Genomic DNA, 57,061 nt, shown 5'->3' with positions numbered 1-57,061 from the left:
CCGAAGGCTGGGAATTTGACGGTGTCCCCTCGTGGAGCAATTCCGATGGTGACAGCTTCACCTTCCGCGGCCGCATCTTTCTTGACGCCGCCGAGATCGACTTCGAGGAAGCCGGCGTCACGACGACGTTTTCCGACACTGAGATCCGCACCGCCCGCCTTGGCGTGACCGGCAGTCTCTCCGATGTCGACTACACGGCGGAATTTGATCTCATCGATGAGGAGATCACAGCCAAGGACGTGCACCTGACCTTCGATGCCGGCGCCTTCGACATCCGGGTCGGCCACTTCAAGACCCCCAACTCGCTCGAGGAGGAAACGTCCTCGCGCTACATCACCTTCATGGAGCGTGGCCAGGCCACGGACCTGTTCGGACTGGATCGCCGCGTCGGCGCCATGGTGTCCGGCGGCGGTGAGAATTACACGCTGAGTGCGGGCGTGTTCGGCGGCACGCTGGATGATTTGAGCGAAAGCTTCGAGATCGACGACAGCTCTGCCGTAGCGGCTCGCGCCACCTGGGCGCCGATCCATGGCGACGAGCTCTCCGTTCACCTCGGCGGTTCCGCTCGCTACATGGATTACGGCGATGCCGGAACCCGCGTCCGTGTTCGTCCCAATACCCACATCACGCCGCGCATCGTCACCGCCGACTTCCGCCCCGGCCGTCCGCTCGGCGAAGCGGAAAGCTCGCTGCTCCTCGGTGTTGAAGCCGCGGTTGTCGCCGGTCCCTTCCACGCCCAGTCGGAAATCATGACCATGGAGCTGGACGGCCCGCTCGGCGAACCCCTGATCAATAGTGGCTATGTCAGCCTCGGCTACTTCATCACCGGCGAGACCCGGTCCTATTCCGCGTCGTCCGGCAAGTTTGGACGCACCCGCCCGGCAAGCCCGGTCTCTGAAGGCGGCCTGGGCGCGGTCGAGCTGGCGGTTCGCTATGATCGTTCAGACCTGGAACAGGCTCGCGAAGGGGTGCTGACCACGCTGACCCTCGGCGTGAACTGGTACCTCGAGGACAAGCTGCGCATCATGGCCAATTATGTCGACGGCGAGCGCAGCATTGTCGGCGCACCGAATACCGACGTCTCCGGCGCGCAAGTGCGCGTGCAGTGGGACTTCTAGAACCATCAGCCACCGGGGGCGGCCGGGCCGGCCCCGTATTCTTCTTCTCGTGACAAGGACTTTGGATACATGAAGATCAAGGCTTATCTCGCGGCGGCTACCGCCGTGCTCGCACTGACCGCCGGCGCCGAAGCGCAGCAGCGCGACCAGATCCGCATCGTCGGCTCATCGACGGTGTTCCCGTTCTCGACCGCCGCCGCCGAATCCTTCGGCGCCAAGACGCAGTTCTCCACGCCGGTTGTCGAATCGACCGGATCGGGTGGCGGCTTCCGCCTGTTCTGCGCCGGCGTCGGTTCGGAGCATCCGGACATCACCAATGCCTCGCGTCGCATGAAATCGTCCGAATACGAGCTGTGCCAGTCCAATGGCGTGCGCCAGATCACCGAGGTGCGCATCGGCTATGACGGCATCGTCATGGGAACTGCCGGCGACATGTATGACGGGTTCGACATCAGCCTGACCCAGCTCTGGCTCGCCCTGGCCGCCGAAGTGCCTGCCGATGAGACCTGCTCCTCCTTCGTGGCCAACCCGAATGAGCGCTGGTCGGACATTGACCCGACCCTGCCGAACACCCGGATCGAAGTGTTCGGCCCGCCGCCGACGTCCGGCACGCGCGATGCCTTCGTCGAGCTGGGCATGGAAGGTGGCGCTCGCGGCATCGATTGCCTCGACGAGCTGCATGACGAGGATGCCGACCGTTTCGGCTCGATCGCCAGCCGGATCCGCGAGGACGGCAAGTGGATCGATGCCGGCGAGAATGACAACGCCATCGTCCAGACGCTGAGCAACACCCCCACCGCGTTTGGCGTGTTCGGCTACTCCTTCCTCGATCAGAACTCCGACCGCATCACCGGCGTTCTCATCGACGGTGTCGAGCCGGATTATGACAACATCGCCGACGGCTCCTATCCGGTCTCGCGCTCGCTGTTCTTCTACGTCAAGAACCAGCACGCCAATGTCGTCCCGGGTCTGGTGGAATACGTCGCGGAATTCACCTCCGATGATGCCTGGGGCGAGTTCGGCTACCTCACCAGCCGTGGGCTGATCGCCTTGCCGGACGCCGAGCGCGCCGAGATTGGCGAAGCGGCGCGGTCGCTGACCGCGATGACGGAAGCGCCGAACTAGCGTCGGCCTCCCGGGCGCACATGAAAACGCCGCTCCTTTCGGGGCGGCGTTTTTTGTGTGCCTAGTAGAGGGCCTTGCGCTTGCGCAGGCGGCGCCAGAAGCGTCGCCTTTCCGGCTTCGGGTGCGGCTTGAGGTTCTTGACGAAATCGAGCGCGCATTGGTGCCAGGAATGCTTCTCGGCGTGGGCGCGCGGTGCGGCCCGGTCGATCTCGAGGCAGTCCAGGCAGGCCTGGCGCAAATCGTCATTGATGAAGCCGCCGCCGGAACCCGGGATGATGTCCTTGGGTCCGTGGGCCGGGAAGGCCGCGACCGGAGTGCCGCAGGCCATCGCTTCCAGATTCACCAGGCCGAACGTGTCAGTCCAGCTCGGGAAGACGAAGACGTCGGCATCGGCAAAATAACGCGCCAGCTCGTCGCCGAACTTCGGTCCCGGGAACACCGCGTCGGGATATTTTTCGGCCAGGTCCTCGCGCTGCGGACCGTCCCCGACCACGACCTTGGTGCCGGGCAGGTCGAGCTTGAGGAAGGTCTCGATATTCTTTTCGACGGCGATCCGCCCGACATTGACCCAGATGGGCCGTTCGAGGTCGGCATAGACATCCTGGCCATCGACGAATCGCTTGTCCGGATTGAACAGCTCGATGTCGACGCCGCGCGCCCATGGCGTCAGGTTCTTGAAGCCGCGCTTGGACAAATCGTCGCGCATGGACGGTGTGGTGACCATCATCCGGCCGGAAGCGTTGTGGAACCAGCGCATGAAGGAATAACCCGCCGACAGGGGGATCATCGGAAAGCGCGCATTGACGTATTCCGGGAATTTGGTGTGGTAGCTGGTGGTGAAGGGCAGCTTCCATTTGACGCAGATGCGGCGCGCCGCCATGCCGAGCGGACCCTCGGTGGCGATATGGATGGCCTCCGGTTCAAAGGCCTTGAAGCGCTCTGCGATGTCCTTGCGGGCGCCGATGGCCAGCTGGATTTCCGGATAGGTCGGCAGCGGCATGGTCTTGTAACCGAGGCCCGGATGGATCACTTCGACCTGGTGGCCCATGGCGCGGCACTCTGCGACGGTGCGCGACAAGGTGCGCACGACACCGTTCATCTGCGGTTCCCAGGCATCCGTAACCAGCATGATGCGCTGCGGGCGATCATCACCATTGTCCTCGTCGAGGGCTGCGTCAGCGGCTTCGTCATCATCGTCTATGATCGGCGTCGTGTCGGTCATGGCATCCGTCGGGCTGGCACGGCGTCAGGCGAGCTGGCGCGGTGCGGGCTTGATCAGTCGGCGCACAGCATACCGGCGATTTTGCGCGCTTGAAGGAAAGAAAGCGGTTGTGCCGCGTTGAACCCTTTGGGACATGCCCGGAGCGGTATTGAAATAATGCCGCGGCGACAGCGCACTTCGCTTGCCGAGCGAGAAACTTGCTACCATTGTCCGGGCCAATTCACTGCTGGAGTAGGGAGTTTCAGCCATGAATGTGCTGACACGTGACGGCATGCGTTGGGATGATCTGGATACGCACAAATTTGCCTTTGAATCCGATGCCGTAAAGCGTCTGGCCGACGATATTGGCCTGGACGCAGCGGCGCGTAAGCAGATCCAGGACGATGCTGTCGAGCTGGTTCGCACGGCTCGCCGCACCACCAAGGCGCGCGGCATCATGGATTCCTTCCTCCAGGAATTCGGCCTGTCCAACCGCGAAGGCCTGGCCCTCATGTGCCTTGCCGAAGCCCTCTTGCGTGTCCCCGACGCACCGACGGCGGACCGGCTGATTGCGGAGAAAATCTCGGGCGGTGCCTGGACCGAGCACATGGGCCGGTCGGAAAACTGGCTGGTCAATGCGTCGACCCTGGGTCTCATGCTCACTGGCAGCATCATCGATGTCGAGGCCGAGGCGCGGCGCAGCCCGGGTGATTACTGGCGCAAGATGACCCAGAAAATGGGCGAGCCGGTCATCCGCGCGGCGGTGTTTCGGGCCATGCGCATCATGGGCGAGCAATTCGTTCTGGGCCGGACGATCGGAGAGGCCATCAAGCGCGCCGCCAAGGGTGAAGGCGAGCTTTGCTCTTTCGACATGCTCGGTGAGGCGGCCCGGACCGCCAAGGATGCTAAGCGCTATCACCGGCGATACCTTGAAGCCATCGAGGCGGTCGGCAAGCAGCGCGGTGACGGGCCGGTCGAGCTGGAGCATGGGGTCTCGGTAAAGCTCTCGGCGCTGCATCCGAAATACCTGGCGGTCAAGGAAGAGCGCGTGATGAACGAGCTCTACCCGCTGCTGCTCGAGCAGGCCCGGGCCGCCAAGTCTTACAATATCGGGTTCTGCCTCGATGCCGAGGAAGCCGACCGGCTGGTAATCTCCCTGAAACTTCTGGAGCGGCTGGCCCGCGCGCCGGAGCTGGAGGGCTGGCAAGGGCTGGGCCTGGCAGTGCAGGCCTACCAGAAGCGCGCCAAGCACGTCATCGAGCGCCTGATCGATCTCGGCCACGAAACCGGCCGCCGCTTCCTGGTCCGCTTGGTCAAGGGCGCTTACTGGGACACCGAGATCAAGTTTTCCCACCAGATGGGCTGGCCCGATTTCCCGGTTTGGACCACCAAGCCGGCCACCGATCTCAACTACCTGGTCTGCGCCCGCGTCATGCTGGGCGCCCCGGACGCCATTTACAGCCAGTTCGCCACCCATAATGCGCACTCTCTCGCCGCGGTGCGGCTGATGGCCGAGCAGGCGGGTGTCGACAGCTATGAGTACCAGCGCCTGCACGGGATGGGCGAGCCGCTCTACGCGGCGGCTGAGAAGATGTTCGGTGACCGGCCGGTGCGCGTCTACGCCCCGGTGGGCAGCCATGAGGACCTGCTGCCGTACCTTGTCCGGCGCCTGCTGGAGAACGGAGCCAACACGTCCTTCGTGCACTCCTTCCTCGACGCTGATGTGCCGCCGGAGGATGTGGCGCGCGGGCCGTTCGAGGTGGCCGAGACGATCGACCGTCACGCCTCCATCCCGCTGCCGATCGACCTGTATGGCGAGGAGCGCGACAACTCGATCGGCCTCGACCTGGCCCAGAAGGCCGAGCGCAAGCGCATCGAACAGGCCTTTGCCGATTTCGAGACGTCCGAGCCGATCACCGCTGCACCGCTGGTCAATGGCCAGCTTCTCGACGGCGCGGCGCACCAGATCATGTCACCAGTCGACGCCACCGAATATGTCGGCACGGCTGTCGATGCCTCGGTCGATGACGTCAACGCGGCATTCGAGATCGCCGTGGCCGCCCAGCCGGGATGGGATGCGCGCGGCGGCAAGGCGCGCGGGGCCATCCTGCGGGCCATGGGGGATGCCCTGGAGAACGACATGCCGCGCCTGCTGGCGCTGATGTCGCGCGAGGCCGGCAAGACGCTGGCCGACGGTATCGCCGAAGTGCGCGAAGCGGTTGATTTCTGCCGTTATTACGCGGCCCAGGCCGAGCGCGAGTTCGACAGCGCTGTTCGCCTGCCGGGGCCGGCTGGCGAGACCAACCATCTCGGCATGAAGGGGCGCGGCGTCTTTGTCTGCATCAGCCCGTGGAATTTCCCGCTGGCCATCTTCACAGGCCAGGTGGCTGCGGCACTGGCCGCGGGCAACACGGTCATCGCCAAGCCGGCCGAGCAGACGCCGCTGGTGGCGTTCGAGGCGGTGCGCATGTTCCAGAAAGCCGGCCTGCCGGCCAGCGTACTGCACTTCCTTCCCGGTACCGGGGAGATCGTCGGTGCGGCCCTGACCAATGATCCGCGTACAGCCGGCGTGGCTTTTACCGGCTCCACCGAAGTGGCACGGGCGATCAACCGCTCGCTGGCCGCGCGCGAGACCGCCATTGCCCCGTTGATCGCCGAGACCGGCGGCCTCAACGGCATGTTCGTCGATACTACGGCGCTGCGCGAGCAGGTCGTCGACGATGCCGTGTCCTCGGCCTTCGGTTCGGCTGGCCAGCGCTGTTCGGCGCTGCGTCTGCTCTTCCTGCCGGAAGACACGGCCGACGAGCTGATCGAGAGCCTGGCCGGCGCGATGGACGAGCTGAAGGTCGGTGACCCGGCCGATCCGGCGACCGATGTCGGTCCGGTGATCGACAATGAGGCGCGCGAGATCCTGCTGCGCCACATGGAGCGCATGGAAGGCTCGGCCAAGGTCATCAAGCAGCTTGATCCGGGCGAGTGGGTCGAGCGCGGCTTCTATTTCGGCCCGGCCCTGGTCGAACTGCCCTCGCTCGACATGATCGACCGAGAGGTGTTCGGACCGATTCTTCACGTCATCCGCTATCGCCGCAAGGACCTGGGCGCGATGGCAAGGGAGCTCGCAGCCAAGGGTTACGGCCTGACGCTCGGCATCCACTCGCGTCTGGAATCTTTCCACAGGCAAGTTCAGTCGATCGTGCCGGCCGGCAATGTCTACGTGAATCGCAACATGGTTGGCGCCGTCGTCGGGGTCCAGCCGTTCGGCGGGGAGGGCTTGTCAGGCACGGGTCCCAAGGCTGGCGGCCCGCACTATCTGCACCGCTTCGCGGGCGAGCGCACGGTGACCATCAACATCGCCGCCCAGGGGGGCGATCCGGAGCTCCTAAACCTCGACTAGGGCCGTCACAACCCCGTCTTCACCTTGATTTTTCCGGCGCTGGAAAGGATTAACAAGGTGTGACGGGGCGTGGGCCGGATTGGCGGTTTGTTAACCAAAAACTTGCCGCCGAACCCATTCAGCCCGTTGACCCGCGCCCCCCAGTTGATCCACTATATGTTGGGTCCGCTGGCGACAGCGGCACACTATACAGAGTTTCTTACGAACTTGACGCAACGCAGATTGTGTCGGGACCGACCCGGCGCAAACAGGAAAATTACGCCTCGGGCTGGGAGTAGACTTGCCATGACGCCTTTGGATTCGGCCGCGAAAAGCCAGATTGACACCGCCAAGGCTGCCCCGGCAGCCAAGCCTTCGTCGCCGCGTGGCAAACCGAAATCGGCGAGCCATCTGCGCGTGGTGCGGGGCGTCAAGATCGACCGTTCGCGTGACGCGCTGCTGACCGATTTCGGCAAGAAGACCCTGGAAGACCGGTACCTGCTGCCGGGCGAGAGCTATCAGGACATGTTTGCCCGCGTTGCCACGGCCTATGCCGACGACGACGCGCACGCCCAGCGCCTTTACGATTACATCTCGCGCCTGTGGTTCATGCCGGCGACGCCGGTGCTGTCGAATGGCGGCGCCGATCGCGGCCTGCCGATCTCCTGCTTCCTCAACTCGGTCGGTGATTCGCTCGACGACATCGTCGGCACCTGGACCGAGAATGTCTGGCTTGCGTCCAATGGGGGCGGCATCGGCACCTATTGGGGCGACGTGCGCTCGATCGGCGAAAAGATCGGGGATGTCGGCCAGACCTCGGGAATCATTCCCTTCATCCGGGTCATGGACTCGCTGACCCTGGCCATCTCCCAGGGTTCGCTGCGCCGCGGTTCTGCCGCCGTCTATCTCGACGTGCACCACCCGGAAATCGAGGAATTCCTCGAGATCCGCAAGCCGTCCGGTGACTTCAACCGCAAGTCCCTGAACCTGCACCACGGGCTGAACATCTCCGACGAGTTCATGCACGCCGTGGCCGAGGACCGCGAGTTCGAGCTGAAATCGCCGAAAACCGGTGACGTGGTGAAAACCGTCAATGCCCGCAAGCTGTGGCAGAAGATCATCGAGCTGCGCCTGCAGACCGGTGAGCCCTACATCATCTTCTCCGACACCGTGAACAACGCCCTGCCGGCGCACCAGCGCAAGCTGGGCCTCAAGGTGCGCCAGTCTAATCTGTGCGCCGAGATCATGCTGCCGACCGGGTTCGACCACAAAGGCAAGGAGCGCACCGCGGTGTGCTGCCTGTCCTCGCTCAACGCTGCCAAATTCCTCGAATGGAAGGACGAGCCGGACTTCATCGAGGACGTTTACCGATTCCTCGACAACGTGCTGCAGGACTTCATCGACCGCGCCCCGCCGGAAATGGACCGGGCGGTGTATGCGGCCATGCAGGAGCGCTCGGTCGGCCTCGGCCTGATGGGCATGCACACCTTCCTGCAGCAGATGAACGCGCCGTTTGAATCGGCCATGGCCAAGTCGTGGAATTTGAAGCTGTTCAAGCATATCCGCACGGCCGCCGACGCCGCCTCGGTGAAGCTGGCAGACGAGCGCGGAGCCTGTCCGGATGCCGAGGCATCGGGCGTCAAGGCGCGCTTCTCGCACAAGCTGGCGATCGCCCCGACGGCGTCGATCTCGATCATCTGCGGCGGTGTGTCCGCCGGCATCGAGCCGATCCCGGCCAATGTCTACACCCACAAGACCCTGTCCGGTTCGACCACGGTGAAGAACCCGCAGCTGGAAATGCTGCTGGAGGAAAAGAGGCTCAATACGCCGGGCGTCTGGGCCACCATCCTCGAGCACGAAGGTTCGGTGCAGCATCTCGACGGGCTCGACGAGCACGAGAAGGCGCTGTTCCGCACCGCGTTCGAGATCGACCAGCGCTGGGTCATCGAGCACGCGGCCGACCGTACGCCCTATATCTGCCAGTCCCAGTCGCTGAACATTTTCCTGCCCGGCGACATCAACAAGTGGGACCTGCACATGCTGCACTGGACGGCCTGGGAGAAGGGCGTGAAGTCGCTCTACTACTGCCGTTCCAAGTCGGTCCAGCGCGCCGCCTATGCCGGTTCGGAACGCAAGGCCGAGGCGGAGGGTGCCATGGCGGCGGCCGGACCGACCGATTACGAGGAATGCCTGGCCTGCCAGTGGGCAGGTGAAGGGTGGGGACCTGGCGGCCCGGCTCACTCGATCCGGGCCGCTTGCGGTTCAGGGTCGTTCGATGCCGTTTCTCTCCTGCAGATAGACCTCACCCTTCACACTCTGTTAGGATTTCCCGCAAGGGGTGAATCCCCGTGTATTGCCCGTGGAGTTCGCTAGGCTGGACCGCTGGGGGAATCGGCAGGCGCGGGGAGGCGTTGGCCAGAATGAAACGCGTAGTCGAGATAGGTCTGGCGGGTGTCATCGCCCTGGGCGGTATGGCGTATGTCATGACGCCGCCCGGCGTGGCCGAGTGGGCCAGCAGCGCCGACATGATCCGCGGGCAGTTCGATGTCCGGCAACCGGTCCGGCGGTTGCAGCCCGCGACGGTCGATGTGGCCGAGGGCGCCCGGGCGATGAGTGCCGATGATCTCAACGCGGCGGTTCTCGCCAGCCTGACCAGCGGTGCTGCCAGCAATTTCGATCTCGGCGATGCGGGTACGGTCAAGGTCGCGGTGGTCAATGTCGACGACACGGCCTCAAACCGGCTGTTTTCCCCTTATGGCGATGAGCGCTCGCCCCTCGTCCTCGATCCGGCGCGCAATGATACGGCCGTGGCTGTGGCGTACGAACGCCGCTTCGAGACCCGCTCGAGCACCGAGGACCTGGATGTCTCGATCACCCCCCGTGCCGCTTTCGCCCACGGACCGGAAGGCTCGACGGCCCGGGCCGGGGCGGAAGTTCGCGTCGGACGCTATCGCGGCCGCGCCTCACCGGTCCGTCCGCGCTGGTATGTCTTCGCCGGTGCCGACCGGCGGGCCCTGATGTACGACCCCCGCGAAGGGGCCAATCTGCGTCACGCCATGGTGCTGTCCGACCGGCTCGTGGTCGGTGATGCCCAGGCCGGCGTCGCCGTGCGTCTCGGCGAGGTCGACCTGTCGCTGGCCTATGTCCGGCGCGAGTACAAGCACGTCGCCGGCGTCACCAGTTTCGACGAGACCGAGCAGTTCGGCGCCGTGTCCGTGAACTGGACCTGGTAGCCGGTTCCCGTATCAGCCGCGATGATCTAGGTTGCGGCTTCCCGGGGGAACCATGACCAGAATTCTGTCTGAACTGCGCCGTCGAAACGTGCTTCGCGTGGGGGCCGCCTACCTGGTGGCCGGCTGGCTGGTCCTGCAGGTGGTGAGCGTGCTGCAGGGCGCGCTGAACCTGCCCGACTGGGTCGACGGCTTCTTTGTCCTGCTGCTCGCCGTCGGTTTCGTGATCGCCCTGCTCGTGGCCTGGGCCTTCGAGCTGACACCGGAGGGCTTGCAGCGCACCTCCGACGCGCCGCCCTCCGGTCAGCCAGCCAGCCTGGGGCGTCGCGTGGCGGACGCGGTCATCGTCTCCAGCCTCGCTGGCATCGCCGTCCTGATGGTCGTCACCCTGCTGCGACCAGCCGGGCCGGAGGCCGGCTCTGTCAGCGCGGGTGCAGCGCCGGACACGGTCTCGGTCGCCGTCCTGCCCTTTGCCGACATGAGCCCGGACGGGGACCAGGAGTATTTCGCCGACGGCATATCCGAGGAAATCCTCAACGTGCTGGTGCGGGTCGACGGTCTCAGCGTCGCAGGCCGGACCTCCTCTTTCGCCTACAAGGGCCGCAATGAGGATTTGCGCCAGATCGGTGCCGAACTCGGCGTGTCGCATATCCTGGAAGGCAGCGTACGCCGGTTCGGCGAGCGCCTTCGCATCACCGCCCAGCTGATCCGCAGCAATGACGGGTTTCATGTCTGGTCGGAGACCTATGACCGGTTTGCCGATGACATCTTCGACATCCAGGACGAGATCGCCGGCTCGGTGACCCGGGCCCTGACCCATTCGCTCGGCCTGGCCGCCACTGCCCATGTCGAGCGGCCGCGTGACCTGGAGACTTACGACACCTATCTGCGCGCCAAGGACCTCTATTTCCGGCGCGGGCAGGACAATCTCGAGACGGCGGCCTTGTTGCTGCACACGGTGACCGCGCGCGATCCCGACTACGCGCCGGCCTGGACAGCGCTGGCGGGCGTTTATGCGGTGCGGCGCTTCTATATTCCCGACATTGCTGCGGAGCGGGCGTCGGACTATCTGAATTTCGCTATGGCAGCCGCCCGCCGGGCGGAAGAGCTGGAGCCGGACTCGGCCGAAGCGCTCCTGTGGATCGGTTTCCTGTCGGCGGAGACAGGAGACATTGTCGCGGGATACGAGGCGATTGACCGGGCCCTGGAACTGGCCCCCGACAATGCCGACATTCTCGACCAGGCGGCCCAGTCCTACCTGTTCGCGGGCTATGACGCACGCGAACTCACCCGGCGATCTGTGGCGTTGGCGCCGCGCGTCGCCATGAACCACAATACGCGGGGCTGGGCCCTGGCTCAGGCCAGGCGGCCGGAAGATGGGCGCGAGGCCGAGGCGGCGTTCGCCCGCGCTCGCGAGTTGGATCCAACATTGTCGTATGGCTACGGAAATGCGCTGGTGACCCTGTTCGAGCAGCAGCGCTTCGACGAGGCCGAGGTCCTGCTCCAGGCGGCTCGCCAGCATGCCGCCTTGCCGGCGGACCTGCTGGATCAATTCGACACGCTGGTGGCAGCAGTCCGCGACCCCGACCATGGGCTGTGGGCCAATGCCGGAGACATCCCGGGCGCCATCCAGCTCTACGCCGGTCTGGCGCGGCAGGATCTCGACATTGTGCTGGCGGCGTTCGACGTCGCGCCGGATGAGCCCCTCCCGTTCGGCCTGGATCCCTTCCTCTGGACCGACATGCCCTACCGGCAGGACCCGCGCTGGCGCGATTTCGTTTCGCGACTTGGGCTGCCTGAGCTGTGGCATGCGCGCGGCTTCCCGCCGGGGTGCCGGGCTGTCGGCGAGACGGACTTTGCCTGCGACTGACCGACCAGAGGCGCCCGCGCGGGACACAAATCGTGATGCGGCCAAGTGTGCCGCCCGGCTTGCGAATCGGGCAGTGTCCACAGACAGGCTCAGCTGGGGCCTCATCTATCTGTAGACGATTTCGAAACTGTGAACACAATATGTTGTGTTCGACCCCATGATTCGGGCGGCGCCATGCCGACCGTCGCCGCAAGCAGGAGAGCGCAGACATGACGACCGAGACCGCCACACTTCCCGGCCTCCTGACCTCGAGCCATTCCTACAAGCCCTTCCGCTATCCGTGGGCCTATGACTTCTGGAAGAAGCAGCAGCAGGTGCACTGGATGCCCGAAGAGGTCCCGCTCGGCGAGGACTGCAAGGACTGGGCGACCAAGCTCAATGACGGCGAGCGCAACCTGCTGACCCAGATCTTCCGCTTCTTCACCCAGTCGGACGTCGAGGTGAACGACAATTACATGGAGCGCTACAGCCGCGTCTTCAAACCGACCGAAGTGAAGATGATGCTGTCGGCCTTCTCCAACATGGAGACCATCCACATCGCCGCCTACGCGCTGTTGCTGGAAACCATCGGCATGCCGGACAGTGAGTTCTCGGCCTTCATGGAATACCAGGCCATGGCCGACAAGCATGACTACATGCAGCGTTTCGGCGTCGAGAGCGATGCCGACATCCTGCGTACCGTGGCCATGTTCGGCGGCTTCACCGAAGGCCTGCAGCTGTTCGCCTCCTTCGCCATGCTGATGAACTTCCCGCGTTTCAACAAGATGAAGGGCATGGGTCAGATCGTCACCTGGTCGATCCGCGACGAGAGCCTGCACTGCGAGGGCATGATCAAGCTGTTCCACGCCTTTGCCGAGGAGACCGGCGCCCTGACCCAGGAGGTCAAGGACGACATCGTCGAGTGCTGCCGCACCGTGGTCGGGCTGGAGGACAAGTTCATTGACCTGGCCTTCGAGGCCGGCGAGGTCGAGGGCATGACGCCGGACGACATCAAGAACTACATCCGCTACATCGCCGACTGGCGCCTCGGCCAGCTCGGCCTGCCCAAGATCTACGGCATCAAGGAACACCCGCTGCCCTGGTTGTCGGAAATCCTCAATGGCGTCGAGCACGCCAACTTCTTCGAGGCCCGCGCCACCGAATACTCCAAGGGCGCGACCCAGGGCGACTGGCACGGTGATGACGGCGTCTGGGGCATGTTCGACAAGATGAAGAAGGCCGACGCGGAACCGGCGGAGTAGGGGACTTTCCAATTCTACTCGCTGTCATCCCGGCCGGATGGCCCGCGAAAGCGGGCCGCAGGGCCGGGACCAATACCCTCGTTGTCGACAGATCACGCGCGATGGCCGGACACCGGGATGATAGGCCCCGGACCTCCGCCCGGCCTGCGCCGCGCATGCGTCCGGGATGACAATTTTGAGTGAAGAACGGGCGCCATCGCGCGCCCACCAGCCCATTCATCTCTCGCCGGGACTTCGCCTCAGGGGTTCAGCCGCGTCAAGGGTGCCGCAGGCGCCGCTGCGCGGTTCCACCCTTGACGCGGCTGAACCCCTGAGGCCCGCTGGCTGACAAGAGATCAATGGCTCTCTCCGCGCCCGGCACGATTCCTCCCCTGCGAAGCGGGGGAGGTCTCGACCCCGGCCTGGAGCCGGGGGATGGGGGAGGGGGTGGGTCCCAGCCTCATACTCCCCCCTCAGGCGGGCTGGCGCCGCCAGCTCCCCCGCATGCGGGGGAGCGACCGGAGACCTGGCTAAATCAGAGCGGCTCCATCACCAGCCCGTGCCCGCCGGCCGGTGCCGTCTCGGCCACCCGCTGCATGCCGGCGATCATCGGCCGTCCCTTGCCGATGGCCTCGCGCACACTGTCGAGTTCGAGCGCGGCCTTGTGGTGCTCGGCGCTTTCCCAGACTTCGGTGATCCAGAGGGTCACATCGTCGCCCGGGTCGCGGGCGACGATGTAGGAGTGACAGCCGGGCAGGTCTTGCATGCCCTCCAGAAGGATGTCGACCAGCGCCTCGCGCTGGCCTTCGCTGGCGGTGAACTTGCCGATCAGTCCGTACATGGCGGGCACTCCTTACTGTGTGGAATCTAACAAGACACAGACGGATAAGCACGGACTTTCCTCCCCGTAGGCGAGGAGGCGGCGGGTATTCCCCGATACACCCAATTAGAGTTTTCCCCGCCTTCATGGCGGGGCCTCCAATCCTGTCAGCGCGCCAGATGGCCGCCGCTTCGCGCGGGTTGGCCGATCGGAGTCCCCGCCATGAAGGCGGGGGAAACGGAGCTCGGCTGGAGATGAGGCTAAATCACCGCCTCCCCCGCCGGCTCCCGCTGATTGTAGCGGCTCGCCATGACGTGGCCGTAGGCGCCGCCATTGTCGATCAGGATGACGTCGCTTTCCTCGCTTTCCGGCATCAGGCGCTGGCTGCCCAGGAGGTCGGCGCTCTCGCAGATCGGACCGACAATGTCGGCGACCCAGGCCCGGTCCGCGTCAAGCCGGGTCAGGTTTATGATGTCGTGACGGGCGCCGTACAGGGCCGGGCGGATCAGCGAGTTCATGCCGGCATTGAGGCCGATGAAGCGCTTGTCAGGGGTCTGCTTGAGCTGGGTCACCCGGGCCAGCAGCACCCCCGCCTCGGCGCAGATGAAGCGGCCCGGCTCGAGCCAGAAATCATATTGCGGATGCGCCGTCTTGAGTTCGCCCAGCATGGCGTCGAGTGCCGCAAGGTCCAGCCGGCGCACGCCCGAGGCCTCGTCGACCGACAGTCCACCGCCCAGATCCAGTACACGCACATCCGGCAGGCTGCGCGCCTGTTCGGCAAGGAAGACGCCGACCCGCCGCCAGTGGGCCGGGTCAGCGATGCCGGAGCCGGAATGCACGTGCAGGCCGGTGATCTTCGCACCGGCCTTTTCGGCCAGCTCGCGCGCTGTCGGCAGTTCGTCGGTGTGCAGGCCGAACTTGGCCTCGGGCCCGGCCGTGCGGACATGCTTGTGATGACCTTCCGGCTGCTGCGGGTTGAGCCGCAGGGTGATGTCCTTGCCGGCGAACAGCTCCGGCCAGGCCTGCAGAGGGTAGAGCCCGTCCAGGGTCAGGTGGATGCCGAGCTCGAGGGCGGCGGCGTATTCGGCGCGGGGCGCGAAATTGGGGGTGAAGAGCAGCCGGTCAGCGGCAAGGTCCGGTACCGCCCGGCGCGCCGCCTCGACCTCGCCCATCGACACGCATTCGATACCGAGCCCGGACTGTGCTGCCGCGGCGATGACATCACGGTGCGCATTGGCCTTCATGGCAAACCAGGCGCGGTCGACATGCTTCAGTCCGGCGATCGCGCTGGCGCGCTCGCGCACCGTGTCGAGATGGTAGACGTAGAGCGGCCGGTCGGCCGGGCACATCTCGAGCAGGGCCTGGCGCTTGTCACGCCACCAGCGCCCGCTGCCCAGCGGCACGGCGGCACCGCCGCCATCGCTGATCTCGCGCCAGCTCGGCCCGAACGTGCGGTCCAGCGGGCCGGGCTGGATGAGCTGGTCGTGCAGGCGCCGGCACAGTGTCTTGCCCTGGTCGCCATCGACGACGACGGTGAGATTGAGATCGTTTGCCGCCTGCGAGACCAGGCGAACCGGGTGGTGGGCAAAGGCTTCCATGGCCGGTCCGAACTGGGCCAGCAAGGCGCGCACGCCGCGCCCGACGAGGCTGACCGCGGCGCAGTTCTCGATCATTTCAACCCGCGCAATGGCGTGCAGGTCCTCGATCAGCGCGGCCAGAACGTCGTCGGTCAGGCCGGGATCCGGGTCGAGCGACACGGTGACGCTGGTCTGCGAGGTCGACACCAGGTCGATGGAGATGTTGTGCCGGGCAAACGGCTCGAAGGCGCGGGCCAGGAAGCCGGAGGCCTGCCACATGCCCTCGGTCTCCAGCGTCACCAGGCGCACGCCCTGCTTTACCGAGACCGCCTTCAGCCGAGGCGTGTCCTCGGCCGGGTTGGGGCCGATGACGGTGCCGGCAATGTCCGGGCGCTGGGTACAGCGGATGTGCATCTCGATACCCGCATCGCGCACCGGCGGAATGGCGCGGGGATGCAGCACGCCGGCCCCCATCGAGGCCAGTTCCTGGGCTTCCGCGTAGCTCAGCGACAGGATCTGCCGGGCATTGCCGGTGAGGCGCGGGTCGGCGGAGAAGAAGCCGGGAACATCGGTCCAGATTTCCAGCCGCCGGGCGGCCAGCTTGGCGGCGAAATAGGATGCCGACGTGTCCGATCCGCCGCGGCCCAGCAGCGCCGTGTCGCCGTCGGCCCGCCGGGCGATGAAGCCCTGTGTCAGGGCCAGGACGGGACTGTCCCCGACGGCAGCAGCGCCAAGCCGGGCCGCCAGGTCGGTATCGCGCTCGTGCCGGCAATCCACGGCGAGATGGCCGCGCGCGCCGGGTGCGGGCAGGGCGGCAAGGTGCTCGCGCGCATCGACCCAGCGGGTCGCCAGGCCCTGGTCTTCCAGCCACGCGGCGCCCAGTCGCGTCGCCATCAGCTCGCCCTGGGCCATGATCCGGGCGCGCAGGCGCGGGCTGGCATCGCCGGTCAGGGCGAGCCCGGTGCGCAAGCGCTCCAGCTCGTCGAGATGCTCCCCGAGCAGCGTGTCGGCATCCACACCCAGCGCCGCCGCCAGGTCGCGGTGGCGCGTGCGGATCTGGTCCAGCTCGGCCTCGCCACCGCCGGCCATGGCGGCCCCGACCAGGGCTTCCAGCGTGTTGGATATGGTGGCCAGCGCCGAGTGCACGACGAGCACGTGGTGACCGTCCGCCTGCACGGCGCGGACGCGCTCGGCGATATTGTGCCAGCGCTCGACCGATGACACGCTGGTGCCGCCGAACTTCAATACCACCCAGTCGCGCGCCGTAGCGTCCATGACCTTGCCTCTCGTTTGCCGGATGCCGCGCGTCCGGCGCCCAGACAGGCCTCTTACAGGCTGCGGACGGGCTCGCCAATCACGGCTTTTGACTGGCTGCAGGCGGCTGGCTGCGCCGGCTTAGGCACTTGTCGCTTTATCCGCGCCGCGAATTCGGGCATGAGAGCGGCGATGAAAGACTTCAAGGTTGCGAACACGCCCGCTGAAGCGGTGGATCAGCTCGATGCGCTCTACCAGGCTTCTGTCTCCCGCCTCCAGACCTCGCTGAAAAGCTATCTCGACGGCGGCGCGCCGCCGTCCGAGGCTGATCGCCGGGGCGGCCATTTCAGCTATCCCGAACTGCGCGTCACCTACATGCCCGACGGTCCGCCGCCGCCGGTCAGCAAGGCCTTCGGGAAATTCACCGATACCGGCATCTATGCCTCGACGATCACCCATCCCGAACTGTTCCGGGAGTATCTGATCGAGCAGCTCACCCTGCTGCAGAGCCAATACGAGATCACCATCGAGACCGGGCCGTCCGAGACCGAGATCCCGTTCTCCTATGTGCTGGACGGGGCTAACGACCTGGACATGGACGCGGCCTCCCCGGCCGAACTGGTGCGCCACTTCCCCTATGCCGACCTGAGCAAGGTGGATGACGACCTGCCCAACGGCCTGCGTCCGAACATCCCCGGGGAAGTGAAGCCGCTCTCGCTGTTCGAGGCGCCACGCGTCGATTATTCGCTGCAGCGCCTGCGCCACTACATGGGTACGCCCTATGAGGACACCCAGCACTTCATCCTGTTCACCAACTATCACCGCTATGTCGATGCCTTCACCAGCTGGGCCATCCGCCAGCTCAAGGAAGACAATCACTATGAGAGCTTTTCCGCCGCCGGCTTCGTCGATGTCGACGCGGCGACGGAGAATGCCCACGCCGTGGTCGAGGGCGCTCCTTGGCGCCGTTTCCAGATGCCGGCCTATCACCTCAAGGCGCCGGGCAAGCGCGGTATCACCCTGGTCAATATCGGTGTCGGCCCGTCCAACGCCAAGACCATCACCGACCACCTCGCCGTGCTGCGCCCGCAATGCTGGCTGATGATCGGCCATTGCGGCGGGCTGCGCCATTCCCAGCGTCTCGGCGACTACGTGCTGGCACACGCCTACCTGCGCTACGACAACGTGCTCGACGAGGACCTGCCGATTGAAGTGCCGGTGCCGCCGATCGCGGAAATCCAGATCGCCCTTGAAGATGCCGTCTCAAACGTGTCCGGTGATACCGGCGAGGCCCTCAAGTCGCGCCTGCGCACCGGCACGGTGGCGACTTATGCCGACCGGAACTGGGAATTGCGCTACGCCGCCCAGGCCCGCCGGATCAACCAGTCACGCGCTATCGCGGTGGACATGGAATCGGCCACCATCGCGGCCAACGGCCTGCGCCTGCGCGTGCCCTACGGCACCTTGCTGTGCGTCTCGGACAAGCCGCTGCACGGTGAGCTCAAACTGCCGGGAGCGGCCAACCTGTTCTACCAGCGCTCGGTCTCCGAACACCTGGCCGCCGGCATCGAGACCATCGAGATCCTCAAGCGCGACGAAGGCGCCGCCCTGCATTCGCGCAAGCTGCGCAGCTTCGACGAACCGCCCTTCCGCTAGTACCGGGATACGGGGGCGGCGAATACCGAGTGCCAGAGCGTGGTCGATCTGCTTAAGTGGCCAAGCGCAAACGGGAACCGCTCATGTCCCTGACCACCATTACTCGTCCTGTCTGGCTCGGACGTGCCATCGTGGAAGCCTTGCTCATCGTGTTCGCGGTGGTGCTGGGCTTTATCGTGAATGAATGGCGCGAAAGCGTGTCGGACCGGCGCGCTGCCGAAGCCGCAATGAGCCGGGTTGTGGTGGAGATCAAGGCCAACATTACGGGCTTGGAGGCCGTGGTGGGCTATCATGAACAGGTGGTGGATCGGATCGGCGCGCGTCTTGAGGCGATTGCAGCGGATGAGGCGGCGGACCGGGGAATTGTCCTCGATGAGCTGCAGCAATTCATGCCGCGCGGCGTCAATCCGGCTGGTCTGTCCAGTTTTGCGTGGGAGCACGCTCAGCAACATGGACGCCTGGACGCGCTGCCCTATGAGACAGTGGCGAACACCGCACGCGTCTATGAATGGCAGGCCGATGGGGTCGAAGCGACCTGGCGCCAGATCATCGACTTGCTGTTCGCCGGCCCGGAGGTCATGCGCGAGCAGGACTTGCGGCCGAGCCTGCGTTTTACCCAGATCGGATTCCAGGAGCTTTCGTCACAGGAGCGATACTTGATCAGCCAGTACGAGCGGCTGCTCGAGGATCTGCAGGCGGCCGGGTTTGGCGAACCGGAGCAACTCTCCACACGCTGACCGGCGAAACTCCCGATGTGCCCTTGTCGCGGTCGGTGCAAATGCGTACCTCACTGGCATGAAGCGCGTCACGCCCCTCGAAGGGGTCCATAATTTTCGCCATTTCCACGATTACCCCGCCGCCGACGGTCGGCGGGTGCGTGCCGGCCTGTACCGGTCCGGCCAGTTCAGTCGCGCCAGCGAGGCCGACCGTGAGCACCTGGCCGGGCTCGGCCTGCGCGTGGTGGCCGATCTGCGCAAGCGGCGCGAGCGCGACAATGAGCCTTCAGCCTGGTCCGACGCCCTGAAGCTCAAGGTCATCGCATCGGACCTGGGCGATGAAGGCGAGCCGCCGCACCTGCAATTCCTGCGCAAGGGGGTGAGCCGGGCCGAGGAGGTCGAGGCCTACATGCTTTCAGCCTATCAGCGCATCCCCATGGAAGCCTGCAACCAGGAAGTCTTCCGCGGCGCCTACCGGGCGCTGGCCTCCGGCGAGGCGGATGGCGGCTTCCTCGTCCACTGCGCTGCCGGCAAGGATCGTACGGGCATATTCTGCGCCCTCGTCCTGTCCGAGCTTGGTGTGGCGAGGGGCGATGTGGTGGAGGACTATCTGCTGACCAATCACGCCGTCGATTTCGATGCCATCGTGCCGCGGATCCAGGAACGCAGCGAAGCGCGCTACGGGGTCACCATGCCGGATGAGCTGATGCGCGTCTTCTTGGGTGTCGATGCGCGCTACCTCGACGCCGCTTTCGAGGCCATGGGCGATTTGAATCGCTATGTCGTGGATACGCTGGGCATTCGGCCTGACGAGCGGGCTGCGCTCCGGGCTCGCTGGTTGGATGGCTGGTGACGGCGCGGCGGCGGGCATGATCGAGATCCGGTTTCCCTGGCAAGACCCGCTGGCCGTGTTCGCACCGCTGGCCGACCAGCCCCGCTCGCTTCTCCTGCATGGCGGTCGGGACGGCAGGGCCTGGTTGTTCGCCTTTCCCGACGAGGTTTTCGAAGGCGATGACCGGTCCGCCTTTGATGCCCTGGCTGCCAGTTGGCGGGACCGGCCCGGCATGCTGGCCGGACTGTTTGGCTATGACCTGTCCGGGGCCTTCGAGCGCTTGCCGGAATTTCCGCACCGCTGGCCGGCCCTGGCCGTGGCCCGATACCCGGCCTGGATGGAGTTTGACCCGGGCCGGCAAAGCGTGACCGTGCGCGGAGAGACCGGGGCCGTGCGCCGACTGGCTGACCAGCTCGAGACGGTCCGGCAGCAGGCCGACCCGGTCGAGCCCGAGGCTGCAGACTGGGCTCCGCGGTGGGACCGCGCCCGCTACCTGGAGGCGGCGCGCCGGGCGCGCGAATACGTGCATGCCGGAGATGTCTTCCAGGTCAATCTCTCGCACGCCTTCGACGCGCGGCTGGATGAGCGGGACACGCCGTTTGACCTGTTTCGCCGACTGTGTGCCGACAGCCCGGCGCCGCATGCGGCCTATTTCTGCCTCGATGCCGACCGGGTCGTCTTGACCAATTCGCCCGAGCGCTTCGTCAAGCTGCGCGGCGGCCGGGTTGAGGCGCGACCGATCAAGGGCACGCGGCCACGCGCACGGACTGCGGCCGAGGACGCCGTTCTCGCAGAGGAGTTGGCCGAAAGCGCCAAGGACCGCGCGGAAAACCTGATGATCGTCGATCTCATGCGCAATGACCTGGCGCGCGTATGCCGGCCCGGTAGCGTCGATGTTCCAACCCTGTGCGCGGTCGAGAGCTATGCCAATGTCCATCACCTGGTTTCGGTGGTGCGCGGGGAAATGGCGGCCGATCGGGACATGTTCCACCTGTTGTCGTCGAGCTTTCCGCCCGGCTCGATTACCGGAGCGCCGAAAGTGCGGGCGATGGAAATCATCGCCGAGCTGGAAGGTGAGCCGCGCGGACCCTATTGCGGGGCGCTGGGGTGGTTGGATGCTGCCGGCGACCTCGATCTCAACGTGATGATCCGCACGGCTGCCTTGCGCCGCACGGACGGCCGTTGGGATGTGACCGTGCGATCGGGTGGCGGGATTGTCGCTGATTCCGATCCCGTGGCAGAATACGACGAAACACTGACCAAGGCGTCGGCGCTGAAGGCAGCGGTTTTGGGGGAACGGGAATGACGGGCATTGTCTGGCAGAACGGCAACTGGCTGCCGACCGGATCAGCGGTCTGGGATGCCGATGACCGGGCCGCGCTTCTTGGTGACGGCCTGTTCGAGACCATTCGCATGGCCGCCGGGGCACCGGTCGCTTTCCAGCTCCACATGGCCCGGCTGCAGCGCGGTTGCAACGAACTCGGTCTCGACCTGCCCTACAGCGAAGGCGAACTGTTCGTGGCGGCGCGACAGTTGATCAAGCGCAACGAAATGACCGAGGCGGCGCTGCGCCTGACCGTCTCTGCCGGACCGGGGCCGCGGGGCCTTGCGCGCCTGCCCGAGCCCAATGTGCGCGTGGTCATGAACCTTTCCGAACGCATTGCACCGCCGGAAACGGTGACCCTCACGGTGACGCCGCGCCGGCGCTCGCCTGACAGTCTGACGGCGCGGCTGAAGACGCTGAGCTATATCGACAATGTCGTGGCGCGCCGGGATGCCAAGGCGCAAGGTGCCGACATGGCCTTGTTGCTGGATACCCGGGGCAATCTGTCCGGCGGCGACAGCGCCAACCTGTTCTGGGTCGACCATGACCGGCTGTACACGCCGTCGCTTGATTGTGCGGTGCTGCCCGGAACCGCGCGGGCCCGCCTGATTGACGAGATGCCGGTCACCGAAGGAAGGTTTCAGCCGGATGCACTGCGGCGCTCGCCCTGTGTCTTCGTGACCAATGCGCTGATGGGGGCAGTGATGGTGGGGCGTCTGGACGATATCCGGATCGGTGACGGCGATCCGCTGTTCGACCGGGCGCGCGACCTGCTGGCTGCGGCGGACTAGTTGCGCGACACCACGATCGAGCGGCGCGGGCGCAGGAAGAAGACTTCCTTGATGTCCAGCTCAGACAGGCCGATTTCGCTGAACACGGTCTCGTAGTCGTATTCCACCTCGACCATGATGATCGAGCGGTTGGGTTCCAGGACCCCGTTCGGCACGGGGGCGCTGCCGCCGGGCGAATAGGGCGACATACCGCGCGCATCGCTCCACTGCACTTCCAGGTCGCGATCCTCGTCCATCATCACGCTGGTCACCCGAAGGCGCAGGGGATCGCCGTCGAATGGAGCGACGATCACTTCGGCGGCATTCATGATGTCGGTCATTTCGTCATCGGTGATCACGTCGTCCTGGGCGACGAGATCGGCCAGGGCGCTGGCCACGCTCGTGATCTTGCGGTCAATCGACAGGGCCAGGTTGAGGTCGACCGCGCCGAGGTAAAGCAGGATCATGAATGGCGCGATGAGCGCGAACTCCACCGCAGACACTCCGGAGCGGTCACGGCGCAGGCGGCGCAGGAGGCGAGTCAGCGCACTAGTCATCGAAGGGCTCGTTTCGGAACACGGTCGCGGCCGTCATCAGGCGCTGATTGCCTTCCATGTTGGCAAGGCCGCCTCCGAAGCTCGGCGTCATCAGGGACCAGCGATAGAATACCCGGACCAGGACGATGTCGCCGGCGTCGCCGGGCTCCCAGCCGAAATTGTCACTGTTGACCGAGCCGTCCTCGTTGACCGGGGTGGACTGGTCGACATTGTCGAAATCCTCGAAGATCTTGACGTCGACATCGAGCCGGTCGCAATTGCCAACGACCTCGATGCGGCTGCAGATCTCGTCGCGGAAAGTGCCGGCCGACATGCCGCCGGCCTGGGCCTGTCCGGTGCGGATCTGGCGGGCCATCTCCAGCACCGCGTTTTCCATCACCGTTCCGACAAAGAACACGGCGGCGATTTCCATCATGGCAAACAGCAGGAAGAAGAAAGGCGCCGCGATCAGGGAGAACTCGACCGCAGTCGCTCCCGAGCGGTTGCGCAGGAAGCGCCGCATCAATCGGGGTCGGGGTGAGTTTGCCTGTCGCATCGGTTCGGCCTGGGATTATTCGCCCGAACCGCCGGCTTCGCCGACGCCGGCATTGGCGGTGTCGAGACGCGCGCCCTGCTGGCTGGTCAGTGCTTCGGTGCGGGTCGGTTCGTCGCCGACACGCGGCACGCTGGTGCAGGTGGTGCCGCAGGACAGTGTGGTGCGCTCGGTTCCGCGATAAACGGCGATATCCCCGCGCGCTTCATTGCTCACCACGATGTCGCGGGAAAAAATGATGCGCCCGACCCTGTCGAGGGCGATGACATTGGTGCGACCCGGCAACCGGCCGGTCACCACCAGGGTGCGTCCGTCATGGACCAGCGCGTCGGCGATCGACGGATTGCCGACGACGACGGCTGACGCGGTGGCGGGCAGGCGCACCACTTCGGCGTGCTCGACTGTGACAGAGAGGTCGGCGGCTGCGGCTGCGGGTGCGAGGGCGACCAGGGCGACCAGGCTCGCGGCGGCGATGCGATTGAACATGGGGCGCTCCCGTCCCGTTAGCTGAAACTGGGGCCATCCTCGCGCGCGCGCCTAAATCTTTTCTAAACGGGGCTGATTTTATTTGACTTTGCAGTTTACCAGTATTGTTTGCCGGATGTTAACCATGTGCGATATTCGTGCATTTATAGATTTTGTTAAGGACGAATTTTTACTCAACCGAAATGCTTCCCGTGTTTACTCGTAATCGTTCAGGAGAGGTCGGGACGGATCGGCTCCTGATGGATGGGAACTTCACGGGAGTATAAAAAAATGAAACTCGTTTCTCGCTTTTTCAAAGACGAATCTGGCGCCACCGCGATTGAGTACGGCCTGATTGCCGCCCTTATCGCCGTTGTCATTATCGGTGCGGTCACCGCACTCGGCACTGGCGTCAGCGCGAACTTCGACACGGTTGCCGGCGCGATGGGCTAAGCCCGTTCGGGCCCTCCGGGGCCCGTGCCAAGACCAGACTGTAAAAGGGTCGTCCTCCGGGGCGGCCCTTTTCGCATGTGCGCAGTCCAGTGGCGTTGTCTGCCTGTTGTCGCCGCATTAGTCTGGTAGACAGGGGGGAGACAAAAGGGTGGGGACATGACCATGACATCAATCTGGACACCGCTGGCTGTCGCCGGCCTGGCGAGCCTGCTGCTGGCCTGCGGCGAAACCCCGGCACCGGACGCCGGCGGCGAAGCCGCCACCGTGGAGCCGGCTCCGGCGCAAGAGGCCGGGCGCTTTACCGTTCTCGTCGGGGGCGCCGAGATCGGTGAACTGGTCGTGGCCCGCGATGGCGATGCTTTCGATATCGCCTATGAATACCGCAATAACGGACGGGGCCCGACGATCAATGAGCGCGTCGAGCTCGGCGCTGACGGCCTGCCGCAGCAGTGGCGCATCGAAGGCGCATCGACCTTTGGCAACCCGGTCGACGAGACATTCGAGCTGCGCGACGGCGAAGCCCGCTGGCGCGACAATACCGGCAGCGACAGCGTCACCCCGTCCGAACCGGCGTTCTATCTTCCGGAATCGTCAAGCCCCTATGCCATCGCCATCGCTGCGCGCGCCCTGATGCAGGACGAGGACGGTGAAATGCCGGCCCTGCCTGGCGGCGAGCTGCGGCTTGGCGAGATCGAGAGCTTCGAGGTGGAGGGCGCGCCGGGCCGCCGCGAGGTGACGGCCTATTCGATTGCCGGCACCAGCCGCAATCCCACCTATTTCCTCATGCATGGCGATGCGTTCTTCGGCCTGATCACGCCCGGATTCGCCATCCTGGAATCCGGTTTCGAGGCCGAGGACGAGCGCCTGCGCGGGTTGGCGGCCGAGTACGCGGCGCGCCGCTTCGATGACATCCAGTCGCGTTACGGGCGGCGCTATAACGGCCCGGTTCGGGTGCGCAATGTGCGCATCTTCGACGCCGTCGAGGAGACCCTGGGCGAGCCTGTATCGGTTGTCGTCGAGGGCAATCGCATTGCCGCCATCGAGGCGCTCGACGCGGCGCCGGCCGATGGCGAGACGGTGATCGAGGGCGGCGGCGGGACGCTGGTGCCCGGCCTGTTCGACATGCACGCCCATCTCGGCGAGACGGCGGCCGTGCTCAATGTCATTTCCGGCGTCACCAGCGTGCGCGACATGGGCAATAACAATGATGTCCTGGAGGCTCTCGTCGAGCGCATCCAGACTGGCGAGATCGCCGGTCCGCGGGTCTACCGCAGCGGCTTCATCGAGGGCGAGAGCCCGTTCAACTCCAATAACGGCATCCTGGTGTCCAGCGAGGCGGAAGCCGTTGCGGCGGTTGAGACCTATGCCGAGCACGGCGGATTTCATCAGGTCAAGATCTACAATTCGATGGACCCGGCCTGGATTCCGGCGGTCATCGAAGCGGCCCATGCGCGCGGCCTGCGCGTCGCCGGCCACGTGCCCGCTTTCACCAATGCCGACGCCATGATCGAGGCCGGTTACGACGAATTGACGCACATCAACCAGGTCATGCTGGGCTGGGTCCTGGAGGAAGGCGAGGACACGCGGACCCTGTTGCGCCTGACCGCGCTGCGCCGTCTGCCCGGGCTCGACCTGTCGAGCGCTCCGGTACAGTCCACACTCGATGCCATGGCCCGCAACGGCGTCGCCATAGACCCGACCCTGGCCATCCACGAAGCCCTGCTCCTGTCGCGCAACGGCACGCTGTCCCCCGGCGTGGTCGATTACATCGACCACATGCCGATCGACGACCAGCGCAGTGCCCGTTCGGCGTGGGCCGACATTGCCACGCCGGAAGACGACGCGGCCTATCGGGGCGCCTGGGAGCAGATCCTGGCCACCGTGACGATGATGCGCGAGCGCGGCATCATGCTGGTCCCCGGGACCGACCTGGGCGGGGCCTTTGCCCATCACCGCGAGCTGGAACTGTACCAGCAGACCGGAATGAGTGCCTCCGAAGTCCTCGGCTGGGCGACCCACGGCATGGCCGATTATCTGGGCGTGTCCGAGGACCTGGGTTCGATAGAGACCGGCAAGCTGGCTGATTTCTTTCTCGTCCCCGGCAACCCGACCGAAGACCTCGCGGCGATCAAGACGATCTCGATGGTGATGGCTGACGGGGTGGTCTACTACCCGGCGCAGATCTACCCGGAGTTCGGCATCCGCCCCTTTGCCGAGCCGCCGGTGGTGGCCGAGCAGGTCAGCCAGGACGTCCAGCCCTGACAACCTGACATTAAGCCCTCACCGCTAGTGTGCCCCCGTATTCTGCGGGAGTGTACGCGATGTGGGTGCAGTTGCTGATCCTGGTGTTCGCCGGCCTGGTGTTGTTTGCCGCGTGGTGCGACGCCGTCAGCTTCACCATTCCGAACTGGCTGTCCGGTGCCGTCGCACTGGCCTTCCTGCCGGCGGCCCTCGTGGCTGGTCTGGGCTGGGGTGAGGCGGGCAATCACCTGCTCGGCGGTGGCGTTGCTCTGCTCATCGGCTTTGCCCTGTTCGCCCCGGGCTGGATCGGCGGCGGCGATGCCAAGCTGTTCGCGGCGGCGGCGCTGTGGATGGGCTGGCCTGACATGTACCAGTTCCTGATGGCCACCGTGCTGGCCGGCGGCGTGCTCGTCCTCGCCTTGATCGTGCTGCGCCGAGGGCTGGCCTGGGTGCCACAGGTGGCGGGCCGGCTGGACGGCAGTGCGCTTGCTAAGGATGCCCCTGTTCCCTACGGCATCGCCATTGCCGCCGGGGCCCTGTGGAGTATTCCCGGATCGCTCGTATTTGCGTCAATTTAGCGCCGTCCTGAAAAATCCGGACTTGGTCCGGATTGACTCGGCAGAATTAACGCGACTTTGAGGAATTCCACGTCTCCTAGCACATGAATCCGTGCGTCCGAGAGGTCCGAAGTCGCCATGAATGCCCTTCGCATTATCATCCTTGCCGCCGCTGCCATTGCCGCGATCGCCGTCGCCTTCTTCGTGCGCCAGGCGATGCAGGATGGCGACGCGCCGCAAACCGTGGTCGTCGAGGAGCGTCCTTCGGTGCGTATCCTGGCGGCCCGTCGCGACCTGACCATCGGCGAGCGCACCAGCGCCGCAGACTTCTACTGGCAGGCCTGGCCGGACGAGGCCGTGAGCCCCGGCTATGTGGTGGAGAACCGCGGCCAGGGTATCGAGGACTTTGCCGGCTCCGTGGTGCGCGCCCCGATCGGTCAGGGCGAGCCGGTGACCGGTCGCCGTCTGGTGCAGCCGGGCGAGGCGGGCTTCATGGCCGCCGTACTGTCTCCGGGCATGCGCGCCGTGGCTGTGCCGATCTCGGCCGAGACCGGTGCCGGCGGTTTCATCCTGCCCAATGACCGGGTCGACGTGATCGTGTCCTTCGAGGAAGAGCGCGAAGGCAGCCGGGGCCGCAGCGCCCTGGTGGCGCGTACGGTTGTCGAGAACGCGCGTGTCCTGGCCATCGACCAGACCTTTGGTGACGGCGAGGGCGAAGATGTCGTGCTGGGCGAAACCGCCACACTGGAACTGACACCGGCCCAGGCCCGGGCCACCTCGCTGGCCGTCGCCCGCGGCGACGTCAGCCTCGCCCTGCGCAGCCTGTCCGACAATGACAGCGCGCCGCAATTGCTGACCGGCGAGGAAACCTACGAACCCGATGCACCTGTCTATGACGACAGCTCCAACAGCGTCACCTTGATCCGCTATGGCCGCTCGCAGCGCGTGGCCCTGGCCCGAGACGAGTGAGACCGAGCATGATCCGCGCCCTCATCATCCTTGCCGCCTTCGTGGCCGCTGCCGCGCCCGCCCTGGCCCAGGCGCCGGGCAGCGAGCGCGGAAATACCATGCAGGTCTATATCCGCGAGCCGGGCAATGGGCCGGTTTCGGAGAGTTTGAACCTGCCGCTCGACAAGGCGGCCATCGTGCACCTGCCGGTCGATGTGGCCGATGTCCTGGTGACCAACCCCGCCGTCGCCGACGCCATCGTGCGCACGCCGCGCCGGGCATATGTCATGGGCCTGTCCACCGGCCAGACGAATGCCTTCTTCTTCGATGCCGACGGCCAGCTCATTCTCGACCTCGACCTGCGCGTCGAGCGGGACCTGGCTCCGCTGCAGGACGCCCTGACGCGCTTCTTGCCGGGCGCCCGCGTCCAGGCCGAGGCAATGAACGACAATATCGTGCTGTCCGGCTCGGTGCCGTCGGCCTCTGATGCGGACGCGGCCCTGCGGATCGCCCAGCGCTGGGTCGACGATCCGGAGCGCATCCTGTCCATGCTCAACATCGAAGCCCGCGACCAGGTCATGCTGAAAGTGCGCATCGTCGAGATGGAACGCACCATCGTTCGCCAGCTCGGCATCAATCTGTCGACGGCCGGCACATCCGGCGAGTTCGATTTCGCCGTCGCCACCGACCAGCAATTCTCTCTGGCCGGACGGTTCCTGCGCGGCCTCAACACGGCGGTCGACTGGACCAGCGGCAATGCCGGCGGCATCGGCGGCGTCTCCAGCGTGCTCCAGGCGATGGAGCGGGTCGGGCTCGTCCGCACCCTGGCCGAGCCGAACCTGACAGCGATTTCCGGCGAAAGCGCAAACTTCCTCGCAGGCGGTGAATTCCCGGTTCCGGTCGGTCGTGACCGCGACGGCAATATCATCATCGAGTTCAAGCCCTTCGGTGTCGGCCTCGGCTTCACCCCGGTGGTCCTGTCGGAAGGCCGCATCTCGTTGCGCGTGTCGACGGAAGTGTCCGAACTGACGACCCAGGGCGCGCTGAATTTCGGCGCCAGCCAGGTCGTTGATGACAACGGCAATGTCGTCGGCACCGTAGAAGGCCTGACGATCCCGGCGCTGAACGTGAACCGGGCCGAGACGACGGTGGAGCTGCCCTCTGGCGGCAGCCTGGTCCTGGCAGGGCTGATCCAGGAAGAGACGCGACAGAATCTCGACGGCATGCCGGGCGTGCAGAACCTGCCCGTGCTCGGCGCCCTGTTCCGGTCGCGCGATTTCGAGAACCAGGAAACCGAACTTGTTGTGCTGGTGACGCCATACCTCGTCGACCCGGCCAACCCCAACCAGATGCAGACGCCGGCGGACGGGTTCCGCAACGCCAGCGAAGCCTCGACCCTGCTCTTCGGCCGCATCAACCGGGCCTATTCCGTGCCCGGCGCGGACACCGGCGAGCGCGGCTGGTCCGGCCCGGTCGGCTATCTGTTCGAGTAGTGGAGTGTGTGATGGTGCGTAGAACAAGACATATCGGCCTTCTCGCCGGCGCTTTGCTGGTGCTGGGTGCTTGTGCGTCAACACCGCACACTGCCTACGTGCCCCGGGACAATCTGGGTCTGCCCCAGGCCGACGCCGTGGCTGAGCGGTACCGGGCCGAGTTTGCGGTCGATCCACGCGACAATGGCCTGACCTGGGCCCAGCGCGACGTGCTTGCCGCAGTCGCCGACGAATACAAGGCCCGTGGCCACGGCCAGTTGGTCATCAGCTATCCGCAGGGTGGCCAGAACGAGGCCGCCGCCATTGACGCCATTGCCGAGGCGCGGAGCTATTTTTACGAGCGCGGCATCGACTGGCGCGCCATTGCCGGCGGTCCCTATGATGCGCGCGGGCAGAGCAATGCGGCGGTGATTTTCTCCTTCATCCACTATCGGGCGGTCGCGCCGGATTGTGACCAGGGCTGGGAAAACCTCGCCATTGAATGGGACAACCAGGCGCACAGCCGGTTCGGTTGCGCGACAGCCGCCAATCTGGCGGCCATGATTGCCGACCCGCGCGACTTGCTCGCGCCGCGCGACATGGACCCGGTTGACGCCTCGCGTCGCCAGACCGTGCTCGATCGCTATCGGGCCGGGGAATCCACCGCCAGCCAACGCTCCGATTACGAGAGCGGTGCTGTTTCTGATGTGTCACGGGATTAAGGGGAACGATCATGGCAAAGGCTAATCGCGCCCTCAATACGGACGGCATGCACGAGGACGATCCGTTCATGGATGCCGCCGAAGTCGAGCGCATGATGCTCGGCGAGGCGGCCTTCGAGGCGGAAGACGAGTTTGTTACCGACGAGTTCTCCGGCGACGAGATTCCGCCCATGGCGGAGGACATCGATCTCGGCGACGAGGCCGACCCGTTTGAGGTCGCCGAGGCGGAAGCCGAGCCGGAATGCCCGGAGACCGGGGCGCGCTCCCCGTCGGCTCCCGTGCCGCACACCATGTTCGAGAATCTCGAGGAAGAATTCTCCAGCCTCGGAACCAGCGATGCGCTGTACGGCGAAGTCGACAGCGATGTGCCGGACCAGCCGGTGCCGCGCATCACCGTTGCGGCCTTCTGTGAACGCCCGGAGACCGGGTCTCTGATCCAGAATGCGGCTGGTGACCGGCGGCTGTCCAAGGCCCATGTGTCGATCGAGATGGGTGGGCTCCCGGGGGCGATCGAGCGCTTCCACGACGAGTCGACGCCGAACCTCCTGATCGTCGAGAGCGGCATGCGCGGACGCGGCCTGTTCGACCAGCTCGAGGAGCTGGCCGGAGTGTGCGACGCCGATACCAAGGTCGTCATCATCGGTGCTTCCAACGACATTGCGCTGTATCGCGAGCTGATGAAGCGCGGCGTGTCGGAATATCTGGTGCCGCCGATGACGCCGCTGCACCTGATACGGACCATTTCGGAGCTCTTCCTCGACCCCGACCAGCCGTTCGCCGGCAAGTCGATCGCCTTTATCGGCGCCAAGGGTGGTGTCGGCTCCTCGACCGTGGCTCACAATTGCACCTGGGCCCTGACAGAAGGCATCCAGTCCGATGCCGTGCTGGTCGATCTCGACCTGTCCTTCGGCACCGCCGGCCTCGATTTCAACCAGGATCCGGCCCAGACGCTGGGCGATGCGCTGAGCGAGCCGGACCGGCTCGACGATGCCCTGCTCGACCGGCTTCTGGTGCGCTGCACCGACCGGCTGAGCCTGTTTTCCGCCCCGGCGACGCTGGAGCGCGACTGGGAATTCTCTCCGGCGGCCTACGAGACCGTTCTGGAAAAGGTGCGTCGCCAGGCGCCCTATATCGCCCTCGACCTGCCGCATGTCTGGTCGCCCTGGGTGCGCGACACGCTGCTCACCGCCGACCAGGTCGTGGTCACCGTGGCCCCGGACTTGGCCTCACTGCGCAATGCCAAGAACCTGTTCGACCTGGTGACCGGGGCCCGTCCCAATGACGAGCCGCCGAAAGTGGTGATCAACATGGCGGGCATGCCCAAGCGTCCCGAGATCCCGGTCAAGGACTTCGCCGATGCCCTCGGCACGGCACCGTCCCTGGTGCTGCCGTTCGAGCCGCAATTGTTCGGGAAGGCATCCAATAACGGCCAGATGATCACCGAGGTCGACCCAAGGTCGAAAGCCGCCGAGGGCTTCTCGCACCTGGCCGGCATGGTGTCCGGTCGCGTCCCGGTCATGCTGCGCAAGCAGTCCTTCATCTCCAAGCTGTTCGGAGGCTGATGCACGATGTTCGGCAAACGCGCTGGAGGGCCGACCACTCGCCCCGTACCAACTGCAGTCCCGCCCAAGCCGGCGGCTGCGGAGGCGCGTGCGCCGGTTCCAGCCGAGCGCATGCCGGAACCGGCCAAGCCGGCCAAGCCGTCCGCCCCCGAGGCCAAGCCGAAGGTTGCCGCTGCGGCGCCGGCCCCTGGCAAGGGCGCATCCAAGCTCGGTGCCCGCACGGCGCGCGCGCCGGTTGAGAGCGGCCGCTCGGAAGAATACTACGCCATCAAGACGACGATCTTTAACGCCCTGATCGACACCATCGACCTGGGCCAGCTGTCGCGTCTGGACAATGACACGGCGGCGGAGGAGATCCGCGACATCGTGACCGAGATCATCTCGATCAAGAATGTCGCCATGTCGATCGCCGAACAGGAGCAGTTGCTGCAGGACATCTGCAATGACGTGCTCGGCTTCGGTCCGCTGGAACCCCTGCTGGCGCGCGACGATATCGCCGACATCATGGTCAATGGCGCAGACGACGTCTTCATCGAGGTCAACGGCAAGGTGGAGCGGACCAATATCCGTTTCCGCGACAACGGCCAGCTGATGAATATCTGTCAGCGAATCGTCAGCCAGGTCGGCCGCCGCGTCGACGAGAGCTCACCGATCTGTGACGCCCGCCTGATGGACGGTTCGCGGGTCAACGTCATTGCGCCGCCGCTGGCGCTGGACGGGCCGACCCTGACAATCCGTAAGTTCAAGAAGGACAAGCTGCAGATGCAGAACCTGGTCGACTTCGGGTCGATCACGCCGGAAGGCGCCAAGGTTCTGTCCATCATCGGTGCCAGCCGTTGCAACGTGCTGATTTCCGGCGGCACCGGCTCGGGCAAGACGACGCTGCTCAACTGCATGACCGGCTTCATCGAGGAAGACGAGCGCGTCGTCACCTGCGAGGACGCCGCCGAACTCCAGCTGCAGCAGCCGCACGTCGTGCGCCTGGAGACCCGGCCGCCGAACCTCGAGGGCTCGGGTCAGGTGACCATGCGTGACCTGGTCAAGAACTGCCTGCGCATGCGCCCGGAACGGATCATCGTCGGCGAGGTGCGTGGCCCGGAAGCCTTCGACCTGCTGCAGGCGATGAATACCGGCCATGACGGCTCGATGGGCACGCTGCACGCCAACTCGCCGCGCGAGGCCATGTCGCGGATCGAATCCATGATCACCATGGGCGGCTACAACCTGCCGGCCCAGACCATTCGCGAGATGATTGTCGGCTCGATCGACGTGATCGTCCAGGCGGCCCGCCTGCGCGATGGTTCGCGCAAGATCACCCACATCACCGAAGTGGTCGGCATGGAAGGCGAGGTCATCGTCACCCAGGACCTCTTCCTGTACGAGATCAAGGGCGAGGACGCCGATGGCAACATCATCGGCCAGCACGCCTCGACCGGCATTGCCCGTCCCAAATTCTGGGACCGGGCCCGCTATTTCGGTCTTGAACGCGAACTGGCGGCGGCTCTCGACGCATCGGAGGCCTGACCATGAACGGCGACATGGCGTTCATCCTGGCCGCTGCGGCGGCCTTCCTGGCGGTCGGCGGTGTCGGCTGGGTGGCTGTTGGGGCGCTCGGCGATGCCCAGTCGAAGAAACGCGTTAACCGGGCCGTCAATGCCGGCCAGCTGAAGCGCGGCAAGCGCCAGCACGCGGCGCTCGACCAGGCTGCCCAGCGCAAGCGCCAGGTGCAGGAATCGCTCAAGGACCTGGAAGCGCGCCAGCGCGACCAACGCAAGAAGACACTGACCCTCAAGGCGCGCATCCGCCAGGCCGGGATGAGCTTCACGCCGACCACATTCTGGTTGATTTCGGCCGGCCTGGCCGCGCTCGGTCTGGCCATCGCCTTCGTTACCGGCCAGAGCATCTATGTCACCTTCGGCATCACGGTGGTCTTCGGTCTCGGCCTGCCGCGCTGGTGGCTGGGTTTCCTCAAGGGGCGCCGCCAGAAGAAATTCTCTGGCGAGTTCGCCAACGCGCTCGACGTGATCACGCGTGGCGTGAAGTCCGGCCTGCCGCTCAATGAATGCCTCAAGATCCTCGCCCATGAAGCGCCGGAACCGGTCAAGACCGAGTTCGCCAAGCTGGTCGAGGGGATCAGCGTCGGGGTGACGCTCGAGGACGGGCTCAACAAGATGTGCGAGCGCATGCCGCTGCCGGAAGTGAACTTCTTTCGCACCGTGCTCGTGATCCAGCAGAAGACCGGCGGCAATCTCGCCGAGACGCTGTCCAACCTGTCCGTGGTGCTGCGCTCGCGCAAGATGATGCGCGAGAAGATCGGTGCCCTGTCATCGGAAGCCAAGTCGTCTGCCGCCATCATCGGCTCGCTGCCGCCGGGCGTGCTCGGCATCGTCTATGCCACCACGCCGTCCTACATGAGCGCCATGTTCGTGCACCCGACCGGGCAGCTGATGCTGCTTGGCGGCCTGACCTGGATGTTCATCGGCATCATGGTCATGCGCGGCATGATCAATTTCAAGATCTGAGGCGGCGGCATGTTCGGCATCGGATTCACCGAGATACGCGACTTCCTCACCGACCCGGAATCGCTGATCGCGCTGGTCGCGGCGGCACTGGTGTTCGCCACCATCGTGACCCTGTCGGGCCCGGCGATGAGCACCGACACGCTGGACAAGCGCATCAAGTCGGTGCGCAACCGGCGTGAGGAATTGCGCCGCAAGAGCCGCGCCGCGATGGAGGAAGAGGCGCGCCAGAAGGGCCGGGCCGGAAACAAGGGCTCGATCCGCGGCGCCGAGGCCAAGGGGCTGACGCGGAAGATCGTCGACGCGCTCAACCTGCAGAAAGCCTTCGAGGATCCGGCCCTGCAGGACAAGCTGGCCCAGGCCGGCATGCGCGGCAACCGGCCGGCCGTGACCTTCTACTTCTTCCGCCTGCTGACGCCGATCATCCTGTTCCTGATGGCGCTGTTCTATGTTTTCGTGGTCAATGATTTCGGCCTGCCGCAGATCACCCGCATCTGTTTCTCGCTCGGCTTCGGCCTGCTCGGCTATTACGCCCCGAACCTGTACCTCTCGAACAAGGCCACCAAACGCCAGCAATCGATCATGGGCGCATTTCCCGACGCCCTCGACCTGCTGCTGATATGTGTGGAATCGGGCATGTCGATCGAGGCGGCTTTCCACAAGGTGTCGGCGGAGATCGGCTCGCAGTCGATCGAACTGGCCGAGGAATTGTCGCTGACCACGGCCGAGCTGTCCTACCTGCAGGATCGCCGCACGGCCTACGAGAACCTGGCCAAGCGGACCAACCATCCCGGCGTTAAGGCGGTGTGTACCTCGCTGATCCAGGCCGAACGCTACGGCACCCCGCTGGGGCAGGCCCTGCGGGTGATGGCCAAGGAAAACCGCGACATGCGACTGGCCGCGGCGGAGAAGAAGGCGGCCTCGCTGCCCGCCAAGCTGACCGTGCCGATGATCGTGTTTTTCCTGCCGGTGCTGTTCGTGGTCATTCTCGGACCGGCGATTATCCGCTTCAATAGCATGTGACGATTCCCGCATGGCGCGTTATTTGAATGGCGTGTCACATGTTGAACAGGTGGACCCATCCGATGTTTTCCGGCCGCAAGAGCCCTGAAAAGCTGCGCGAGGACATCCGCGCCGCCGATCTCGCGGTCGGTGAGGCCATGGGCGCCCTGGCCGAGGACGATGTGCGCGAGGCGCGCAAGGCGCTGTCCGCCGCCCCCCGCACGCATTTCGCCGACATGGGATGGAAGGTCGACCTGGCCGCCGCCATGATCGAGCTCAAATACGGCAAGCCGAAGCAGGCGCTTCAGAAACTCGTCCAAGTGTGCAGCCGGCTCGATGACACCTCGCTGACGCGGGACGACAAGAATTACCTGCGCCTCTACGCCCTGTACCGCGCCAGCGAGGCGTCCAAGACCGGTCGGGCGCCGAACGAGCTGCGTGAGCTGGTCGAGGATTTCCGCTTTGACCACACGATGGTTACGCCGCTTCTGCGCAAGGATTTTCCGCTCAAGAAGCTGGAGGGGGCGGACGTCGCACCACCTCCGCCGCCGCCCGCCTTCTAGACCGCGGCGATCCGGCACTTCCCAACAATCAGGATTTCACTGGGCCCGCACAGCGTCATAGCGGCGCTGGCTGGTCAGCATGGCGCGGATATACGCCATGTTGGCTTCCGCCATCTGCGGCGAGACGTCGATGCGGGCGAATTCCTCCGCCTCGGCAAAGCGTCCCTGCAGCGCGATGACCAGGGCCAGGTTCTGGCGCACAGTCGGGTCGGCCCCCGGACGTACCATGGCTTCGCGCAGCAGGCGCTCGGCGGTTTCCGCCTGGCCGGCCGCGACATGCGACAGGGCGAGATTGGACAGGATGGCGGGCTGATCCGGTGCCAGGGCGAGGGCGGCCTGGAAGGTGGCGCGGGCCTCGTCCGACTGGCCGGCCTGGTCCATGGCGACGCCAAGGGCGTTCGCGATGCGCCAGTCGTCCGGCGCTGCAGCGCGGGCACGGTGCAGGGCTTCCAGCGCCTGCGGGCCGCGGCCCGAGGCTGCCAGGGCGCTGCCATAGGCGAACAGGATGTCCGGGTCATTGGGGTGCAGGGCCATGACCTGGCGCGCCACTTCGGCAGCGCGCTGGTGATTGCCGACCCGGCGCAGCGTGTTCGACAGATTGATCGCCGCCTCGAGGTCGGCCGGGTTCATTTCATAGGCCTCGGCCCAGAAGGCGGCCTGGGTCAGCAGGTCCTGGCTGGCCACGGCGGCGCGCTGTTCGGCGGTCGGGCCGGTGATCTGGCGGCTGTCGATGGAGGCCAGCGCGGCCTGCTCGTCCGGCGTCGGCTCGGTCGTCGCGCAGGCGGTCAGCACCAGGGCGCAGGCAGGCAAAAGGGCGAGGCTGGGGCGCATGGGTCTTCGGGTCCACTGTGAGGGTGGCTTGAATCTGCGCCGCGCCGGTCAAGAATACGTTAATCGAGACGTTTCCTGTCGCCAGCCACCGGAAGGCCCTGTCATGTCCCAGATTTTCCTGTCCGATACCGAAGCCGCCAGCGCCGAGGACGTGCGCATTGTCCGCCTGGTGAAACGCGACGCTCGAGACGCGGTGGTCGCCGACCTGCCGCCAGCCCAGCAGGGACTGGCTGAGGGTTTCGCCGGCAAGCCCGGCGAGGTCGTGCGCCTGCCCGGTGGTGGGGACGCCGATGCGCTGTTCGGGATGGGCAAGGGCGATGATGCGTTCGCGCTCGGTGCCGCCCCGCTCGCCCTGCCGGAAGGCAAGTGGCGGCTTGCTGACATCCCCGACGCGCTCGACCCGACCCTGCTGGCGACGGCCTGGGCGCTGGGAGGCTATGCCTTCACCCGCTTCAAGGCTGCGCCGCGCAAACCGGCGCGACTGGTTGTGCCGGACGGGGCCGACCGGGCCGAGGCGACGCGCATCGCGGCCGGCGTCAGCCTGACCCGGGACCTGGTCAACACCCCGGCCGACCGGATGGGACCGGAAGGACTGGAGGAAGCCTTTCGCGCCCTGGCCCAGAACCACGGCGCCGAGGTCCGTGTGACCCGCGGCGAAGACCTGCTGGCCGACAATTACCCGATGATCCACGCCGTCGGCCGGGCGGCCGGTGAAGCGCCGCGCCTGCTCGAACTGGAGTGGGGCGAAGCGGGCCATCCGCGGCTCGCCCTGGTCGGCAAGGGCGTGTGTTTCGACACCGGCGGGCTCAACCTCAAGCCCGGGGCCTCGATGCGCCTGATGAAGAAGGACATGGGCGGAGCCGCCCACGTCATGGGGCTGGCCTCGATGATCATGTCGGCCGGTCTGCCCGTGCGTCTGCATGTGCTGGTGCCGGCGGTCGAGAACGCGGTCGGTGCCGGGGCCTTCCGGCCGGGCGACGTCCTCGACACCCGCCAGGGCCTGACCGTGGAGATCGACAATACCGACGCGGAGGGCCGTCTCGTGCTCGGGGATGCGCTGACCCGGGCCTGCGAAGATGATCCCGACCTGCTGATCGATTTTGCCACCCTGACCGGAGCTGCCCGCATCGCGCTGGGCCCGGAAGTGGCGCCGTTCTACACCGCGGAAGATGACCTGGCCGACGGGCTCGCCGGGGCCGCGCGCTCGGTCTCCGACCCGGTCTGGCGCATGCCGCTGTGGGACGGTTATGACGGCGAACTCGACAGCGAGATTGCCGACCTGGTGAATTCCGCTCCGACGCCGATGGCCGGGTCGATCACTGCGGCCCTGTTCCTGCGCCGTTTTGTCGGCGAGGCGAAATGGATGCACTTCGACGTTTTCGCGTGGAATCCCAAGCTTCGTCCGGGGCGCCCCAAGGGCGGCGACATGCATGCGGCGCGTGCCGTTTACCATTTACTCAAGGAGCGGTTCCCAAAATGACACAGGAGAATCACCGCCTGTTCCCCGGGAGCCGTCCGCATGACACAGCCAGCCATGGCCTCGCTGGAGATGATGCGCCGCGTCAGCGCCGATGCCGTTCAGGGCAGCGTCGCTGACCTGACCGCCCGCCAGTTCGCCTTGCTATTGGCCATCTTCATGCGTCCGGGTCCGCACGCTGTTCGCGATCTGGCGCTGGATCTCGGCCTTCCCAAGCCGGCGGTGACCCGGGCCCTCGACGCGCTCGAGCGCCAGGGCCTAGTCAGGCGCAAGCGGGACCGCGCCGACAAGCGCGATGTGTCCGTGCACCGGACTGTCAAAGGCGCCGTGTTTCTGTACGATTACGGCGAGAATGTTGCGCTGCGTGCCGAGGAAACCCGCCAATGCCCGAACTGGATCCCCGCCTTACACCGGCCCGGCCCGACCTCGCCGCCGCTGAACTGAAAGGGCGCGTCGAGGCCGAGCGCTTCGTCGATCCGGTCGACCACCAGTGTCATGTCGCGGCGGCCCCGATCCGCCGCCAGCCCCATCCCCGCGGCGCCATGGACGACCAGTTGCTGGCCGGCGAGGTGTTTGCCGTTCTGGAGGAGCGTGATGGTTGGGCTTGGGGACAGTCGCGCGCCGACGGCTATGTCGGCTGGGTCGACCGCAATCATCTGACGCCCCAGGTCCGCCCGGTTGACCGCCGCATCAGTGTGCTGCGCACCTACGCGTTCAGCGCTCCCGATATCAAGTCGGCCCCCAACGCCCTTTTGAGCCTCAATGCCGGGATAACCGTGGGGAAGCGCGAGGAACGCTTCGTCGAGGCGCAGGGGCAGGGCTGGGTGATCGAGGCGCACACGGCGCCGCTGTCCGAAACCGCCTCCGATTACGTCGCCGTTGCCGAGGCCTTTCTGGGCGCGCCCTATCTGTGGGGCGGCAAGGAAAGTCTGGGGCTTGATTGCTCGGGCCTGGTTCAGATGGCGCTGCGCGCCGCCGGCATTAATGCCCCGCGCGACGCCGACATGCAGGAAGCCTTCCTGGCCAAGCGTTGGCGGGATGTCACCGGGGACCATGCGCGCCAACGTGGCGATGTCGCTTTCTGGCCCGGCCATGTCGGCATTCTCACCGACAGCGAACACCTGCTCCACGCCAATGCCGGCAGCATGGACACCACGCTGGAATTTTGGGACGAGGCCGTAGCTCGCATCGCCGCCGCCGAATCGCCGGTCCGCGCCATCTACCGCCCGTAGAAAGCCTGTGCCCGAGGCGCCGCTTGTCGGGCACCTTGCCTGGTTGCCTTGCCTTACGTCAGCGACAATCGGCCAGGTTATGAGGAGGGGCGGCCCGGAGGCCGCCCCTTTTTTGCTAGCCGCCGATTTCTGCGCCGCCCACGGCGTTGTCGGTGGCCATTTCGCTGATCACGCCATTGGTGACCGCGAAGCGACGCATGGTGACCCCGAGGGCCTCGACTTCCAGGGTGATGTCGGCGCGCCCGAAGGGCTGGCCGACGGCGGTCTGGATGTCGCCATTGGTCAGGACCAGCTCACCATTGATGAGAGGCCTGACCGGGGTCAGCTCATAGCTGCCCGACAGCCCGCTGCTGGCATTGTCCAGGCGGGCCCGGATCGTCGGCAGGGTGGTGCCCAGCCCGGTCAGGCGGAAGACGTGGCGGGTCGCCATGGTGCTGTCGCCGACCCATTCGAAATGCGCCGTGCTGGCTTCGCGGACAATGGCATTGGCGCCGCCGGTGGCGGTGCTGTCGGCGATGGTCAGGGCCGGGTCGAGCGCCAGGTCCACCCGGGCCTCCAGCGTGTTGGCCGCGATGGCGGTCGCGGCATCGCTGTCGGGTACCGCGGTGACGGCGAGCGCCCCCGCGGCCAGGTCGGCCAGGCTCGGCGTGCTGGCAGCGTCGATCACGAACACCGCCTCGCCGGCCATGTTGAAGCTGGCGGTCTGGCCGGCCAGGGCCAGGCCGTCCAGCCCGGTCGTGTCGTCCAGGCCGAGGGTCAGCGTCACCGTGTCGGCATGCGTGGCCAGGTCGGCCGCCACCAGGCTGCCACCGGCATAGACCTGTCCCTGCACGCTGGCTTCCAGCGTGCCCAGGGCGGTGCTGTCGAGGCTGTTATAGTCGGAGGCCAGGGTCGCGGTGACCTCGCCGACCCCCAGCAGATTGCCGGCGGTGCGCGCCGCCGTGCCATAGCTGCTGGCGGCGAAGGCGGTGACGCCGGTGGCCACCGGGTCGGCGGTGCTGTTGCTGTCGTCGAGATCGTGGGTGTCGCTGCCGATCTGGGTGCCGTAATCGGTGCTGACATCGACGGAGAAGTTGACCTCGCTGCCGGTCAGCCGGACCGGAAGGGTGAACACCATGTCGTCGTCATCCGCACCGGCGGAGTAGACGCGGTCCGCCACCCGGTCGTCGCAGGCGGCCAGGTCCGAGGTGGCAAAGCCCGCACTGGTGCCGCCGTCCAGGCCGCCGGTGCTGATGGTGAGCGAGCAGGACCCGCCGCTGGCAAACACCGAACTGTTGATGTGGCCGTCGAACACGGCCCCGTCCAGCTCGATGGAGACGACCGCGTCGCGGATGCCGTCGAACTGGTCGGTGTTCTGCACCACCACGGCGAACTGCAGGTCGCCGGTCACGTCGAGGGCGGAAAAATCGATCCCGTCGGCGATCTCGGTCGTGCCAGAGTCGCCGAAATCCGATGCTGCGGTCACGAAGCCGTCGATAACGCGGCTATTGGCGGCAAGGGTGCTGAAAGCAAAGCGCTGGGCGCGGATTGCATCGGAGGTAGTGTCGCCCCCGGTCTGGCTGTCATCTTGCCAGGTGATGACGAAACCGTTGCCGGACAATGCCGCAATTGAAGGATAGGACTGGTTACCGGCAGTTGTCGTGTTGACCAGGAATTCTACGCCGTCAATGGCCCCTGCCGCATCATAGCGTTGAGCTCGGATGGCAAGGCCGGAGGTGTCACCCCCGGTCGCGCTGTCATCTTGCCATGTGATGATGAAACCGCCGCCGGACAACGCGTCAACTGAAGGAAGGAACTGGGCACCCGCAGTTGTGGTGTTGACCAGAAATTCTGTGCCGTCAGCAGCCCCCGCGGCATCATAGAGCTGGGCGCGAATGGCCCAGCTGGAGGTATCTCCCCCGGTCAAGCTGGCATCCTGCCAGGTGATGACGAACCCACCGCCGGACAGCGCCGCGACAGTAGGATCTCCCTGGCTACTGGCCGTTGTGGTGTTGACCAGGAATTCTGTGCCGTCAGTGGCCCCCGCGGCATCATAGCGCTGGGCGCGGACGGCATAGCCGGAGGTGTCGCCCCCGGTCATGCTGGCATCTTTCCAGGTGATGACGAACCCACCGCCTGACAACGCCGCGACTGAAGGTAATTCCTGGTTGCCGGTGATTGTCGTGTTGACCAGGAATTCTGCTCCGTCAGTGGCTCCCGCGGCATCATAGAGCTGGGCACGGATGGCAGTGCCGGACGTGTCGCCCCCGGTCGCGCTGGGATCCTGCCAGGTGATGACGAAGCCGCCACCGGACAACGCCGCGACTGAAGGATAGGCTTGGAAACCAGCAGTTGTTGTGTTGACCAGAAATTCTGCGCCGTCAGTGGCCCCTGCGGCATCATAGCGCTGGGCGCGGATAGCATAGCCGGAGGTGTCACCCCCGGTCGCGCTTTCATCCTGCCAGGTGATGACGAACCCGCCACCGGACAACGCCGCGACAGAAGGATAGGACTGGCTATTGGTAGTAGTCGTGTTGATCAGGAATTCTGCGCCGTCAGTGGCGCCCGCGGCATCATAGCGCTGGGCGCGGATGGCATTGCTGGAGGTGTCGCCTCCGGTCGCGCTGGAATCGTACCAGGTGATGACGTAGCCGCCGCCAGACAACGCCGCGACGGAAGGAAGGCGTTGGTTATCGGCAGTTGTCGTGTTGACCAGGAATTCGGGGCCATCCGGCACGGGCGTCTGGAACGCCTCGGCAATTCCAGGCAGACAGGCAAAGCTGGCGGCCACAGCCACCAGCCGACCAAACGTGAAACTCGTCATATTCCCCCCCGGAACACACCCCAATTTGAGAACGAAGTTAACGGGGCTCGTCTACGACGCCGGCGAGGCGCATGCAATCAATAAAGAGCTATTGATGTCTAGGGGGGGCAAGGGAGGCATTTGAACCGGTAATAAAATTTATTTTCCCCAGTTTCTGAAAAACTTTCCGTTGTAAAAACAACACCATAAAAGTTTTTCGCCCCGTTTCATCCCCACCCCCTCTCAGCCGTGAAACACTTCCCCCGTCCTCGCACCAGCTCGAGCCCCGGCCTAGACAACCGGGGGGGGCGGGGAGAGCGGAGCTCGTCCGGGTCGGTCGGTCCTGTCGGCCGGCGACCCCGGCGGGGCTGCGGGCGGCGAGGAGCGGCACTATTGGAGGACCGTTCCAGACCAGCCCGCCTTGCCAACTCGGGTCCTTCGAGGCTCGGTCAAATCTCCGTATGCGGGACGGTGTCGACGTCCAGTTTTTAATTCGCAGGACGCCTGCACCGTCCCGCATCCTCATACCGCCAGGCGGAAGCGTCGTGGCGCTATTGGTCGTGGCCGGGCGCGGGGTCGAGGCATGAAAAAGCCCCGCAGCCGGGGCTGCGGGGCTTGATAAGGGAGCAAGGAGTGGCCGATCTACCGATCCGCGTCCTCGTCGGTGTCTTCGACAACCTCTTCCGCCAGCTCTTCGGCTTCCGGATTCTCGATGGTGTCACTGGCCGTCTCGGTGCTGACCGGTTCGCCGGTGCTGGCGTCAACGACCGTGCCGTCTTCCGGCTGGGCATCATCGCTGGCGGGCATCGGGGCCATGTCCTCGACTTCGGCCGGATCGGCTTCGTCCAGTTCCGGGCCGTCTTCGCCCAGCTCGCCTTCCGGTGCGGCCGGCAGCGGCTCGGGCAGATCGACCGGGTTGTCGGACAGGCTGCGCAGGTAAGCGATCAGGTCGATCCGCATGGCCTGGTCGCCGAGGCCGCGGAACGACATGTTGGTGCCCGGTGCCCAGCCCGACGGATTCTCGATGAAGCCGTCGAGGGCTTCAAATGTCCAATTGCCTTCGATGCCCTGCAGCGCGGCGGAATAGGCGAAGCCCGCGCCGCTGGCGATGTCGCTGCCGACAACGTTCCAGAGATTGGGGCCGACGCCATTGGGGCCGCCTTCATCGAAGCTGTGGCAGGCGGCGCAGCGGCGTGCGGCGCGCTCGCCATTGCCCAGATCGGCGCTGGCCAGCAGAAGACCGTAATCGACCGGGCCGGTGTCAACCTCGACCTCGGCGGCCGGACCGGACGCAATGAGGTCCCAGTCAACCGGATAGGAGGTGTTCTCGGCGGTCAGTTCGTACGCGCCGTGGCTCGGTACCACCAAGTGGCCGAATTCCATGATGGCCATCACCGCGAGGACCGCACCGATCACCACGCCCGCCACCTTGTTCCAGAAGAGATCGCCCATTCGACGCCCCCGATTGATGCCTGCCAAAAATTTGCCCGTGTTTGGCACGCGGACGGGCGTCAGGCAACCGCGTTGCGCGCTCTTGTGCATGCGGTAAGCCGCCGCACGCAGGCTTCGGGGCCGGTTCCGTTCAAGGGAAAATCGGCGGATCCGCCGGGACCGGGAGGGGTGATGTATAAAAAACACACTCCGTTTGCTTGTGAAGAGCGCGGTGTACCGGCCCACGATACTGCCTTGATTGGGCCCAAATCGCCGCCCATGTGTCGATTATTCGCCGCGCAACAAGCGTGCGAACCATAAAAACTAGGTAAGGTTGATACGATGTTCCGTTACGCACTTGCAGCTTCCCTTTCTGCCCTGGCCCTGACGGCCGGTGCGCAGGCACAGGAAAACACCATAACGCTCGGCGCCGGTTACGAGCGCGTGGATATCGAAGAGTTCGAGTTCGACACGTTCGTGGTCCGTGCGGGCTACGACTTCACCCGTTTCTTCGGCATTGAAGGCCAGGCCAATGTCGGCCTTGGTGAAGAAGATATTGCCGGCACCGGCGGTGCTGGCGAAGTGGCTATGGACTACTCCTTCGGTCTGTACGGTGTCTTCCGTCCGGTCCAGAACGAGCAGGGCAGCGTCTTCCTGCGCGGCGGCTACACCAACACCCAGCTCGATGCCAGCGTCGGCGGCCTGTCCGACACGGCCAGCGAGAATGCCTGGGCTGTCGGCGTCGGCGGCGAGTATTTCTTTGACGGTGTGAATGGTGTGCGCGCCGACTACACCCACCTGGAATACAGCGATGATGGCGGCAGCGGCGACGCCTTCGGCATCGCCTATGTGCGTCGCATCGGCGGCTGATCGGTCCTCGTGATCGACACCGGAAAAGGGCTGCGCTCCGGCGCGGCCCTTTTTTCGTTCTACTTTGCGGAAATGGCTGGAAGAGTTATATTTTTTCGTCCGCCCACAGCTCGGCAAGTCGCCGGGCGATGGCGATGGAGGGCGGCAGGTCGAAGTCGGGGTGATGGCCCGCGAGCATGGCTCGGACCTCGTCGCGGCTGAACCAGCGGGCCGCCTCCAGCTCGTGCGGATCGACCTCGATCGTGGTGTACTGCGCCGGCGCCACCAGTCCGACCATCAGGGAGGACGGGAAGGGCCAGGGCTGGCTCATCACATAGCGGATACCGGCCGGGTCGGCGCGCACCCCGGATTCCTCGGCCAGTTCACGGGCGCAGGCCTCCTCGAGCGTTTCCGCCGGTTCGACAAAACCGGCCAAGGCCGACCAGGACCGTTCCGGCCAGCTCGACTGGCGCCCCAGCAGGCAATGCTCGCCATCGGTGGCCAGCATGATCACCACGGGGTCGACGCGCGGGAAGTGTTCGGCCGCGCATTCGGGACACCGACGCCGGAAACCGCCGGCCCTGATGGCCGTGCAGGCACCGCAATTGGCGCAATGGCCGTGCCTGTCGTGCCACGCAAACAGGGCGCGGGCGAGCGCGAACATCGCCGCTTCGTCGTGCGGCAGGCCCATGGCGGCCGGGCGTGCATCCACGAAGCTGGCGCCGTGCGGCAGGTCTGCCGCTTCCGGCCAGCGCGCGGCCATGCAGGCACTGCCCCGGTAATGGCCCAGGAAGAAGGGGGCGCGAAGACCGGCCGCTCGGGCCTCCTGCGGGCTCAGCCAGTGCAGGGCGCCGTCAGGGTTGAGCAGCGGGCCCCGGTCATCCAGCGCCATCCACCAGCTTCCCGGCGCGTCCGCCAGTCCGGCGATGGCGGTTTCGTCGCGCCGCAACTGGTCGCCGCGGTCGAGCGGGGAGCCGGCGAAAACCAGCGGGTCCCGGTCTTCGAGAAAGTGGCGGTCCGCCATGTCATTCAGCCTCCGGCCCGTGCCCCTGAGGGCCAATCCGGCGCACAGGTAGAGATGTTTGGCGGACCCGGCAAGGGAACCTCGGCGAGGGTGAAACGTTGAGCGGGCGAGGGGGATGAGTGCGTCCCGACCGTTGAGAACGAGGCGGAATTTGCGGTTCCTCGGCTGGATAATGGCGATCCTGGCCAGTGTCGTGGGGCTTGCGGTCCTGGCGCTGGTGCTGATCGTCCTGTTCCTGTCCGACCCGGATCGCGCCACGCCTGTCCTGCGCCACCAGATCGAGCAGTATGGTGGGCACCAGACCCGCCTCCAATCGGGCTGGATTGATCTCGGCTGGTCACCCGTTCTGCGCCTGCGCGACCTGCATGTGGACACGGTGGGGTCGGCCGGCGTGCTGGATACGCGCTTCAATGTTTTCAGCCTTCTGTTCGGTGGCCGTCTGGCGCGCCATGTTGCCGTCGAAGACGCTGCCTACACGGTGCAGCTGACGGGCGAGGAGGGGCGTGGCCTGCCCGCCTTCCTCGATCACGTCCGGGCCGTCGATGGTCGCGCCATCAACCTGGTTGTGCGGCGACCCAATCGCGATCCGGCAGCCCTGGTCATCCACGACGCCAGCGGTGACCTGGTCACCGGCGATTTCTCGCTCAATGGCAGCGGCGGCGAGGCCGACTTGGTCATGACCGGACGGGCCGCCGGCCTGTCGCTTCGAGACTTCCGCGGCCAGCTGGACCTGAGCGGTAGAAATTTTGCCGAGTTCGCGGCCCTGCTTTCCCTGACCGCCCCGGACACGCCGCCTTTCCGGATGAGCGGGGACCTGGTGCGTGATGGTCGCGCCTGGCGTTTCGAGCCGTTCACCGGTGCGGTCGGTGACTCCGATCTTGCCGGCTCCATGGTGGCCGATTTCAGCGGCCGGCGTCCGCGCCTTGTCGCCGATTTGCACTCCGAGCGTCTCGACCTCGACGATCTCGGCGTGGCCATCGGGGCACCGTCCTCGGTCGACGGGGGCGAGGAGAACCCGGCCCAGCGGGCAGCCAATACGGCGTATCAGGGCGATGCGCGCTACATCCCTGACGCCTATCTCGACTTTACCCGCATGCGCGGTGCCGATGCCCAGGTCCACTTCACGGCCGACACGGTGCTGACCGGGCGCATCCCGCTTAGCGCCATGGAGGCGGAGATCGTGTTGGAGCAGGGTGTTCTGACCTTCGAGCCGATGGCCTTCGACGCCACGCGCGGCGGCCGCCTGACCATATTTGCCACCTTGGATGCGACCGTGGATCCGGCGCAGACCGATATCGAGGGGCGGCTGGACAGCTTCAACCTCGACATTGTGGCCGGCGGACGCCTGCTGCGCGGCGAGGCGCTGTCGCGCTTCAGCCTTGCCATGACCGGGTCCGGCCTGCGCGCCGCGTTTGCCTCCGCGGACGGGCAGATCAATCTGTGGGCCGCGCCGGGCGCGCGGATCCGGCACATGGCGGTGGAAGGCTCTGATCTCGATATCGGCGAGGTCTTTCTATTGATGCTGGAGGAGGATGCCGGCGAGGAGGAGTATCTGCCTGTCACCTGCGCCGGTGCACAGTTCAATGTCGCCGATGGCATCGCGCGGCCCCATCCAGCCCTGCTCGATACCCGGGACAGCCTGCTGCGCATGACCGGGCAGGTGTCCTTGCGCAACGAGACTCTGGACCTGCGAATTGAGGCGGATGCCAAGGATGTGTCCTGGGGCAACCTGCTCGGCGATGTCTCAATCGTCGGCACACTTCGTGACCCGGAGCTTTCGGTCGATGCCACGGAAAGCCTTTTGCAAGGTGGGCTCGCCGTGCTCTTGGGCTCGATCGCCGGCCCCCTCGCGGCCGTCCCCTTCACTGAGCTGGGGTTTGGCCAGGATGCGCCGTGTGGGCCACTGATGGCCGAAACCCGGGGCTAGTCTGCCGGTCAATGCCAATATCGCCATCTCTCGTGCGGGGTATCGGGCAAGGTGTCGCACCGATATTGATAATGAGAGGCGTTCTCAATAATGTCCGATGTCCCGGATGCAACAAGGAGAACGTAGTGATGTGCAGCTCTCAACCGAAGGCGCGGTTTGCCCAGGCAGCGGTGCGCGACTGGCTGGAGACCCAGGCGCGGGTGACCGGTTATTGGCGCGATGTGCTGGTCTCGGCCGGCGGTGACGCGGCGCTGATCGAGGCGCTCGACAATCATGCCGTCTTCCTCCGTTCGGCGGCGCACGGCGCCAAGGGCGAGTTTCAACAGAGACAGTGACAGCTGGCCTTGCACCGGGGCGACCGGCGCGCGATATAGGCAGGTGGAAGGCCGGCGGTGGACGAGTGCCTCGCCAACCCGGTCAGGTCCGGAAGGAAGCAGCCGTAACGAGTTTCGCTCGGGTCGCTGTCCGGTCTTCCACTCCAATCGAGGGCACCCGGTCGGGCTGCCCGCGCGAGCGCCGAACCCAAGGGCCGACATGGACGACACGCCGCTCCCATCGCAGGACACCGGAGCGTCGGCCGAGCTGATGCCGGGACTGGATTTGCCCGCCACGGCATCGGACCCCGGCTACCAGGTTCTGGCCCGCAAATACCGCCCAGACACGTTTGAAGACCTGATCGGCCAGGATGCCATGGTGCGCACCCTGACCAATGCCTTCGCGGCCGGCCGTATTGCTCATGCCTACATGCTGACCGGCGTTCGGGGCATCGGCAAGACGACCACGGCGCGGCTAATCGCGCGGGCCCTCAATTACGAAACCGACGAGATCGACGGTCCGCACATGAAGCTGGCCGAGCGCGGTCGCCATTGCGATGCCATCGCCCGCTCGGCGCATGTCGACGTGATGGAGATGGACGCCGCTTCGCGCACCGGTGTCGGCGATATCCGCGAGATTCTCGACGGTGTGCGTTACGCCCCGGTGTCGGCGCGATACAAGGTCTACATCATTGACGAGGTCCACATGTTGTCGACCTCGGCCTTCAATGCTCTGCTCAAGACGCTCGAGGAGCCGCCGGAGCACGCGAAGTTCATTTTTGCCACGACCGAGATCCGCAAGGTGCCCGTAACGGTCCTGTCCCGTTGCCAGCGTTTCGACCTGAAGCGCATCGACCGGGACATGCTGACCGACCACCTTGAGCGCATCTGCGGCCTGGAAGGCGCCGCGGTCGAGCGCGATGGGCTGTCCCTGATCGCGCGCGCCGCCGAAGGTTCGGTGCGCGATGCCTTGTCGCTGTTGGACCAGGCGATCGTTCAGGGCAATGAGGCCGACGGTCCGGTCTCGGCGCTGCAGATTCGTGACATGCTCGGCCTCGCCGACCGGGCGCGCGTCCTCGACCTGTTGGAACATGCGCTGACCGGCAGGACGGGGGAGGCGGTTGGCGAACTGGCCGAGCTGCACGATGCCGGCGGCGACCCCGTCGTGATCACGCGCGATCTGCTCGACTATGTGCACGCTGTATCGCGTGTGAAGGCGGTCGGAAGTGGCGCCGACCTGGGCGAGGCCGCTGACACGGTGGCGCGGCTTGCATCCTTGGCCGAGACCCAAAGCCTGGGTCAGCTGACCCGTCTGTGGAAGATACTGCTGACCGGTCTGGATGATGTGCGTCTGGCCCCCGATCCGCTGGCTGCAGCCGAAATGACGGTGTTGCGCCTGGCCACGGCCGCCATGCTGCCGCCGCCTGAAGAGGCTGCCCGCATTCTCGCCGGGCACCCGCCAGCGACCAAGGAGGCCCCGGCGGAGGCGCCGGGAAAGCCTGAACCGGCCGGGGCCGAGGCCCGCACGCCGGACGCCGTGACTGAGCCCGCCCCTGAGGGCTTCGGCGAGGTCGGCGAGGCGGAGGCCATGATCGAAGGGCCGGACAGCTTCGAGGCGCTGATCGACATGCTTCGTGGCAAACGCGATATCGGCCTGCAGACTGATGTCGAGCGATTTGTCCGCCCGGTCTCGTTCAAGCCCTGCTCGTTCTCCTTCCAGCCCGAGCAGGACTGTCCGCCCGACCTGGCCCAGCGCCTGTCACGGCGGCTGCAGGAATGGACGGGCGCTCGCTGGATGATCCTGGCAGACGCCGGGCTCGAGGGGGGCGCGACTTGGTTCGAGCGCCGCCGCAAGGCGGAGGCTGACCGGCGCGGACGGGCGCTCAACGACCCTGCCGTGGCCGAGGCGCTGCGGCTGTTTCCCGGCGCGGAAATCCGCGCCGTGCATACTCCGGCCGCCCCCCCGGGGGACGCCCAACAAGAATCGGAGAAGCGCGCATGAAGGATCTGATGGGCCTGATGAAACAGGCACAGGCCATGCAGCAGAAGATGACCGAGGCACAGGCCAAGCTCGAGGAAACCGAGGTCAGTGGCGAGGCCGGTGCCGGTCTGGTCACTGTGGTCATGACGGCCAAGGGAGAGTTGAAGCAGGTCAAGATCGACAAGAGCCTGATGGACCCTGAGGAGCCGGAGATTGCCGAGGATCTGATTCTGGCGGCCCACGCCGATGCTCGGCGCAAGGCCGAGCAAGCCCAGCAGGACGTCATGAAAGAAGCTGCTGGCGGACTCAGCCTGCCCCCCGGCATGAACCTGCCCTTCTGAGACGGGACCACGCCAGTTGATGAAAACCGCCTCCGCCGGACCGGAAATCGAGCGCCTCATCGCGCTGCTTGCCAAGTTGCCCGGCTTGGGCCCGCGCTCGGCCCGGCGTGCGGCGCTGCACCTGCTGGCCCGGCGTGATGGCTTGATGCGGCCGCTCGGGGAAGCGCTCGGCGACGCGGCCGACAAGATCCGTGCCTGCAGCGAATGCGGCAATCTTGACGTCACCGACCCTTGTGCCATCTGCGCCGCGCCGGATCGCCTCGACAACGCGATCTGCGTGGTTGAAACGGTCGGGGACTTGTGGGCGCTGGAGCGCGCCGGAGCTTTCAAGGGCCGCTATCACGTGTTGGGCGGAGTGCTATCGGCACTTGATGGCGTGCGGCCGGAAGACCTGTCGATCGGCAAGCTGGTCGAGCGCGCGAGCCGCGAGGCGGTGAGCGAGATCGTCATAGCCCTCAACGCCACCGTCGACGGCCAGACTACGGCCCACTATCTGGGCGACAGACTGGACGGGACGGGAGTAACCATTACCTCTCTGGCCCGCGGCGTGCCCGTGGGCGGGGAGCTCGATTATCTCGACGACGGGACCTTGGCGGCCGCGTTCCGCAGCCGATCGTCGGTCTGACAAGGCTTCGTTAACACCGCCTGTCCAATTTGATCCGGTTCGCGTGGAGAACCAGATGGGACAGACCGTGCAGCAGCCAGTGATCGACCCGATGGACCCGACCCGTGTGACCCGCTCGGCAATGGTTCTGTTTTTTCTGGTCGGCCTGTTCATGGTGTCGCTGGTCTTCGCCGCGCTGACTGCAATCAAGATTCATGAGTTCGATCTTGGTCTGTTCACGGTTCTGGTTCCGGCCGGAACAATGGCTTTCGGTCTGACCTATATCGCGACAGACGTGATTACCGAGGTCTGGGGGCGGGGCTGGGCGCTGTGCGTTGTTTATTCGGGCCTGATCATGCGCCTGGTGATGATGTTTCTTATTTTCTACGCCATGCACCTGGAAGACGCGGCGGACTTCATCACGGTGAGTTCGAGCTGGCCGCCCGAACGCCAGGCCGAGTTCGTCTCGGTGTTCGGTTCGTCAAACCGGACCAATTTTGCCGGCATGGTGGCTTTCGGCCTGACCGCCGTCTCGGACGTGCTGATCTTCCAATGGCTGCGCCAGCGTCACCAAGGCAAGAACCTGCTCTGGCTGCGCAACAACGTGTCGACCATGGTGTCGCAGGCACTCAATTCGACGATCTTTATCACCGTCGCATTCGCCGGCATCGTGCCCTGGGACCAGATCGCCCTGCTGATTGCGGGTCAGGTCGTGATCAAGCTGATGATCGCCGCGATCGATACGCCGCTCGTCTATCTGCTGCGCAACATAGCGCAGGGCCGATCACTGTTTGATGTGCGCGGCTGAACACTCAGGGAGTGACGGGGTCGAGGCGGACGAGACGGCCTTCGAAATCATCAGTGAGCAGGTAGACGTGACCGTCCGGTCCGGTAGCGACGTCGCGGATCCGCTCGCCCCATTCCGTCAGCATGGCTTCTTCGGAAATGACCCGGTCGCCATCGACTTCCAGGCGCGCCAGATGGGTGCCGGCGAGTGCGCCGATCAGCACGTCACCTTGCCAGTTCGGGAAGGCATCACCTTGGTAGAAGCTCATGCCGGAGGGCGCGATGGACGGATCCCAGAACCAGATCGGCTGGGCCATGCCCTCGGCCTCGCGCTGGTCGGTGATCGGGGTGCCGTCGTAATTGATACCGTAAGTGATGGTCGGCCAACCGTAATTGGTACCGGCTGAAAGCAGGTTGATCTCATCGCCGCCGCGCGGACCGTGCTCGTGCGCCCAGACCGTGCCTGTATCCGGGTGACGGGCTATGCCCTGCACGTTGCGATGACCGTAGGAGTAAATCTCCGGAAGAGCACCATTGGAGCTGACATAAGGATTGTCGAATGGCACGGAGCCGTCGTCGTTGAGGCGCACGATGGTGCCGAGGTGGTTGGCAAGGTTCTGCGCCTCTTCCTCATAGCGCGAGCCTTCGCCGAGCGTGAGCAACAGGGTGCCGTCCTCATTGAACAGGATGCGGCCGCCGAAATGGTACCCGCGCTGCTTCTCGAAACTGACCCGGAACAGGGTTTCGACCTCGGTCAGCTGGCTGCCATCCTCACTCAGTCGTCCACGACCAAGGGCCGTACCATTGGCCTCGGTCTCACCGGCGGAGAAGGCGAAGTAGACCCAGCGATTGTTGGCGAAATCTGGATGAACAGCGAGGCCCAACAGGCCACCCTGTCCTTCGACATAGAGATCGGGGAGGCCAGCGATGGGAGCGTCGCGCAATTCCCCGTCCTCGATATAGCGCAATGCACCTTCGCGTTCGCTCACCAGCATGTCGCCGCCGGGCAGGAAAGCCATGCCCCAGGGGTGTTCTAGCCCTTCGGCAAGGGTGGTGATCCTGAAATCGGCTTGTTCGGTCTCGTAAATGTCTGACTGGGCAAGGGCGGTCGAGGTGGTCAGGGCCAAGGCCAGGCTGGCGAGCAGGGTGCGCATGGGAGGTCTCCGTACCGGGTTCGCCGACAGTGTAGTCCAGCCGCGCCGGGAAAAAAGACCGAATATCCGGTAGCTCAGGACGGCAACGACCCGGCAAAGCTGGCCAGGCGCGGGCCGAGGCGCGGCTCGAATGCGCTGACCTGGGCCCAGCGCCGCCGCAGCCGCACCGGCAGAGCGGCCAGTTTGCCTGGCAGAACACTCGCCGCAGCTTCGGCATATTCCCACCCGCGTATCCGGCAGGCCGCCAGGCCCGGCACAAGGGTGCGACCCGTGTGCAGCTCAACCTCACGACTGGCATAGTATTTCTTGTAGTGCATCTCGCCGCGGCCCAGATCGATCCGGGAAATCCCATGATCTTGTGCGGATTCGATGATTCCGTGCAGGAGCAAGAGGCCGGGCGAATAGCGGGCCAGTTCAGGATCATATGCCGGGAACCAGGAATGGTAGACGCCATCCGCCTCGATCCCGAACTCGACAGCGGCCAGTCGGTCGCCAAACCAGAGCGCGGCGGTGCGCCCGCGGCAGTCACCCTGCTCACCACGACGCAGTCGGTCGAGCACATCTCGCACCCAGTTGATCGACAACACGTCGAGCTTGCCGGTCTCGCGATACTGGGTCTGTTTCCATGCGAGTAGCTGCGCGAAGGTGCTGCCATCCGGGTCTGTCATGTCGACACGGAGCTCGCCGACGTCGCGTGCGGCAGCCCGCGCCCGCCGAGCGGACTTTTTGAAATGATCCTTGTAGGCGCCCCGGCGCTCGGCGAAATAGGCCTCGGCGCCGTCTGCAAGGTCGATAATGATACTGCCATCGGAGGCGCGGATGCCGGTCGCCTCAGACGTCTCCAGACCGTGCCAGTTGTCGTAGACAAGAGCCGATCCGCCGGTCGCCTTGAGCAGGGCAGTAAGGTCGGGCCTGAATCCGGGGCGGGCGACAAGGCCCTGATAATCGCTCATTGGCGCAGCGATGGGACGGACGACACCGCCCACCGGAGCATGGTACGGGAAGAAGGCTGCTTCACCCTGATCGTCCCGCATGACGACAATGCGCACATCCGAGCGGGCCCGGGCCACGCAGGCCGTGAAACCATGGCGCAGGTATGGACTGATCAATTGCCCGTTCGGGGACGCCCACAGGTTCCACAGTGCCGCCTGGCGGGCATCGATGTCCTCAATTGAAACATTTGACACGTGCATGGCGTCGTCCGGTTTAGCCTGTGAGGGGAAAAGCAAGCTTCGGGCCGGATCGGGTGACGGATTTTGTCGGGTGCAGCCATCAGACTGCCCCGTGCACAGGCGAGGCTGGCCGCGCGGCAGCGACTCGCGCACTATACCGAGTGAACAGAAGGCGAACCGAAATGCTCGAAACCCCTACCATCGCAGCGGAAACCTGGCTGCTCCTGGCCGCTCTCGGAGTCATCGGCGCTTTGCTGGTGATGGTTCTGCTGCGCCGGCCACAGACCACCGAGGCGGGGACAGCAGTCGACCCGGCACGTCTGGATGAGTTGCGGGCCGAGCGTGACGAATGGCGGGCACGGGCCGAGACCCGAGCGACGGAGCATGCGGCCGATCGCGAGGAGCTGGCCCGGCTGGCGGAAGTCAAGGCCGAGCGCGACCGCTTGCGGGAAGAGCACAAGCAGTTGGTCTCCGAGCACCATGAACTGGGGCGCCGGATGGAGAGCCTTCAAGCCAGTCACAAGGCGGCGATGGACCATCACTCGGAGAAGCTGGCTGAGCTGGAGAAGGCACGCGAGCGGCTGACCGAAACATTCAAGCTCACCGCCAACGAGATCCTCAAATCCAGCGGTGCGGAGCTCAACAAGCAGGGCACCGAAAGTCTCGGCAAGCTTCTGGCGCCGCTGCGCGAACAACTGGGCGAGTTCCAGGAAAGAGTGATCAAGGACGCCGAGAAGCGCATGGGTCAAACGACCCAGATCGAGACCCTGATGAAGACCCTGCACTCGGACGCCCGGCAAATGTCAGATGACGCCAAGCGCCTGGCCAACGCGCTCAAGTCCTCGTCCAAGGTACAAGGCGATTGGGGTGAACTGGTGCTGGCCTCGATCCTCGAGCGGGCCGGGCTTCGCGAGGGGCAAGAGTTCTTTACCCAGCAGAGCGAGACCACCGAGGATGGCGCACGACGCCGCCCCGACGTAGTTGTCGATTTGCCCGGCAAGCAGCGTCTGGTCATCGACAGCAAGGTCTCGCTGACCGCCTTCGAACGGTGCGTGAATTCTGAAGAGGACGAAGAGCGCGGTGTCGCCCTGAAGCAGCACTGCCAGTCCTTGCGCAATCACATCAAGGCGCTTGGCGAAAAGGATTATGCCAGTCTTTACGACGGCGTGAGCTTCACCCTGATGTTTGTGCCGCTGGAAGGCGCCGCTTCCCTGGCTTTGCAGAATGACCCGGACATCACGGTATACGCTTGGGAGCGCGACGTGATGATTGCCACGCCTACGACCTTGATGATGGCGATGCGGACAGTGGAGAACCTCTGGACCATCGATCGCCAGAACCGGAATGCGCTCGACATCGCCAGCCGAGCTGGGGCGCTTTACGACAAGTTCGAGGGTTTTGTCGGGGATCTCGACAAGATCGGAAACCGCCTGGACCAGGCCAAGAACGCTTGGCACGATGCCCGTGGCAAGCTGGTTGAGGGGCGCGGCAACGTGATCCGCCAGGCTGAAATGCTGAAATCGCTGGGGGCCAGCACCAAGAAGTCGCTGCCGGACAACTACCTCGACGATGCCGGAGTCGAACCGGCTGCACTGGCGGCTCCGGCAGAGGCTGATTCTTGAACCGTTCACGTTGGGGTATTATCTAGACCTCATGGCTATTCGAGAAATCCTCACCGTACCTAATCCGCGCCTCAAGGAGGTTTCGCAACCCGTTGATAAGGTTGACGACGAACTTCGCGAGCTGATGGATGATATGCTGCAGACGATGTATGCTGCCGACGGGATCGGTCTGGCCGCCATCCAGATTGGCGTGCCCAAGCGCGTGATCGTCATGGACTTGGCGCGCCCGGACGAGGAGCCGCAGCCGCGTTACTTCGTCAATCCGGAGCTTTCCGATCCGTCAGACGTGTTGCAGCCCTATGAAGAGGGATGCCTGTCTGTGCCGTCGGTCTATGATCAGGTGGAACGCCCGGACCGCGTGCGCCTGCGCTATCTCGATTATGACGGAGAGCCGCGCGACGAAGTGGCCGAAGGAATGTTCGCCGTCTGCATCCAGCACGAGATGGACCATCTGGAAGGGGTGTTGTTCATCGATTACCTGTCGCGTCTGAAGCGGCAGCGGGCTGTGCAGAAGGTCAAGAAACTCGACAAGTCGAAGGACCGCGACGCGGCTTGAGGGAACCGTTCGGCGTCTGGGTCGTTGTTTCCTGAACTGGTTTCGTTTTGGAACCATCAGGAGGCGCTTGGGCATGCGACCACTGCAGACCGTGTTATTGATCGACGACGACCCGACCGAGGCGGCTCTTGTCGAGTATGGGTTATCGCACGTCGCACCAGCCGCCCAGTTTCACTACGAACAGGACAGCGCGAAGGCGCTTGACCGGATCCGCGAAGTCCAGCCCGACCTCGTTTTCCTCGATCTGTTCATGCCGTGCCCGGACGGTTTTGCCCTGGCAGATGAGATTCATCGCCATCTCGGCAATCGGGCCCCGACGGTTATTGCCTTTTCCTCCAGCGTCCTTGAAGGACAGCCAGTGGATCACAGCGTGATCTGGGCTGATGCCTGCCTGACCAAGCCGCGTGAGCCAGGTGAGTACGCGGCCACATTCCGGGCCGCTCTGGCGTGTTGGCGCAAGCGCAGGGCCATCCTGTGTCGCAACCGCCAGCTGCGGCCAAAGTTGAGGCCAGTTGTAACGGCCCGCTCCGGTTCCAGCCTGCTTTCGGCGCGCGTCTAGAAGCGGCCGTTTTGAAAGTCTCGCACCGCCTGCACCAGTTCGGCTTGGGTATTCATCACGAACGGACCATGCCGGGCCACGGGCTCACCGATCGGTTTACCTGCGACAAGCAGCAGGCTGGCACCGTGGGGACCGGCTTCCAGCGACAGCACTTCACCCTCACCGAGAATACCCAGATTGGGATCGGCAACCTCTGTGTCGCCATCGGTTACCGCGCCTTTGTAGACGGCGATGAAGGCGGTGTGACCAGCGGGCAGGGCTTCCTCAAGTTGGGCGCCGGGCTGTAGTGTGATGTCGACCAGGAGTGGATTGGTGGCGGCACTGCGTGCGGGCCCGGTCAGTCCGGATGAGAGACGACCGGCGAGGACGCGGAGGCGGGCGCCGTCCCGGTTCTCGACGGGTATCGCGTCGGCGTCGAACTCCTGATAGCCCGGCTCGGTCATCTTGTGGCTGGATGGCAGGTTGATCCACAGCTGGAAACCCCACAGGCGCCCCTCTTCCTGTTCGGGAAACTCGGAATGCACGATGCCGCGGCCCGCCGTCATCCATTGCAGGCCGCCGCCCTCGATGACACCGGAGTGGCCCTTGTTGTCCCCATGTCTCATGCGGCCGTCCAGCATGACTGTAACTGTCTCGAAGCCGCGGTGTGGATGTTCTGGAAAGCCGGCCATGTAGTCGGAAGCTTCATCCGACCGGAACTGATCGAGCATCAGGAAAGGGTCGAGCTCCATCAGGCCGGA

General features: G+C 65.4%; 48 protein-coding genes, 1 other RNA gene and 1 pseudogene (2 of these 50 only partly in view). 37 read left to right on the top strand and 13 right to left on the bottom strand.

Features of this window, described 5'->3' with window-relative positions; translation table 11 throughout:
• Together ACXYMR_RS02935 and ACXYMR_RS02930 are read left to right on the top strand one after the other, a co-directional pair.
• Positions 1–1,118, top strand: partial view of an OprO/OprP family phosphate-selective porin gene (locus ACXYMR_RS02935; RefSeq protein ID WP_458941255.1) — the 3' portion only. 70 nt of this gene lie to the left of the window's left edge; only the last 1,118 of its 1,188 coding nucleotides appear in the window; the start codon falls outside the window, past its left edge; its stop codon occupies positions 1,116–1,118.
• Positions 1,119–1,187: 69 nt separating this feature from the next.
• A complete protein-coding gene (locus tag ACXYMR_RS02930; RefSeq protein ID WP_458941254.1) occupies positions 1,188–2,243 on the top strand; it encodes a substrate-binding domain-containing protein in 1,056 nt (351 codons plus the stop codon).
• Positions 2,244–2,304: 61 nt separating this feature from the next.
• Here ACXYMR_RS02930 and ACXYMR_RS02925 read toward each other — a convergent pair whose 3' ends face one another.
• Positions 2,305–3,372, bottom strand: a complete 1,068-nt coding sequence (locus ACXYMR_RS02925) for a glycosyltransferase family 4 protein (RefSeq protein ID WP_458941913.1) — start codon at positions 3,370–3,372, stop codon at positions 2,305–2,307.
• A gap of 340 nt (positions 3,373–3,712) precedes the next feature.
• On the opposite strand from ACXYMR_RS02925, the gene putA reads away from it, so the two are divergent.
• From putA to ACXYMR_RS02900, 5 genes and pseudogenes are all read left to right on the top strand, one after another.
• Complete coding sequence (gene putA, locus ACXYMR_RS02920; RefSeq protein WP_458941253.1) at positions 3,713–6,838, top strand: bifunctional proline dehydrogenase/L-glutamate gamma-semialdehyde dehydrogenase PutA; 3,126 nt, start codon at positions 3,713–3,715, stop codon at positions 6,836–6,838.
• 285 nt (positions 6,839–7,123) lie between these two features.
• Positions 7,124–9,019, top strand: a pseudogene (locus ACXYMR_RS02915) (ribonucleoside-diphosphate reductase subunit alpha); the annotation flags it as partial.
• A 218-nt stretch (positions 9,020–9,237) separates the two neighbouring features.
• Complete coding sequence (locus ACXYMR_RS02910) at positions 9,238–10,050, top strand: lipid A-modifier LpxR family protein (RefSeq protein WP_458941252.1); 813 nt, start codon at positions 9,238–9,240, stop codon at positions 10,048–10,050.
• Positions 10,051–10,102: 52 nt separating this feature from the next.
• Entirely contained in the window at positions 10,103–11,917 is a 1,815-nt protein-coding gene (locus tag ACXYMR_RS02905) for a tetratricopeptide repeat protein (protein ID WP_458941251.1), read from the top strand.
• A 209-nt stretch (positions 11,918–12,126) separates the two neighbouring features.
• Positions 12,127–13,158 (top strand): ribonucleotide-diphosphate reductase subunit beta, encoded by a 1,032-nt coding sequence (locus ACXYMR_RS02900; RefSeq protein ID WP_458941250.1) that lies wholly within the window; start codon positions 12,127–12,129, stop codon positions 13,156–13,158.
• Between the two features lie 514 nt (positions 13,159–13,672).
• Here ACXYMR_RS02900 and ACXYMR_RS02895 read toward each other — a convergent pair.
• Together ACXYMR_RS02895 and ACXYMR_RS02890 are read right to left on the bottom strand one after the other, a co-directional pair.
• Complete coding sequence (locus ACXYMR_RS02895; RefSeq protein ID WP_458941249.1) at positions 13,673–13,978, bottom strand: putative quinol monooxygenase; 306 nt, start codon at positions 13,976–13,978, stop codon at positions 13,673–13,675.
• Positions 13,979–14,217: 239 nt separating this feature from the next.
• Positions 14,218–16,809, bottom strand: coding sequence for a bifunctional aspartate kinase/diaminopimelate decarboxylase (locus tag ACXYMR_RS02890; RefSeq protein WP_458941248.1), 2,592 nt, complete (start codon positions 16,807–16,809; stop codon positions 14,218–14,220).
• A gap of 171 nt (positions 16,810–16,980) precedes the next feature.
• On the opposite strand from ACXYMR_RS02890, the gene ACXYMR_RS02885 reads away from it, so the two are divergent.
• The 5 genes from ACXYMR_RS02885 (at position 16,981) to ACXYMR_RS02865 (ending at position 22,107) form a co-directional block, all read left to right on the top strand.
• Positions 16,981–18,444 carry an AMP nucleosidase gene (locus tag ACXYMR_RS02885; RefSeq protein WP_458941247.1) on the top strand — a complete coding sequence of 488 codons (1,464 nt, stop codon included), beginning with the start codon at positions 16,981–16,983 and terminating at the stop codon, positions 18,442–18,444.
• An 83-nt stretch (positions 18,445–18,527) separates the two neighbouring features.
• Complete coding sequence (locus ACXYMR_RS02880; protein ID WP_458941246.1) at positions 18,528–19,181, top strand: hypothetical protein; 654 nt, start codon at positions 18,528–18,530, stop codon at positions 19,179–19,181.
• A gap of 58 nt (positions 19,182–19,239) precedes the next feature.
• On the top strand, positions 19,240–20,013 hold the full coding sequence (locus tag ACXYMR_RS02875) for a tyrosine-protein phosphatase (protein WP_458941245.1): 774 nt from the start codon (positions 19,240–19,242) through the stop codon (positions 20,011–20,013).
• A gap of 16 nt (positions 20,014–20,029) precedes the next feature.
• Complete coding sequence (gene pabB / locus ACXYMR_RS02870) at positions 20,030–21,298, top strand: aminodeoxychorismate synthase component I (RefSeq protein WP_458941244.1); 1,269 nt, start codon at positions 20,030–20,032, stop codon at positions 21,296–21,298.
• Positions 21,295–22,107 (top strand): aminotransferase class IV, encoded by an 813-nt coding sequence (locus ACXYMR_RS02865; protein ID WP_458941243.1) that lies wholly within the window; start codon positions 21,295–21,297, stop codon positions 22,105–22,107. Before pabB ends, ACXYMR_RS02865 begins: the two co-directional genes overlap by 4 nt.
• Here the strand turns inward: ACXYMR_RS02865 and ACXYMR_RS02860 are convergent.
• The 3 genes from ACXYMR_RS02860 to ACXYMR_RS02850 are packed head-to-tail and all read right to left on the bottom strand — an operon-like array spanning position 22,104 to position 23,661.
• Positions 22,104–22,643, bottom strand: coding sequence for a TadE/TadG family type IV pilus assembly protein (locus ACXYMR_RS02860; RefSeq protein WP_458941242.1), 540 nt, complete (start codon positions 22,641–22,643; stop codon positions 22,104–22,106). The genes ACXYMR_RS02865 and ACXYMR_RS02860 overlap by 4 nt on opposite strands.
• A complete protein-coding gene (locus ACXYMR_RS02855) occupies positions 22,636–23,145 on the bottom strand; it encodes a TadE/TadG family type IV pilus assembly protein (protein WP_458941241.1) in 510 nt (169 codons plus the stop codon). The genes ACXYMR_RS02860 and ACXYMR_RS02855 overlap by 8 nt, the downstream gene beginning before the upstream one ends.
• A 48-nt stretch (positions 23,146–23,193) precedes the next feature.
• Positions 23,194–23,661, bottom strand: a complete 468-nt coding sequence (locus ACXYMR_RS02850) for a pilus assembly protein N-terminal domain-containing protein (RefSeq protein ID WP_458941240.1) — start codon at positions 23,659–23,661, stop codon at positions 23,194–23,196.
• A 270-nt stretch (positions 23,662–23,931) separates the two neighbouring features.
• On the opposite strand from ACXYMR_RS02850, the gene ACXYMR_RS02845 reads away from it, so the two are divergent.
• The 11 genes from ACXYMR_RS02845 to ACXYMR_RS02795 all read left to right on the top strand — a co-directional run bounded on the left by ACXYMR_RS02845 (position 23,932) and on the right by ACXYMR_RS02795 (position 35,679).
• Complete coding sequence (locus ACXYMR_RS02845) at positions 23,932–24,093, top strand: Flp family type IVb pilin (RefSeq protein WP_458941239.1); 162 nt, start codon at positions 23,932–23,934, stop codon at positions 24,091–24,093.
• A gap of 156 nt (positions 24,094–24,249) precedes the next feature.
• On the top strand, positions 24,250–26,355 hold the full coding sequence (locus ACXYMR_RS02840) for an amidohydrolase family protein (protein ID WP_458941238.1): 2,106 nt from the start codon (positions 24,250–24,252) through the stop codon (positions 26,353–26,355).
• 59 nt (positions 26,356–26,414) lie between these two features.
• Positions 26,415–26,912 (top strand): A24 family peptidase, encoded by a 498-nt coding sequence (locus ACXYMR_RS02835; protein ID WP_458941237.1) that lies wholly within the window; start codon positions 26,415–26,417, stop codon positions 26,910–26,912.
• 117 nt (positions 26,913–27,029) lie between these two features.
• A complete protein-coding gene (gene cpaB / locus ACXYMR_RS02830; RefSeq protein WP_458941236.1) occupies positions 27,030–27,860 on the top strand; it encodes a Flp pilus assembly protein CpaB in 831 nt (276 codons plus the stop codon).
• 8 nt (positions 27,861–27,868) lie between these two features.
• Positions 27,869–29,332 (top strand): type II and III secretion system protein family protein, encoded by a 1,464-nt coding sequence (locus ACXYMR_RS02825; RefSeq protein ID WP_458941235.1) that lies wholly within the window; start codon positions 27,869–27,871, stop codon positions 29,330–29,332.
• An 11-nt stretch (positions 29,333–29,343) separates the two neighbouring features.
• Positions 29,344–30,033, top strand: coding sequence for a CpaD family pilus assembly protein (locus ACXYMR_RS02820; protein ID WP_458941234.1), 690 nt, complete (start codon positions 29,344–29,346; stop codon positions 30,031–30,033).
• An 11-nt stretch (positions 30,034–30,044) separates the two neighbouring features.
• On the top strand, positions 30,045–31,595 hold the full coding sequence (locus ACXYMR_RS02815) for an AAA family ATPase (RefSeq protein ID WP_458941233.1): 1,551 nt from the start codon (positions 30,045–30,047) through the stop codon (positions 31,593–31,595).
• A gap of 6 nt (positions 31,596–31,601) precedes the next feature.
• Positions 31,602–33,119 (top strand): CpaF family protein, encoded by a 1,518-nt coding sequence (locus tag ACXYMR_RS02810; RefSeq protein WP_458941232.1) that lies wholly within the window; start codon positions 31,602–31,604, stop codon positions 33,117–33,119.
• Between the two features lie 2 nt (positions 33,120–33,121).
• Positions 33,122–34,117, top strand: a complete 996-nt coding sequence (locus ACXYMR_RS02805; RefSeq protein ID WP_458941231.1) for a type II secretion system F family protein — start codon at positions 33,122–33,124, stop codon at positions 34,115–34,117.
• A 9-nt stretch (positions 34,118–34,126) separates the two neighbouring features.
• A complete protein-coding gene (locus tag ACXYMR_RS02800; protein WP_458941230.1) occupies positions 34,127–35,137 on the top strand; it encodes a type II secretion system F family protein in 1,011 nt (336 codons plus the stop codon).
• Positions 35,138–35,175: 38 nt separating this feature from the next.
• Positions 35,176–35,679, top strand: a complete 504-nt coding sequence (locus ACXYMR_RS02795; RefSeq protein ID WP_458941229.1) for a hypothetical protein — start codon at positions 35,176–35,178, stop codon at positions 35,677–35,679.
• 36 nt (positions 35,680–35,715) lie between these two features.
• Here ACXYMR_RS02795 and ACXYMR_RS02790 read toward each other — a convergent pair whose 3' ends face one another.
• Complete coding sequence (locus tag ACXYMR_RS02790; RefSeq protein WP_458941228.1) at positions 35,716–36,510, bottom strand: tetratricopeptide repeat protein; 795 nt, start codon at positions 36,508–36,510, stop codon at positions 35,716–35,718.
• Positions 36,511–36,613: 103 nt separating this feature from the next.
• Between ACXYMR_RS02790 and ACXYMR_RS02785 the strand changes: the two genes are divergently transcribed.
• The 3 genes from ACXYMR_RS02785 to ACXYMR_RS02775 are packed head-to-tail and all read left to right on the top strand — an operon-like array spanning position 36,614 to position 39,219.
• Positions 36,614–37,990, top strand: coding sequence for a leucyl aminopeptidase family protein (locus tag ACXYMR_RS02785; protein ID WP_458941227.1), 1,377 nt, complete (start codon positions 36,614–36,616; stop codon positions 37,988–37,990).
• Between the two features lie 39 nt (positions 37,991–38,029).
• A complete protein-coding gene (locus ACXYMR_RS02780; RefSeq protein WP_458941226.1) occupies positions 38,030–38,431 on the top strand; it encodes a MarR family transcriptional regulator in 402 nt (133 codons plus the stop codon).
• On the top strand, positions 38,371–39,219 hold the full coding sequence (locus tag ACXYMR_RS02775) for a C40 family peptidase (protein ID WP_458941225.1): 849 nt from the start codon (positions 38,371–38,373) through the stop codon (positions 39,217–39,219). The genes ACXYMR_RS02780 and ACXYMR_RS02775 overlap by 61 nt, the downstream gene beginning before the upstream one ends.
• Positions 39,220–39,334: 115 nt before the next feature.
• Here ACXYMR_RS02775 and ACXYMR_RS02770 read toward each other — a convergent pair whose 3' ends face one another.
• Both ACXYMR_RS02770 and ACXYMR_RS02765 read right to left on the bottom strand, forming a co-directional pair.
• On the bottom strand, positions 39,335–42,022 hold the full coding sequence (locus ACXYMR_RS02770; RefSeq protein WP_458941224.1) for a beta strand repeat-containing protein: 2,688 nt from the start codon (positions 42,020–42,022) through the stop codon (positions 39,335–39,337).
• 621 nt (positions 42,023–42,643) lie between these two features.
• Entirely contained in the window at positions 42,644–43,453 is an 810-nt protein-coding gene (locus tag ACXYMR_RS02765) for a c-type cytochrome (protein ID WP_458941223.1), read from the bottom strand.
• Positions 43,454–43,774: 321 nt separating this feature from the next.
• On the opposite strand from ACXYMR_RS02765, the gene ACXYMR_RS02760 reads away from it, so the two are divergent.
• Positions 43,775–44,302 carry an outer membrane beta-barrel protein gene (locus ACXYMR_RS02760; RefSeq protein WP_458941222.1) on the top strand — a complete coding sequence of 176 codons (528 nt, stop codon included), beginning with the start codon at positions 43,775–43,777 and terminating at the stop codon, positions 44,300–44,302.
• Positions 44,303–44,387: 85 nt separating this feature from the next.
• Here the strand turns inward: ACXYMR_RS02760 and nudC are convergent, their stop codons facing one another.
• Positions 44,388–45,305 carry an NAD(+) diphosphatase gene (nudC, locus tag ACXYMR_RS02755; RefSeq protein WP_458941221.1) on the bottom strand — a complete coding sequence of 306 codons (918 nt, stop codon included), beginning with the start codon at positions 45,303–45,305 and terminating at the stop codon, positions 44,388–44,390.
• Positions 45,306–45,420: 115 nt separating this feature from the next.
• On the opposite strand from nudC, the gene ACXYMR_RS02750 reads away from it, so the two are divergent.
• From ACXYMR_RS02750 to ACXYMR_RS02720, 7 genes are all read left to right on the top strand, one after another.
• On the top strand, positions 45,421–47,232 hold the full coding sequence (locus tag ACXYMR_RS02750; RefSeq protein WP_458941220.1) for an AsmA family protein: 1,812 nt from the start codon (positions 45,421–45,423) through the stop codon (positions 47,230–47,232).
• A 128-nt stretch (positions 47,233–47,360) separates the two neighbouring features.
• Entirely contained in the window at positions 47,361–47,567 is a 207-nt protein-coding gene (locus ACXYMR_RS02745; RefSeq protein WP_458941219.1) for a hypothetical protein, read from the top strand.
• Between the two features lie 45 nt (positions 47,568–47,612).
• An RNA gene (gene ffs / locus ACXYMR_RS02740) (signal recognition particle sRNA small type) lies at positions 47,613–47,710 on the top strand.
• Positions 47,711–47,766: 56 nt separating this feature from the next.
• Positions 47,767–49,548 carry a DNA polymerase III subunit gamma/tau gene (locus ACXYMR_RS02735; protein WP_458941218.1) on the top strand — a complete coding sequence of 594 codons (1,782 nt, stop codon included), beginning with the start codon at positions 47,767–47,769 and terminating at the stop codon, positions 49,546–49,548.
• Positions 49,545–49,868 (top strand): YbaB/EbfC family nucleoid-associated protein, encoded by a 324-nt coding sequence (locus ACXYMR_RS02730; protein ID WP_458941217.1) that lies wholly within the window; start codon positions 49,545–49,547, stop codon positions 49,866–49,868. Before ACXYMR_RS02735 ends, ACXYMR_RS02730 begins: the two co-directional genes overlap by 4 nt.
• Before the next feature lie 19 nt (positions 49,869–49,887).
• The gene (recR, locus tag ACXYMR_RS02725) at positions 49,888–50,493 is read left to right on the top strand and encodes a recombination mediator RecR (RefSeq protein WP_458941216.1); all 606 of its coding nucleotides are present in this window, start codon (positions 49,888–49,890) and stop codon (positions 50,491–50,493) included.
• A gap of 55 nt (positions 50,494–50,548) precedes the next feature.
• The gene (locus tag ACXYMR_RS02720; protein ID WP_458941215.1) at positions 50,549–51,280 is read left to right on the top strand and encodes a queuosine precursor transporter; all 732 of its coding nucleotides are present in this window, start codon (positions 50,549–50,551) and stop codon (positions 51,278–51,280) included.
• A 4-nt stretch (positions 51,281–51,284) separates the two neighbouring features.
• On the opposite strand, the gene ACXYMR_RS02715 is transcribed toward ACXYMR_RS02720, so the two are convergent.
• Both ACXYMR_RS02715 and ACXYMR_RS02710 read right to left on the bottom strand, forming a co-directional pair.
• Positions 51,285–52,412 carry a PQQ-dependent sugar dehydrogenase gene (locus tag ACXYMR_RS02715; protein WP_458941214.1) on the bottom strand — a complete coding sequence of 376 codons (1,128 nt, stop codon included), beginning with the start codon at positions 52,410–52,412 and terminating at the stop codon, positions 51,285–51,287.
• A gap of 74 nt (positions 52,413–52,486) precedes the next feature.
• Positions 52,487–53,605: a GNAT family N-acetyltransferase gene (locus tag ACXYMR_RS02710; RefSeq protein WP_458941213.1), complete on the bottom strand. Its 1,119-nt coding sequence runs from the start codon at positions 53,603–53,605 to the stop codon at positions 52,487–52,489.
• 161 nt (positions 53,606–53,766) lie between these two features.
• Here ACXYMR_RS02710 and ACXYMR_RS02705 point away from each other — a divergent pair, with 161 nt between their 5' ends.
• The 3 genes from ACXYMR_RS02705 (at position 53,767) to ACXYMR_RS02695 (ending at position 56,321) form a co-directional block, all read left to right on the top strand.
• On the top strand, positions 53,767–55,206 hold the full coding sequence (locus ACXYMR_RS02705) for a DNA recombination protein RmuC (protein ID WP_458941211.1): 1,440 nt from the start codon (positions 53,767–53,769) through the stop codon (positions 55,204–55,206).
• Between the two features lie 31 nt (positions 55,207–55,237).
• Positions 55,238–55,762 (top strand): peptide deformylase, encoded by a 525-nt coding sequence (def, locus tag ACXYMR_RS02700; protein WP_458941210.1) that lies wholly within the window; start codon positions 55,238–55,240, stop codon positions 55,760–55,762.
• A 73-nt stretch (positions 55,763–55,835) separates the two neighbouring features.
• Positions 55,836–56,321 carry a response regulator gene (locus tag ACXYMR_RS02695; protein ID WP_458941209.1) on the top strand — a complete coding sequence of 162 codons (486 nt, stop codon included), beginning with the start codon at positions 55,836–55,838 and terminating at the stop codon, positions 56,319–56,321.
• On the opposite strand, the gene ACXYMR_RS02690 is transcribed toward ACXYMR_RS02695, so the two are convergent.
• Positions 56,318–57,061: the 3' portion of a pirin family protein gene (locus ACXYMR_RS02690; RefSeq protein ID WP_458941208.1), read on the bottom strand. Its footprint extends 111 nt past the window's final position; the window shows 744 of its 855 coding nt (coding positions 112–855); the start codon falls outside the window, past its right edge; it ends in the stop codon at positions 56,318–56,320. The two genes, ACXYMR_RS02695 and ACXYMR_RS02690, sit on opposite strands and share 4 nt — an antisense overlap.

Source organism: Maricaulis sp. CAU 1757 (genome assembly GCF_054482675.1).
Note: the sequence above shows the minus strand (reverse complement) of the source record. Positions and strands in the feature narration are given on the sequence as shown.

Bases quoted from the DNA above. Each gene is read 5' to 3' on its own strand.
- ACXYMR_RS02930 (WP_458941254.1), top strand. From the start codon at position 1,188: ATGAAGATCAAGGCTTATCTCGCGGCGGCTACCGCCGTGCTCGCACTG.
- ACXYMR_RS02925 (WP_458941913.1), bottom strand. From the start codon at position 3,372: ATGCTGGTTACGGATGCCTGGGAACCGCAGATGAACGGTGTCGTGCGC.
- putA (WP_458941253.1), top strand. From the start codon at position 3,713: ATGAATGTGCTGACACGTGACGGCATGCGTTGGGATGATCTGGATACG.
- ACXYMR_RS02910 (WP_458941252.1), top strand. From the start codon at position 9,238: ATGAAACGCGTAGTCGAGATAGGTCTGGCGGGTGTCATCGCCCTGGGC.
- ACXYMR_RS02905 (WP_458941251.1), top strand. From the start codon at position 10,103: ATGACCAGAATTCTGTCTGAACTGCGCCGTCGAAACGTGCTTCGCGTG.
- ACXYMR_RS02900 (WP_458941250.1), top strand. From the start codon at position 12,127: ATGACGACCGAGACCGCCACACTTCCCGGCCTCCTGACCTCGAGCCAT.
- ACXYMR_RS02895 (WP_458941249.1), bottom strand. From the start codon at position 13,978: ATGTACGGACTGATCGGCAAGTTCACCGCCAGCGAAGGCCAGCGCGAG.
- ACXYMR_RS02890 (WP_458941248.1), bottom strand. From the start codon at position 16,809: ATGGACGCTACGGCGCGCGACTGGGTGGTATTGAAGTTCGGCGGCACC.
- ACXYMR_RS02885 (WP_458941247.1), top strand. From the start codon at position 16,981: ATGAAAGACTTCAAGGTTGCGAACACGCCCGCTGAAGCGGTGGATCAG.
- ACXYMR_RS02880 (WP_458941246.1), top strand. From the start codon at position 18,528: ATGTCCCTGACCACCATTACTCGTCCTGTCTGGCTCGGACGTGCCATC.
- ACXYMR_RS02875 (WP_458941245.1), top strand. From the start codon at position 19,240: ATGAAGCGCGTCACGCCCCTCGAAGGGGTCCATAATTTTCGCCATTTC.
- pabB (WP_458941244.1), top strand. From the start codon at position 20,030: ATGATCGAGATCCGGTTTCCCTGGCAAGACCCGCTGGCCGTGTTCGCA.
- ACXYMR_RS02865 (WP_458941243.1), top strand. From the start codon at position 21,295: ATGACGGGCATTGTCTGGCAGAACGGCAACTGGCTGCCGACCGGATCA.
- ACXYMR_RS02860 (WP_458941242.1), bottom strand. From the start codon at position 22,643: ATGACTAGTGCGCTGACTCGCCTCCTGCGCCGCCTGCGCCGTGACCGC.
- ACXYMR_RS02855 (WP_458941241.1), bottom strand. From the start codon at position 23,145: ATGCGGCGCTTCCTGCGCAACCGCTCGGGAGCGACTGCGGTCGAGTTC.
- ACXYMR_RS02850 (WP_458941240.1), bottom strand. From the start codon at position 23,661: ATGTTCAATCGCATCGCCGCCGCGAGCCTGGTCGCCCTGGTCGCCCTC.
- ACXYMR_RS02845 (WP_458941239.1), top strand. From the start codon at position 23,932: ATGAAACTCGTTTCTCGCTTTTTCAAAGACGAATCTGGCGCCACCGCG.
- ACXYMR_RS02840 (WP_458941238.1), top strand. From the start codon at position 24,250: ATGACCATGACATCAATCTGGACACCGCTGGCTGTCGCCGGCCTGGCG.
- ACXYMR_RS02835 (WP_458941237.1), top strand. From the start codon at position 26,415: ATGTGGGTGCAGTTGCTGATCCTGGTGTTCGCCGGCCTGGTGTTGTTT.
- cpaB (WP_458941236.1), top strand. From the start codon at position 27,030: ATGAATGCCCTTCGCATTATCATCCTTGCCGCCGCTGCCATTGCCGCG.
- ACXYMR_RS02825 (WP_458941235.1), top strand. From the start codon at position 27,869: ATGATCCGCGCCCTCATCATCCTTGCCGCCTTCGTGGCCGCTGCCGCG.
- ACXYMR_RS02820 (WP_458941234.1), top strand. From the start codon at position 29,344: ATGGTGCGTAGAACAAGACATATCGGCCTTCTCGCCGGCGCTTTGCTG.
- ACXYMR_RS02815 (WP_458941233.1), top strand. From the start codon at position 30,045: ATGGCAAAGGCTAATCGCGCCCTCAATACGGACGGCATGCACGAGGAC.
- ACXYMR_RS02810 (WP_458941232.1), top strand. From the start codon at position 31,602: ATGTTCGGCAAACGCGCTGGAGGGCCGACCACTCGCCCCGTACCAACT.
- ACXYMR_RS02805 (WP_458941231.1), top strand. From the start codon at position 33,122: ATGAACGGCGACATGGCGTTCATCCTGGCCGCTGCGGCGGCCTTCCTG.
- ACXYMR_RS02800 (WP_458941230.1), top strand. From the start codon at position 34,127: ATGTTCGGCATCGGATTCACCGAGATACGCGACTTCCTCACCGACCCG.
- ACXYMR_RS02795 (WP_458941229.1), top strand. From the start codon at position 35,176: ATGTTGAACAGGTGGACCCATCCGATGTTTTCCGGCCGCAAGAGCCCT.
- ACXYMR_RS02790 (WP_458941228.1), bottom strand. From the start codon at position 36,510: ATGCGCCCCAGCCTCGCCCTTTTGCCTGCCTGCGCCCTGGTGCTGACC.
- ACXYMR_RS02785 (WP_458941227.1), top strand. From the start codon at position 36,614: ATGTCCCAGATTTTCCTGTCCGATACCGAAGCCGCCAGCGCCGAGGAC.
- ACXYMR_RS02780 (WP_458941226.1), top strand. From the start codon at position 38,030: ATGACACAGCCAGCCATGGCCTCGCTGGAGATGATGCGCCGCGTCAGC.
- ACXYMR_RS02775 (WP_458941225.1), top strand. From the start codon at position 38,371: ATGCCCGAACTGGATCCCCGCCTTACACCGGCCCGGCCCGACCTCGCC.
- ACXYMR_RS02770 (WP_458941224.1), bottom strand. From the start codon at position 42,022: ATGACGAGTTTCACGTTTGGTCGGCTGGTGGCTGTGGCCGCCAGCTTT.
- ACXYMR_RS02765 (WP_458941223.1), bottom strand. From the start codon at position 43,453: ATGGGCGATCTCTTCTGGAACAAGGTGGCGGGCGTGGTGATCGGTGCG.
- ACXYMR_RS02760 (WP_458941222.1), top strand. From the start codon at position 43,775: ATGTTCCGTTACGCACTTGCAGCTTCCCTTTCTGCCCTGGCCCTGACG.
- nudC (WP_458941221.1), bottom strand. From the start codon at position 45,305: ATGGCGGACCGCCACTTTCTCGAAGACCGGGACCCGCTGGTTTTCGCC.
- ACXYMR_RS02750 (WP_458941220.1), top strand. From the start codon at position 45,421: ATGAGTGCGTCCCGACCGTTGAGAACGAGGCGGAATTTGCGGTTCCTC.
- ACXYMR_RS02745 (WP_458941219.1), top strand. From the start codon at position 47,361: ATGTGCAGCTCTCAACCGAAGGCGCGGTTTGCCCAGGCAGCGGTGCGC.
- ACXYMR_RS02735 (WP_458941218.1), top strand. From the start codon at position 47,767: ATGGACGACACGCCGCTCCCATCGCAGGACACCGGAGCGTCGGCCGAG.
- ACXYMR_RS02730 (WP_458941217.1), top strand. From the start codon at position 49,545: ATGAAGGATCTGATGGGCCTGATGAAACAGGCACAGGCCATGCAGCAG.
- recR (WP_458941216.1), top strand. From the start codon at position 49,888: ATGAAAACCGCCTCCGCCGGACCGGAAATCGAGCGCCTCATCGCGCTG.
- ACXYMR_RS02720 (WP_458941215.1), top strand. From the start codon at position 50,549: ATGGGACAGACCGTGCAGCAGCCAGTGATCGACCCGATGGACCCGACC.
- ACXYMR_RS02715 (WP_458941214.1), bottom strand. From the start codon at position 52,412: ATGCGCACCCTGCTCGCCAGCCTGGCCTTGGCCCTGACCACCTCGACC.
- ACXYMR_RS02710 (WP_458941213.1), bottom strand. From the start codon at position 53,605: ATGCACGTGTCAAATGTTTCAATTGAGGACATCGATGCCCGCCAGGCG.
- ACXYMR_RS02705 (WP_458941211.1), top strand. From the start codon at position 53,767: ATGCTCGAAACCCCTACCATCGCAGCGGAAACCTGGCTGCTCCTGGCC.
- def (WP_458941210.1), top strand. From the start codon at position 55,238: ATGGCTATTCGAGAAATCCTCACCGTACCTAATCCGCGCCTCAAGGAG.
- ACXYMR_RS02695 (WP_458941209.1), top strand. From the start codon at position 55,836: ATGCGACCACTGCAGACCGTGTTATTGATCGACGACGACCCGACCGAG.